We start from the raw sequence: 57,671 nt of genomic DNA, 5'->3' as shown, positions 1-57,671 counted from the left end.
ACCCAATTTGGCGCCCCCCCACCAATGCCATCAATTCGCCGGTATCGGGCGCCAACACAACGGCCGATGTTTGAAGCTGCTCCGCAACATCATGCTCGCGTTCCACCTGCGCCAACGCCTGGCCTACTTGTTGCTCAACCCGCTGCTGAGCCACCACATCAAGCGATGTATAGACACTCAGGCCGGCTGACACCAGATCATCGGGTTCATAGTCGCGCAGCAGCTGCTGGCGCACCATCGCCATAATGGCCGGATAACCACCAAAATGCCCGGTGCGGTCAGCCACCACGTCCAACGGCTCGGCTTTGGCTTGAAGGGCGGCCTCCGCACTGATTACCCCCTCGTCACTCAGGATATCCAAAACAAGGTCGCGTCGTTTCCGCGCCGCCTCCGGGTAGCGTCTTGGATTGAACTGTGAAGGCCCCTTGACCATACCGGTCAACATAGCGATATGGTGGATCTCAAGCTCACTGAGTCGTCGTGAAAAATAAAATCGACTGGCTAGATCAAAGCCATGAATAGCGCGCCCACCGTCTTGTCCCAGATAGATTTCGTTAACGTAGGCCAACATGATGTCGTCTTTGCTTAGCCGTGCATCAATCGAAACGGCCATCAACGCTTCTTTAAACTTGCGCCGCCAAGTCTGCGCATTCGATAGAAAATGACTTTTAATAAGCTGTTGCGTGATGGTACTACCACCCTGCCTGACGCGCCCCGCACGCAGATTGGCAAGCGCGGCGCGTGCTATGCCTCGAAAATCGATGCCATGATGTGAATGAAATCGTCGATCTTCAACGGCGACCAGTGCCGCGCGCAGTAGCGTGGGTACGGCATCAGCACCGATTACATTGCGATCGACGCCGCTTCGGGGCAGCAGGCTTCCGATCATCTGCGGTTCCAAGGTCGCGAGCGGCAGCGCATCACCTCGACCATCGTTTAACTCGACGATGACGTCACCGGCGAAATACACATCCAGTGCCTGTACTGAAATAGTCAACAGAGAATCGCCGCGCGTAACTAATCGCAGTTGTTGTCCAGCGAGTCGGTACTCTCCGGGTGACGTCGGCTGTTCGACGCGACGATAACCAAGCTGGTTGAGGTGCGCGACTAACTCAGCCGGTGCGAGCGACAGGCCGGCATACAAATCGATCGGCCTGGCGAAAACCCTGGCCGGTTGCGCCCACGGTTGCCCCGCAAAACGCTCTTTTATCTGCGCATCGAGCACCAATCCATAGAGTGCCGTCATGAGCAGTGCAACGCCCATCAGCGCCAGCAGTCCGGTTAGAAGTCGGCGACGAACAGAGGGTGTACGCTTGGCCCGCACACGCTTCCGAGCGGGCTTGCGCGTTGACTTCAGTGTCTTTTTCTTTTTGGTCTTGCGCTTTTTCGATCGAGTCCCGGCACGCGCGCGTGGCGCAGTCTTACTGCGTTTAGCGTGAGTAGGCGATGTACCGCGCGCTTTCATGCGCGGACCTTACCATTGACGACCACCGAAGTCGCGAGGTAATCCAGTCACAGTCGGCCGATTGACTGGATTGATCACAGGATTGCCACAATTGCCGTGGCACGGTGTCAATTCTATTGTCGTGCGCGTCGTCGTGCCGTATTGACCGCCACGTCTTCGCGGCGGAACAACATGCCGCGACGAAAATCATCAAACGTATGTTGATCGGCTTTTAGACGGAATCGAATATACGGACCCGAGGCGAGATAGCCTGCTTGGCTAAAGTCGTCATCCTCAAATCCTGTTACGTTGTAGCCAACACTTACCCAGGCGTTGCGCATTACCGTAACCCCCGCCTCAAAACCAATCGAGTAATCGTAGACGTCAGAGCGCCAGGCGTGACGCACATGACCGTGCAAACCAACATCGAAACGGTCATTGACGTCGTGTCGCCAGGCCACACCCACTAAGTCGGAGAAACCGGTATAGCTCTGATCAGCGATATTACTGCGAACAAACTTGGCGCCGTACTGAAAATCGATTTGTGTGTCGCGACTCATCATCCAGTTGAGATTGAGATTATTCACGACTTTCCATGACCGTCGCGAATCACTCAATGAATCGAAATCGTCGTACCCAAGATCGAGGCGGTCGAAAATTGCCCACTCGCTATCGGCGGGCCGATAGGCCAGTCCAAGTCGGACATCGGCATTGAGGTTATTCACATCACCCGATTCACTGTTGAACACCTGGGCGTTGAGGCTAAAGCCGACGCCTTCTTTTTCCTCGCGATAGAAGCCAACCTGCAGCGTTTCGCGATCTTCCAGATCAGAGCGACGGAGCTCGAGGCGTGAAGTGGCAGACCAGTCTTCACTGCGGTACACACCACCAACAAACACGCTGGTAAAGTCTTCACCAATCGCGCCCGACGTGGGCGGTGTATCGATATTAAAATCATTAAACTCTGGTGTCGCTAGGGTATTGCCATGATCGAAGCCCGCGTCCAGCGTCACCTTGTCATTGAGTTGAAAGCCCTGTACCAAACCCACATTTGCAAACACGCGTGGTCCGTACTCGGAAATCGCACGATTCACTGACGCATTGACGTTGGCACGTTCCCATGGGGTGACTTTGATCCCGCCGCGTGACGTCTGCGCCTCGATGTTGTCCCCTTCGGCAACTTCATACTCGCCAAACACGGTGACGCGATCGTTTAGTCGATAATCCATGCCAAGCAATGTGCGTCGAGGAAAGTCGCCGCTCGCGTTGTCGCCCAGTGAAAAATCCGTACTGCCGCGCAATGTTAATCGATTATCAAGCAACTGATAGCTACCATTTACAAAGGCTTGCTCTGATTTTCGGCTCACGCCCGTTTCATCTTCATCGGCGGCCGAACGCAAACCGACACCCACGGTCGCGCGGCCACTCTGGTAGCGCACTTCGCCTTGAACCACATCGCGCGTTGCGCCATTGCCAAGGTTCTTTTGCGTATAGACATCGGTGTTTAGGGTCAGTGTTCGACTCATACGAAGACGACCCGCAAACCCTGTTTTGCGTGTTCCGCTCTCCGTTCCGCGCTGCTGCCCTAGACCAAAGCCGGATTGCTGCTCGCGGGTGTACACCACGCCATCGAGCTTCTCGCCCTGATGTCGCAACTCCAGTGAATAGGCGTCTCCCTCCGACGCAACACCATTTTGCGTCGAATCGCTTGTGGCGTACTCAGCGCGAAGCTCGGTACCCGGGCGCACGATCACCGTCAGATCGGCACCCATGAGTTCACCCGTGCCGCCGGCCATGCCTTCGCGTATCGCCGTTGCTCCCAGTTCCACATTCGCAACCGGACGATACGATGCACGACCACCGGCGATGAGCTCGTCGTCACCGTCATCGCGACTCTCATAGTCCACCACAATAAACACGGGATTAAACTGCGCGTCGCGGCTGAGCACTGGTTGCTTGAAAAAGAGCGTGCCCTGCAAATAGTCAATATTGTAGTCAAGATGGCGAGCCAAGCTGCGACTCTCGACAATCACTTCTGTTCGAAAACGATCTCGTACCTCAAGCGTAACCTTTTCACTATTGATAATGATCGGTCGGCGGCTAAGCTGATAAAGGCCTGACGTCCCGTCGCCGGCAATTTCGTCTTTTACAAACGCTTGATTGGTCTCCGCGGCAAACACATTGTAGCCAAAGCGCTCCCCGACGTATTCGCTTTTAACGCCCGTGAGCGATCGGTTGTAGCGCGAGAGTTCGGTGACGGTAAGCCCCGTTTGGTGGTCGCCAAACAGCGCATAGAATTGATTTCGCTCGATCTTGAGAAAGAGTTTTTCCTGGCTGGCGGCATCGAAGCGCTGTTCCGTTGCATCACCATACAGTGTGTAAAACCGATCGGGGTCGATTGTGCCAAAAAGGCGATCACGTGATCGCCCACGTGTGTCGTAGGCAAGCGTTAACAGAAAGTCGCCACGAATTCGCCCTTTGGCAAAAAACGCCAAACGCCCCTCTTCATAAAAGTCGTCCTCGAGGCCATCATCCGACGCGTTCTCGAGGTTATCGCGCAGCGTGTTGTAGCCAACGGTACCTTCGGCTAGACCCACCAAAATCCAATCGCGCGCAGCCGGCTTGAGCCAAGCCCGAATTTCCTGCTCCAGGCCGTTCTCAAACTCAAGATTGAGCACTACTTCGCCCGCCTGCGACGTCGGCTCCAGTTCGATGATGGCCTGCCCTTTCGCGTTGAGCGTGTAAACCGGGTCGCGATCGCCAACCACCACCAATTGATTTTCACGCGCGGCATTAACTTCCCACATTGAGCGATACGGTGGCTCGACATGATAAACGCCAACCGCTTCCGGCCGTCCCGGGTACTGTTCACGGTCAAACGTATTCAGCACGATCACTGGGCGCTGTCGACCATCGGCAATCAGCGTTGACGCGTTCACATCAAGCTCTGCGCGTACCGGTCCACCGCTAAAGTGAACAATTCGCTCAATACGCTCCAGCTCGTGGTTATTTCGATCTAACAACACCACCGACAAACGGTTCTGACCGGGCTCGACGTTAACGCCACGCCATCGACTCACCGCGACCGTGCGAGCGCCATTACGGTTTTTACCTTCATAGTGAATGCCATTTACTGGCTGATCATTCAGCTCAAGTTGCACCCGTTGATCAGGCGCGTGTTTCACCGCAATTTTAAGACTCGGAATAGCAAGGTTCTCATCCGCTGCGGGTTGCAGCAGTTCAAAACCAGGTTCGAGCGTTTCAACGAGCGTCTCATCTGCAAAGTAATCGGGGCCCGCCGACGTTACGGCCTGCGCGCGACTAAGTGGTTCGCTCGGCGCCGACGTTGTCCCGGTCACCGTGAGCGACTGCAGATCACTTAATAGCCGACTGCCAGCCGCCACTTGTCGACGCGAATTGAGCACCGGCTTTTCACCCCAAATCGACAGCGCCACGCGGCGATTAGCTTTGCGGCCCTCGGGGGTGGCGTTACTCTCGCGGGGTTGGTCGGCGCCTTTTCCCTCTACGGTCATTTGACTTGGTAAAAGCCCTAGCTCATCGCGCACGTAGCGCGCCACACCCGCGGCACGCGCGTGTGACAGCACACGATTGTCCGCGAATTCGGTCCTGTTTTGCGGGGCAATGGGGACATTGTCCGTGTGACCGACGATGTGCACACGAATATCCCGTGCACCTTTGATCTGGGCAATGACGTTATCGATATCGCGGCGATCGGCCTCACTTAGTTGTGCCCGACGCGTACCAAATTTTGGCGTAAGCGTGAATTCAACACGCTCCTCAACCGATGGTTCGAATACAAGCAGATTGTCCACGAGTGGCGTACGCTTCTTCTCATCGCCAGCCTCGAACGAGGCCATCGCCTTGGTAAGCCACTCGCGACCCCCTGCACCATAGCGCGCGCGAAACGTCACAATCTCTTGCCAGTCACCCTCACGAGTGCCCAAGCGAAACGTCAACAGGCTTCCGTTAACGGCTGGGTTATCCAGTGCCTGGCCGTTGCGGGCGGCGCTACCGGCGACATATTCAGCGCCATCCGGCATCAGCACCAATGCCTCAAGATCACCAATAACGACATCACCGCGACCGAGCACGGTCAGCGAGTAGTCCACGCCATCCGCAACCGGACGCGATTCCAATAATACGTCCACCGCGCCATCCGCTGGTGGTATGGGCTGCAAGTAAAAATCCGCTCGCCACAATGAGCCGGCGCGTAGATCAACAAACTGAGAGAACGCCCGACCGGCAAACCGGGAGTTGTTTTGACAGGGAATCACTTCCATATGCGTCGGAATACTATCGACATCCAGTTGAACCACATGCGCGCCTGGTTCCACGCCTTCAAAGTGGAAGCGCCCGCCTTCATCGGTGATGGCGTAGCGACCATCTTCGAGATAGATGCGCGTGTTGGCGACGCCTTCAAGATCATTGTCGACCGTATCGTCGCAACTACCGTTGATGACACGGCCGATTAGAAAACTATTGGACGCAAACAGATCTTCAGTGAGTGTATTGGTGGCGCTCGCTACATTCGATTCAATACCGCCGTTGCCAGCGGCCACTGCGCTATTGACCGCTTCCTCGCCACGGATGGCGTTGGTCACTTCTGTTACATAGCTGACGCGTTGACTCTGACCGCCGTTGAGCGTGCCCAGCAAGAACGTTAAACCGCGACCCGTGCTATCGATCACCGGGTCTGGCGCCGGCTGGCCATCAATTCGCACAGAGTCGCTCACCAAGCGAAACCCTGCCGGCAGATTATCCGTAATGCGAACATCATCGACCCGCGCCACGCCGTCAGCATTATCAACTCGCAACTCGTAGGGCACGAAGTCGCCGGGTGCCGCCACGTTAAGCGGCGAGGTTTTCTGCAAGAAAAGCGCTGCAGAAGATGGATCCAGTGGCACATCAATGCGCACAACTGGCCCGGGGTTGACCACAAACTCGGCACCGAATGACGCCGGCACTAAGGTAAACGGTGCGCCCGGTAACTGCTGCAGATCATTGATTGCGACAATGGAGGGCCCCGTGTAGCCCGGAGGTGGAATGACCTCAAGACGATAGCGACCTGGTGCAATCAGTGGAAAGCGAAATGCGCCGTCATCAAAAATATACTGGGTGCCACCGCTGTCTGTGACCGACCCCCCGGTGATGACCTCCGATGGATAGGTGCTGACCCCATCGTCACCAAACACGGTGGCCGGAAGACCGGTGGCCTGATTAATCAGGCGAACTTCAGCGCCGTTGATGGGCGCACCGTTACCCGAATCAAACACAATACCTAATGGATCGACCAGCGCGCTGCTGGCTGAAACATCGGTTGCATCATTGGGATCGGTATAACTCGCCTGAGCTTGACCGCCTAACTCGACCTGCAGCACGCAGTCGTTCGCGCTCGCCACACTCACTGCGGTGGGAATGTACCCCACAAATAGCCCCGTATTGACGTCCGTTTCGGTGAGGTTTAGGTCCTCGCTGTCGCCCGTTGCCGCAAAGGAAATCGTCACGGCGATGGTATCCAGTGCCGTCGCGTCTAGATTTTGGTCCTGATCATCCAGTTGCACAAACAGCGGATCACCGCCATGAAAAAAAGCGGCGTCGTCAATGGTGAACAATCCGTTCGAATCGACCGTCGCGCCTGAAAACAACTTTGGATCCGGCAACATCTGCGCGCCGGTGGCCGACACGCACTCAGTGGGGTGAATCGATTGGTCACCACCTGCCTCACCAACCTGCACAAAGGCAATCTCGGCGTCGGTCGGAGCGAGCTGGGTTGTCAGCGAAACGACATTGCTATCGATGGCGGCTGCAATTCCCAGTGGCGTTGTGAAGCGCACTTCCGCGACATTGTCGACGGCGGTCCCCGGTAGCGTCTGCGCGTGAGCGGTAGACAAACCGATGACGAAAATCCCCAGCGCATAGACCACTAAACGCGTCAGATTGTGACGCGTTGAAGGATTCTTTTTGGGATGAACAGTGCCGGTGCACAAGCGCCCCTGCTTATCCGGCAAATGAGGCACCGCACCGCTTGGTAAAGGCGGCGTCGCAACCTTCATCTCAGACGATTCCGCACAAGCCGCACGGCGCGCGTCCGGGCTCATGCCCGGACGCACGCCAGCAAGCGTGTTGTGATGAATCGCCTGCATTTTCGGGTTACTGAATCTCTACCCGGAAACGCACTTCTGCGCTATCGCCGGCTGCCAGGCTGGCGACGGTCACCGACAGCACATTGGCAACAAACTGGCCAACATCGGCGTCGGATGCCGCGGTCAGGTTGGTGACGGTGGGGACACCGCCGACAATTGAGGTGAGTTCGATGTCATTGCCGCCAAATTGGCCTGCAATGAAGTCGATGGCTTCGGTGCCACCGCCGCCGACAATTTCCGCCGACAGATCATCACCGATGCTCACCGATGTGGCCGACGCCGATCCAGCGGCATTCGCAACAGTGATGGTGTACTCGATGATGCCGCCCGGAATCGCTTTCGGATTGGCGCCGCCTGGACAAGCGGTTCCCGGGAAGCCCGGACAGGTAAATGGATCGGCAATCACCGCAGACGTCTTATTAATCGACAACTGGGGCGCGCCCACCAGATACGCATCTTCGGCCGACGATATACCATCGCGATCTCCGTCACCGCCGTTGTTGGCATTGTCTTCGTCAGCGAACACATCCTGCACCGTATTGGGATCATCCGCGGTGCCGGAGTCATCGGTCGTGATGTCCGCACCTTGACCCGCTGCGCCACCCTCGGCGACCTGTGCATTGAGCACGTACGCCGCGATGTCGCCGTTCGTCTGTGCGATCGGGATATCCGACACGATGAAGACGACGACAGAGCTGGAGTTACCACCCGGGTTGCCCACGTAGTCCAACTCATCCACAAAGGTTGCCGTATCGACCGCCGGATCGTAAACACCGTTACCGTCCGCGTCGACAAACACATTAACGTTTGTGGCGTCGAAGTTATCGGCTCCGCCAAACGGATCAAATGTGGTCGCTTGCGCCGTCAGTGAAAAGTCTTGGATCTCGTTACCTTCGTTGGTCAACGTGAACGCCAACACCGCGCCCGTGCTGCCAGCACCCTGAGACAGGCCAGGACCTACCGTGGTGGTCGTGGCGCTATTGTAAGTGGTGCTAAGCTCGGTCACCGATGAATCAAGCTTACGATCAACGACAAACGTCGTCGCACTAATGCCGTTAATCGGGTTGCCGTCGTTATCACTCAAAATTTGCGTTTGACTGACGCCGCCGACCTGGTAATCCAGGGTCGCCTGGTTCGAGACAGTCTGTCCCGCCGCCGTGCCACCTGGATCGGTGCCGGCGCTCATTGCATAAGGAGCCAACGCCAACAAAGCCGACAACAACGTCAGCTTGAGGCCGTAGGTTCCGGTTACTCGATGGTTCATCACAACTTCACTCCTAAACTCTCACCGTCCGTCGCGTCGTGCGACTTGGGTGACTAACAACAACAGGCGAATCCCCCAAAGGCTTACTTCAGTTGCGCTTTAAACTGGGCGTAGCCTTGCGCGCCCGGTTCAAGCGAACTGTTGAACAGCCACTGGATGTGCGTGTATTCGGTCGGCGACGCCACGCGTGCGGTGCCGTTGTCCTCGATCATCACGGCATTCGCCGCAGCAAACGTCTGCCCGCCATCGGCTGAGAACGAAATGGTTGTGCCCGGCCCGAAGGCAGAGCTTTCGATGTAGCGCATTTGCGCGGGTATGGGGTCGACGATCTTGATGCCGTCCGCCCGCTGTGTGCCTTGATTCGCGAAGGTGATGGTGTATACCACCTGATCGCCTGGAATCACCGTGGTAACAGGCACTAGGCGCGATCGCTCAACACCGTCTGCATCCACGTAGCGCTCTTCTTTCTCTGCTGCCGTGTTGACGCTGATCGGCTGAGATTCAGCCATGACATTGGTCGCCACAGTCGCGAGCGTGAATAAAACTAACGTTCTAACGAGGTTCATAACGTTTCCCCCAAAGTGGATTAATCAATAACAACGATAAATTCGACGACCTGCGGACCGTCCGCCGCCGCCAGATCGCCCAGTGCAACCGAAATACCGGGCACGCCTGCATCGAACTCACCCACGTCACCGTCGGCGGCGTCCGTGAGATTGGCGCCATTCAGAGTGATTGACGCCGGTAAAAAAGTGGTATTCGTCGGAATTGGGTCGTCGACGACGACACCCACCGCCGTGCCTGTGCCGGTTACGGTGGTGGTGATCTGATAGGTGATCTGAGCGCCCGGCACCGGTGTGGTGCCACCGAACGGATCGCTAACGGTGGCGCTCTTGGCGACAGCGACACTGATCGTTTCGATGATGTACTCACCGACATCGTTGTCTTCACCTTCGGTCGAGCCCGTCATGGCATCCACGCCGCCATCGCCGGCTCCGGCAAACACAGTGCCTGCCGCGCCTGTACCGGTTGTCGAGGTGGCCGTAAGCTGCGTTTGACCAAGATTGGTGTCCAGCAATCCAGCCGGAATGTCGTTGGCCAGCAATACCGTAATCACTTCATCCGGGGCTAAGACCGGGTCATTCGTGCCGGGGTTGTATGGCGTGTCACCCGGTGAGAGGTCACCGCTGTTGTCGGTATCAAAAAACAGTGCATTGGGTGCTGACAGCACAGGATCGAAGTCATCCCCCGCGAGCGTACTCAGTCCGGCGAGCGTAAACGTTTCCGTGCCATTACCCGTATTCGTCACCGTAAAAACGATCGCCTGATTCGTGTCTCCCGGTGCAACCGGCAGCTGGGGACTTTGCAGCGTGACATCCACGTCGATGATCTCCGCCACCGTCACAACAACCGGTGGTGAATCGGCGGTAACCGGTGTGCCGTTGAGCTCGTAGCTCACGCTGGCCGTGTTGGAGATATCCGTTCCCGCGACCGTGCCAACGGCGAGGGCCGCCGGACTCAAGGCAACGGTGACAACGAGAATCGTGGAGGCCAGCCAGGCAAAAAGGCCTGTTCGTGGCTCGGATACGAGTGGTGACATGTCCTCATCCTTACGTGTGTGCCGCTCAAAACGGCCGTGATCGCAAGCGGAGAGCCCCATTGGCGCGGGGATTCGCCGCAATTCGAAGATCGGTGACCAGTAAAAGTCTGATTTCGACGTTCGGGATGATAAGTAAAAACCCCTATTTGACCTGTGAGAACGGTCACAGAACGCGTCAAATATTTGACGGAATACTGTGATAATTCATGAAGATGGGACGAAAAGATCGGTCGATACGAGGAAAACGTGACACCGATCACAGATGGGTATTGACACACTGCACCATTGTGTTATTCTGCATCGCAACATATTGCACTGCACTATACATCCTCAAGGAGATCGTTATGAACCCCATCGTTGAAAACATTGTTCAGCCTGTCGTGGATCGCTCGCTGAATCTGGCCGCTCTGGGTATTAAGAACAGCCGCCGCTTGGCCTCTACTGGCTCAAACCTGATCGGCGCCAGCACCTCAACCGTTGCGTTTGCGTCGGACAAAGTGCTGAAGCTGAACAAAATCACGCACAAGTCGGTCGCCAAGCTCGTCAGCGAGCAAGCTGACATGCTCGAAGGTACGCTGACCGCTGCGGCGAAGCGCCTTGACGTAGCGGCTAACGCCGAGAGCCTGCAGGACCTGTGGGCCGATCAAATCGACCTGATGCCGAAAAGCCGTCAGCGTCTGACGCGCGACGCCAAGAAAGTACTCAACGTGCTCGTTGACACACGCGAAGACCTGTCTGGACTGGTATCGGAAACCGTGACTGAATTTGGTAACCGCGGCGAAACCGTGGCGAAGAAAGCCACTAAGGCCAAGGCGAAAGTGGTGAAAAAAGCGCGCAAAAAGACCGCGACGGTCAAAAAAGCAGCGAAGAAAACCGCCACACGCGCTCGCAAAACGGCTAAGAAAACCACCTCGCGTAAGCGCTAAGGTAGCGGCATACCGACGCTTTTCTCTCTCGAGCGTATGGTCAAGCCAATTCAAACGCCCTCGAAATGAGGGCGTTTTTTTTTGCATTTAGTGACTCGTGAAACTACCTGCGTATAATCTCCCCCCAACCTTTAAGAGCCGGCGGCAGGAACAGACTTATGACAACTAATCAGGCGCTAAAACAATGGGTTGATGAGTGCGCGGCACTCACGCGTCCGGATCAGATTCACTGGTGCACAGGCGACGATGCCGAGAACCAGATGCTGACGGACCTGATGCTCAACAATGGCAGCTTGTCGAAACTCAACGAAACATCCTTTCCAAATTGCTATCTTCACCTGTCCGACCAACAAGACGTCGCCCGCGTTGAACATCTCACATTTATCTGCACACCCGAAGAGGCGGATGCCGGGCCGAATAATCACTGGATGGCGCCATTGGACGGTCACGCCAAAATGGACGCACTATTCGACGGGTGCATGGCGGGCCGCACGCTTTATGTGATCCCCTATTGCATGGGCCCAATCGACTCGCCTCTGTCACGATGCGGCGTCGAAATTACCGACAGCCCCTACGTTGTGGCCAACATGCGCATCATGACGAGAATGGGCAGCGACGCGCTGGCACGCATTGAACGCGACGGCACCTTCGTGAAGGGCCTGCACTCCACCGGTGAACTCGACCCCGATCGTCGTTTCATCATGCATTTTCCTGACGAATTGAGCATCAAAAGCTACGGATCAGGCTATGGCGGTAATGCGCTGCTGGGCAAAAAATGTCATGCACTTCGTATCGCCAGCTACCAAGCTCGACAGGAAGGCTGGCTCGCCGAGCACATGCTAATTCTCGGCATGGAAAGTCCTGAAGGCGAAACCCATTACATCGCTGCGGCGTTTCCGTCGGCCTGTGGGAAAACCAATCTGGCGATGATGGTGCCCCCCGAAACGCAAGCAGGTTGGAAGATATGGACGGTTGGCGATGATATCGCGTGGCTGCATATGGGTGATGACGGTCGACTCTACGCGATTAATCCCGAAGCGGGATACTTTGGGGTAGTGCCGGGCACGAGCCCTAAAACGAACCCACACGCGTTCGACATGATTCAAAAGGACACGATTTTCACCAACGTCGCGGTGACGGCCGACAACGAGCCGTGGTGGGAAGGTCGACCAAACACCACGCCCGTGACCAACTGGAAAGGCGCGGCGATCAATGGTGATCAATCACCGGCGGCGCACCCCAATTCACGCTTTACGGTGAGCGCGCGCAACAACCCGGCCTATTCGCCGATGACCGACGATCCTCAGGGCGTGCCGATTTCAGCCATTGTATTCGGTGGTCGTCGTCGTGAAACCGCACCGCTTGTGTATCAGGCGAAAAACTGGGAACACGGCGTGCTAGTGGGCGCCGGGGTGGCTTCTGAAACCACCGCCGCCGCAACCGGCGCTGTGGGCGTTGTCCGCCGCGATCCGATGGCCATGAAACCCTTCTGCGGTTACAACTTTGCCGACTACTGGAATCACTGGCTGAGCCTCAGCGAGCGGTCCGACAACTTACCAAAGATGTTCCATGTCAATTGGTTCCGACAAGATGCGGACGACAATTTTCTGTGGCCTGGGTTTGGCGAAAACCTCCGCGTCTTGCGCTGGATAGTCGGGCGCTGCAAGAACGAGGCTGACGGTGTCGAAACGCCCATCGGCTTTCTCCCAACCGAAGCGAGCCTCGATACCGATGGCCTCGACATCGAGCCGGACGTCCTAGCTGAGCTTTTGTCAATCGATGCAGGAAAATGGCGGGACGAGATGACGGCGATTGGCGAATACCTCGACAGTTATGGCGATCGCCTGCCCGACGCACTGCGCGCCAAGCAACAGGCAATTCTGGCAGAGCTTGGGTAGCCCAATCGAGTGACCTGGGCTGACCTTCTCGTTTGGGAGTCGGTGGCCCAGTGGTCCCACAGCCAGCATGAGACTGGGCTGACGACGGCACGATCAGAGGGTGGAACGACAACGCGCCGCGCGATCGGGCGCACTAGTCCTCGTACGTAAAGTGGATCGCTTGTGGCGAACCCGGCAACGGCACGCGGCCAAGTCCAATTGCCCCTTCTCCCGACAACTGTAAGCTGTCACGGCGCACGAAGCTTTCCTCGCCGTCACTCTTTTTGACGCATGTGCCGTTCGTACTTTCGTCGTACAGCACGAAGCGTCCACGCACAAATTCGATGCGCGCGTGCAGACGGGAGATCAGTGTGTCCTTGACCACGATATCGCTGTCTTCCGCCCGCCCGATACTGACAAACGGGTGCCCGTGATCCACAACGACCTCTTGGCCGCGATAGGTCAGCCGCAAACGCTGATTGCGCACATCCGTCGCCTGACTCCAGTTGATCGTCGGCAGCATGCGGGTATTGTCCTCGCGCTGCCACAGGACTTCGAATAGCGCGATTTCGTCCTTTACCCCTTTGACGATGGTGAGGTCAATTTGCCGCGTCCACGACTGCCATTCGGACGACATTTTGCCCACGGCCACCGCTGTGGTGATGATCTGTGCCGCCTTGGCCTGATTGGTCATGCGACTGGCGGTGTGCACAGCACCCCCGAATACATCACCGTCCTCCAGCATAACGGGGCCATAATGAAACCCGACTCGAATGGCGACCGGTACATCGTCAACGCTCAGATCATCGCTGATCATCTGCTGCATCTGCGCCGCCGCTTCGACCGCATCGCCCACCGAGTCGAAGGTGCTCATGACCTCATCGCCCATGGTTTTGATCACGCTGCCACCATGATTCTCAGTCGCGCGTGTCATTCGATCAATGCAGTCTTGCACCGTTTCCCGCGCGCGTGCGTCACCCATGAGCTCATAGAGCTTGGTGCTGCCCACAACATCGGCAAACAAAATTGCAAGTTCAGCGTGACTGACCATCGTACTCCGTTGCACTGATGGGCAAGCGGGCCAAAACACCCGGGATTTTTGCCCGACTCGGACCACCCATCAAGCGACGGGCAGCATTACCATTAAGGTTAAGTATAACGACAATAGCGCTCGGACGGTAACGCCAACAACGGGGTATCGCCCCTCAACGGTCTGCCGACCAGGCTTGCGCCTGGGCAATCGATGGGTCTCAGGGGATCAGGCGATTATTTCTCAGCGACAATATAAGCAATCCAGGCCGGATCCGGCTCGCCTCGCTCCGCGGGCTCGAAATCGCCCTCTTCATCATTGTCATCATCATCGTCTTGCTGCCAGTAAACGGTCGATTTCGAAAAACCGGCCTCTTCAAGCAGTTCGCGAATTTCGGGCAACATCCAAAAGCGCCAGTGATAGCTGAATGCGCGTTTTAGGCGGGAACCGTCCGGAAACTCAAAATGGATGTAACACTGCATGGCATGACTGATCGGATCAAACGAGCCCTGCTCCCAAATATAGGTGAAATTGTCGTGCTCGGTTTCTTCTTCCATTTCATCATGGGCCTCAGAACCACCGAACGCATCAAGAATAAACAGTCCATCGTCTTTGAGATTGGCGCGGGCCTTTTCGAAATAATGACGCAGCGTTGCGCGCGTGTCGAAAATCCAATAGCTGAAATTAAACGCCACAAGCAGATCAACCGGATCGAGCTCCGCCGACAGCACGTTGTCTTCGATCAGTTTCACACGCGACTGCTGCTCCGCATCGAGTTTACTCACATGGCGATTGCGTCCCCACTCAAGCACTTCTTGATCAAAGTCGACGGCCTGCGCCGTGTGATTGGGATTGTCTTTAACCCATTCGCACGCCGCCGCGGCCGTGCCACAAAAATCTTCGCGCAGCGACGCCGCAGGTCGACCCCGAACCGTGCGAAACGTATCACGGAGAAACTCAACCTCCGTTTCAACACTTTGTACAGACTGCTCATATAGGTCGTGCCGATCTGCCAAATCAGCCAGTGGCGGCAGGCCTTTTTTCTTGCGCTCTTTGTGAAGTTTCTTGGGCTTTGCCATGCGTTGCAGTTCCTCGTAATACTGGGTCGCGATTAAAAGATGCTACTTATACGTGATTAATTAAGGAGGGTCCACTCTCTCCAGCGCCTGCTCAAGGATGTCAATTCCCGCGCCCGCGTGATGACTGTTTTCGCTCAAATAACGTCGCCAGGCGCGCGCTCCAGGTTGACCGGCAAACAAGCCCAATAAATGCCGGGTCATAGCATGCAACCGTACACCTCGAGTGAGCTGTTTTTCCGCATAGGGTAAAAAGGCGCGCACAATGTCGGCCCGCGTTGCACGGTCGCTCAGGCCCTGCGCCTTGCCCACTTGGGCCAACAGCCACGGGTTTTGGTAAGCCGCTCGCCCCAGCATCACACCGGTAAACACGTGGGCGAAACGTTGCACGTCGACAAGCTCGGTAATCCCTCCGTTCAACACAATCGGCAGAGTGGGAAACGCATCTTGCATACGCACTACCCGCTGATAGTTGAGCGGAGGAATTTCACGGTTTTGCTTTGGCGAGAGCCCTGAGAGCAGGGCAATACGCGCGTGAACGATGAGACCATCGGTAGGCGCCCGCATTAAGTGCTCGATAAACGCGCGCAGAAATGTGTCGCTGTCCAAATCGTCAATCCCGATCCGAGTCTTGACCGTAACCGGTATGTCCACCGCCTGCTTCATCGCCGTAACACACGCGGCAACACGCTCGGGCTGCGCCATTAAGCACGCACCAAATGCGCCTGTCTGCACACGATCGCTCGGGCACCCGACATTCAGATTGATTTCATCGTAACCATAATCGGCACAAATGCGCGCCGCCTCGGCGAGCAGCGTTGGTTCATTTCCACCCAGTTGTACGGCTACCGGATGCTCCGCCGGATCAAACCCCAGCAAATACTCACGGTCGCCTTTGATCACAGCATTCGCATGGATCATTTCGGTAAACAACCGGACGCGGGGATGCAAAAGGCGATGAAAATATCGGCAGTGGCGGTCGGTCCAGTCCATCATCGGCGCGACGCTGAGTTCAAATGTGGGCCACTCAGTCTTGCTTTGCTCGTCGACCGTTACCACCGTTTGTCGCCTAACGGTTCGTGACGCATCGACACCTCTTTCGGCCATCAATGACACTCATCAGCCCACCCATCATGAACTCGCATCAAGCGCATAGTAGAAAAGTTGCTCACTTGTCGCGATCAACTCACCATCCGCCGTCCACACGCGTAGGTTCTGATCAAAAAAACCGCGCTCCGCTTTGTTGCCAAATGCTTCGACTAGCAAGAACCCATGGCCCATTTGCGCGAGCTGTTCATGATCAACATGAAACTGAATGTTCATGGACAGCGACGCGGCGTTGAAGACCTCGCTGGTTCGAAAAAACAGTCTCGGGAAACACGCATCGCACAACGACACTAGCGACTCAAAGGTCACCGCTTCCTCATGCCGCAACCGAACCCAGAACACCGAGTTGAGCGAGCCGCTATCGGAACCGGGTGGCGCCGTCACGAACCGGCTGTCATAGGTCGTGGTCCAGGGTATACCGGGAACCTCCGTCGTCGAGAGCGACGTTGGATCCGGCGCATCCGGCCGCACCGTTTCGATCACTCGCCGTGTTGGACGGTGCTGCGCTAGCGCAATTTGCGCGCTCAAGGTACACCGACCTCCCTGCCTCAACTCGCAGCGCCAAAATGCGGTGCGCTTGTTCTCGCGCACCCGTGTCGGCACGACTTGCACCGTACCGGCGTCGATGCGTCCCGCAAAATGTATCGACATCGAAATCGGCACGAGGGGGTGTTGGCACTCAGTGAGCACCGCTCGCAGGGCGACCGCTGCTGACCAACCGCCAAAAGGGCTGACGATCGTCCAAAAGTGCGGATGGGTATCGACCTCATACACGCTATCACCCGTGCGTCGAAGCGCAATGGCTTCTAACAACGAAAAGGTATTCTCACTCATGTACACCGCCTGATGGTTATTATTTGGCGCGGGCGTCGATTCACTCTTGTCATGCGTTGGCGGTACTGCCTTTTCGCGTTTCGACAATCAGATGATCCACGACGCGTTGAAGCGCCTCGCTGCGCTCCGCGCCCTCATCAATCGCCGCCTTAAACACCTCGCGCTGTTGTCGAGCGCTGTTGCCGCGCTCGATGATGCGCCGCGCATGCAACACTTCATCTAGGCAGCCGAGCTCCTCCGCATCGTCTCGAATCAAACTAAAAATCTCCTCAAACAACGCATCGTAAGGCACGAGTTTACCGCGGCCGAAATCGATCAGTCCTTGCTCCGTACCGTACCGCATGGCCCGCCAGCGGTTTTCGGCGACAAGCATCGGCGCATATTGGCGCCAACGCATGTTGTCGCGTCGAAGGCGATACAGCATGCTCATGATCGACTGCGACAGGGCAGCGATCGTCAAGGCATCATCGATCCGCGTACACACATCGGTGACGCGCATCTCCAGCGTCGAATATCGGGCACTTGGTCGAACGTCCCACCACAGTTTGGTGGCGTCTTCCATCACACCCGATTCAACAAGAATATCCAAATGACGCTGGTATTCTTTGTAACTTGAAAATTTCTCCGGCAAACGGGTTCGCGGCATGCCGTCAAACACCGTCAAGCGATACGACTGCAACCCAGAATCATCGCCTGCCCAAAAGGGCGATGAACAGCTCAAAGCCAGCAGATGCGGCAAGAAGTAGGCGAACTGATTCATTAGATCGATACGCATTTCATCATCATCGATTCCAACATGCACATGCATGCCACAGATCAACAGACGACGGGCCGAGGCCTGCATGTCGCGATCGAGATCGTGATATCGAGCGTGGTCGGTGCGTTTTTGCACGTGCCAACTCGCAAACGGATGCGTCGACGCAGCGATGGGTGCCAGATTGTATCGGTCGCCGATCGAGGCGATGCAGCCGCGTAATGCGCCCAGTTCTTCGCGCGCTTCGGTGACGTTTTGACACACTTTTGTGCCAACCTCGATCTGCGCGCGCAAAAACTCTGGTGTGATTTGCCCCGGACGCGCCTCTTGGCAGGCTTCGAGCATTTCTTCCGGTGGCTCGGTGGCTACATCTCGCGTGGATTTATCGACCAGTAGATACTCTTCCTCTACGCCGATCGTGAACGGTGGTTTGCTGATCATAAGGCTCCCCCATCGATGCCTGATTCAGACGACTGATTGTCTGGCGTAGTGGTCATTACCCACTCGACAGCCCGCCTGCGCGCGCTGCATACGCCTTGCGTCATACGGCTAGGCGGCTCATCAAAGACGTTTTTTGAACAGCGTGGTATCCGTTTCGAGCGCCCGAAAAAACGGGACAAGCCGGTCGGCCCATGCACTAACGCCGTCCTCACTATTGAGCGTGTCCTGTCGTATTTCGATCGATACACACGGCAGGCGTCGCCCCTCGCCATGGTGATCGATTGTATAGTCTGCCATATGTTTGCCCGAGTAAGGCTCATTGTCACCCACACAGAGCGATGGGAACCCCTGCAAATAGTCCTTGAGACGATCGGCGATGCGAGGATCTTGGTCCCAAAGCACGCCGACATGCCAGGGCCGCTGCACACCCGTTTCAAGTTTTGGCGTGAACGAGTGAATCGCCACGACGGCCGGCCCCGGACAGTCCTGCTCTAGGCAGTCGAGGGCGTCTGTGATCGCGGCGTGGTAGGGCACGTAGATTTCGTCGTAGCGCGCCTGACGGTGAACGGGTGTGAGATCATGATTGCCTGGGACAGTCACGTCGTCGCTCACCAGCGGCATGTAGGTCGGGTCTTCAATACGACGATTGCAATCGATCACAAGCCGCGAGTAATTACACAGAACGGCCATGAAATTGAGCTGTTCACACAGACGCTCGGTCAGCGCCGCCGAACCCTTATCAAACGCAATGTGCCGCCCCAGTTCGTGCGGACCTAGACCGAGATCATTGAGCGACGGTGGAATCACGTTACTAGCGTGATCGCAGACAAAGAGCACGGGGCGCCGGGAATCCGGATTGAGCGTGCGCGAAGCCGGCGGGTCGTTGGCGCGTAGCACTGTGTCGCTGTGCCGGACAGAAGAATCCATGGGTGTGTCGTGTGCTCCAGAAGAGGCGCTGCTGACGGCCTCGCGAGGGGGCGAATCGCCCCAAAGCGTCTAAGAATACGCGTATTCAGCCACGCATTAAAGCCAGACTAAGGCGACCGGGTTTGGACGGGTTGTGCGTTACGCCAGCGCGGAGTTTCGGTACGTCGTCACACCATTGAAACTACTACGATTTCGTACAGGCCGCGGTCGGGCGAAGTAAAAGCCTTGAGCGAAATCCACACCGATCGATATCAGCGCATCGAGCAGCGCCTGATTTTCGACCCGTTCCGCGACGGTGCGAATGCCCATCGCTTTGCCCACACGCGTGATCGCATCCACGACGGCCGCATCCGAGGGGGACGTCAGAATGTCGGCAACGAAATCGCCGTCAATCTTGAGCAGGTCGACCGGCAGTTCCTTGAGGTACGCAAACGATGACAAGCCACTGCCAAAATCATCGAGCGAGAACTCGCAGCCTCGCGCCTTCATCCGATGCATAAATTGCGCTACTTGGGCCATATTGGTGATGGTTGCCGTCTCGGTAATCTCAAAGCACAGTGTGCCGGGCGCTAGCGAATGCTCGTCAAATAGTGCTTCGAGATGATCCATAAAGCCGCCATCGCTCAACGACGTGCCGGACAGATTGAGCGACAGCTTGTATCGGGGACCGCAGTCGGCGCAATCGGGACGCCAAACCAAGTGCTTGAGCACATGTGACACCATCCAGGCGTCGACGCGAGGCATCAGATTGTAGCGTTCGGCAGCAGAGATAAAATACTGCGGGACAATCACTTGCCCAAAGCGATCGGTGAGGCGCACCAAAAGCTCATAGTGCGGGATGTCATTGTCGGTTTCGGATCCAATATTCACGATGGGCTGCGAGTAAACGACCAACCGCTCCTCGTCAAGCGCCCGCGAAATACGTGCCACCCACTGCATTTCAACATGCCGATTGGGCACTTTGTCATCGTGGTACACGTGCAGCCGATTTCGGCCCATGTCCTTGGCGGTAAAGCACGCCACATCTGCGGCGCTTAACACCGCCGCCGCATCATCCGCAGGCTCTATCGCAATAATGCCGATACTCACCGTGTGACGATGAATGCGTTCGCGCCATGAGAAGTTCATAGCGGCGACGCTTTCACACAGTTCACCGGCCAGTTCTTTCGCCTGTTCCTCATTACAACCATGGAGCAAGACACCAAACTCATCACCGCCGAGCCGCGCCAGCACATCACTGTTGCGCACGCGTTTTTGCAATAGCTGGGTAAGCTGAAGCAGGTAATGATCACCGGCCGCATGGCCGCAAGTATCGTTAATAATCTTGAATTGATCGAGATCAAGATAGAGCAGGGCATGCTCTTCAGTTGTCGCAATATTGTCTGAAAACAGGTCACTTAGTTTTTGCTCAAAAGCCTTGCGATTGAGCAGCCCAGTGAGGGCATCGTGCGTACTTTGATGGTCCAAGCGAGCCTGGAGACCCTTTTCCTCGCTGCGATCTTTGAGGACCAAAACCTTGCCGGTAATGGTGCCGTCTTGATTGATCACGGGCGAAACATTCGCGTCGATACACTTAATATCACCGGTACGCGTCGTCATCGTACAGCGACCGAAATCCATTTGCGTTGGACCGTCACTCAAGAGGTTGTCCAACGTGAGCCCCTCCGCGTCATCGTGCAACGACACTACCGCGTCAACAGGCTGATTCGTGGCTTCATCCAATCCCCAACCTGATAGGGCTTCCGCCGCTGGGTTGAGAAATTCAACGGTACCGCGGGCGCTCACCACCACTACTCCGTCGCTCACAGCCTGTAACGCCGTGCGCGAACCAAAGTGCGGTGCGGGTCGCCGAGTGGCCTGATTGACCGGTTTATCCTTGATGTTCTGGGTCACGACGCGTCCATTCCTGGCTATCAGGGAAAGTACGGATGGGAAAAATATCCCAACCTGAGGTCCCGACCATACGAAATCCAAGGCCGACGGACTGTGACCGTGTGCACGTTTTGACCGGCTCCGTTTTAACAATAATTGGCTCTGAGGCTCGCTCGCCGCCGACCGTTACACAGGCTGCGCGAAACACCCGCTCGCGCACTGAGCGGCGGCATGCGACAACCCACCTGACTCAGATGTAACCGAGCGCCGCACACCCCGAATGGCGCGTTGCTGACCGCATGCGGCCAATCTGCGAGGCGGACCGGCCACGCCAGGCGAAAAATGGGGAGGAAACTACCGACGTAACAGACGGTCTATAAAGATGTGTTACCTTTGGCGTAGAGACTGACGGAGAATGAAGTTGAGCGTAGCCCCTGCCCTTCGCGCCCTCGCGGCGCTGCTAGTCACCGCCTTGGCGAGCGGCTGTGTCACCGAGCCGTGGAAAAACCCGGAGAATTTGCCACCTGAGGCGATGATCGACGATGGTATCGATCATTACTCCGCGCAATCCGACGAAACCAGCCTATTTGGTAGTGGCAACAGCCAATGGGATGAAGACGAAGACGGTAATCGGGTCTATTTACTCAATCGCCTTGATCGAAATGGCGGGCCGGACGCTTACTACATCGGCGACATCCGCTACCTCTACGTCAATGATACGACTTACGGCCAAAACGGCAGAGGCTATGGATCGTCACCGGTACTCGTCTCGACCTATGGCTCACCGCTTCACAGTCAAACGCTCCGCGGCAGCCGTGATAACACGTACTTCCAAACGCGACGGGGTCGCGTCGTGTACCTACCTCAAAACCAACCGCCGCCGCCAGCGAATCAATCCGATTCATCGGGGAACAACACAGGCGGTGGTGCTCAAAGCAGCGGACAGAGCACAGCGCCGCCCAGTCCTCGTCCCGCGGCACCGCCTCGCTCGACACGCCGGCATACTGCGCCGCCAGCACCGGCGCCCACCCGCACTCAACGGACCAACGAACCGCGTCGCACCGAACGCTAAGCCGACGCGGTGCACGATGCTCAGTGCGGCATCACCATCCAACCGACTCAGCGTGCGGCGCGCGATGGCGCGTTAATTCGGATTGGCGTTTTGCTCGGCCGCTTTGCTCAACGCTTTTTTCTCTCGCGACGCGCGTTTGCGCTCATGTTCTTTGAGAAAGCGCTTGCGAATCCGAATGTAGTTCGGCGTGATTTCGACTAGCTCGTCGTCATCGATGAACTCCAACGCCTGCTCAAGAGAAAACAACACGGGAGGTGTGAGAATGATCTTCTCGTCTCGTCCGGCGGCACGAATATTGGTCAACTGCTTGCCTTTTAACGGATTGACTGGCAAATCGTTATCCCGACTGTTTTGCCCAACCACTTGGCCCTCGTAGACCTCGTCGCCAGGCTTCACAAACATTCGTCCACGCTCTTGGAGATTAAACAGCGCAAAAGCGAGCACTTTGCCCTGCGCATTAGACACCAGCGCGCCAGCCTGTCGCTGCGCAACCGCTTGGGTCAGCGCGGGGCGATACTCATCGAACACGTGATACATCAGACCATTGCCCGAGGTTAGCGTACGAAAGAGTGTTTGAAACCCGATGAGGCCGCGCGACGTAATGGTGTAGTCGAGACGGACTCGACCTTTGCCGTCGGGCATCATGTCCATGAGCTGGCCACCCCGCTCGCCGAGGGCCTCCATGACCGCGCCCTGATCCGAATCCTCAATGTCGACGGTCATTCGCTCGAACGGCTCATGACGCACACCGTCTATCTCTTTAAAGATCACTTCGGGACGCGACACCGCCATCTCAAAGCCCTCGCGCCGCATGGTCTCGAGCAAAATAGACAAATGCAGTTCACCCCGACCCGACACACGAAATCGCTCTGGGTCATCGGTATCCTCGACGCGCAAAGCCACATTGTGCAGCGTTTCGCGCAGCAGGCGGTCGCGAATTTGCCGGCTGGTGACGAACTTGCCATCGCGCCCAGCAAACGGTGAATTGTTGGTCTCGAACATCACGCTGATCGTCGGCTCATCGACCGCGAGCATCGGCAATGCTTCCGGCGCATCCGGATGGCACAACGTCTCCGAAATATGGGGCCGAGCGATGCCGGCAAGCGCGACAATATCGCCCGCCGAGGCATTCTCCACCTCAACTCGCTGCAAGCCGTTGAAGCCAAGAATCTGCGAAATTTTTTCGCGACGCACCTGACCGTCGGTATCGACCACACGGATGCTCTGATTGCGCGCAACGCTCCCGCGATAAATTCGGCCAATCGCGATCGCACCCAGGTAACTGGAATAATCCAAAGACGTAACCTGCATCTGAAAGGGACCATCGAGATCAACATCCGGTGGCGGACAGTGTTCGACCACCGCACTGAACACCGCATCCATATTGGCGTGTTGCGTGTCGGGTGCCATACCCGATGTCCCGTTAAGAGCTGAGGTATAGACGATTGGAAAATCGAGCTGCTCATCGCTGGCATCCAGACGGTCGAATAATTCAAACACTTGGTCGATCACCCAATCTGGGCGACTACCAGGTCGATCGACCTTGTTGACGATCACGATCGGGTTGAGACCATGATCGAACGCCTTGCGCGTCACAAAGCGCGTCTGCGGCATCGGGCCATCAACCGCATCGACCACCAGCAGCACCGAGTCAACCATACTGAGTACGCGCTCTACCTCGCCGCCAAAATCAGCGTGACCGGGCGTATCCACAATGTTGATTCGATAGTCGGTCCAGCTGATCGCGGTATTCTTTGACAGAATCGTAATGCCGCGTTCTTTTTCAAGATCATTGGAATCCATCGCACGACTGGGCACTTCGTCACGCTCTCCGAGCGTGCCCGACATTTTAAGTAACTGATCAACAAGCGTGGTCTTGCCGTGATCGACATGGGCAATGATGGCGACATTGCGAAGAAAGACTGACATGGAGGAGCCCTGGTTAACACTAAGTCGGGCGGATTATACAGAGTGCGACCCCGACCAGGTAGGCCGATTCACACCGCGCCAAGCCTTCGCTCTCAACCCGTGGTTTTAGCGCCCCAGAGACGACCGCGCCGGCAGTAAAATTAGGCGCTCACCCTGCGCCTCGGTCACTCCGTCAGCCGTGTCGTGCGACCGCTTCTTTGGGGCAGCGGCCGCATCCGTCAGTTGCTCGGCGCCGACCGTTACGGGCACCGCATACACGCTCAGAGTGTCGTGCCCGTCGACGCTCGCAGACGCCAATACCGTAAGATAGTGTCGTCCGTCGTGCTGAGCGACGACATCAAAAAACACGGTGTACGTCTCCCCGGGAGTCAGCGTCGACCGATAATGCGTGGCTGACTGCGTCAACATCAAGCCGGCATCCGTATGCGCCTCGAGGTGTACACCGGTTACCGCGGTTGACGACTGGATCGACACCGCGATGCGTTGAGGCTGCCCCGCCGTCAGTTGATAGCGCGCATGCCGCACAAAATGCAATTTGGATAACGGTTTGGCTGGCACCCGTTGCGTCTCATGCCCGCGCGGGTCCAGTGATTCGACCGTGTGAGCCTGAGCAAGTCCAATGAATGCCAGCCAATACAACACGGCGAGGACGCTGTTTTTTGCCTGCCACTTCATCGCACTATTCAACCTCCACACTCAAACTAAAACAGACATCTCCGTACGGATCGTCCGTGATGTTACGGTAATCATAGACTTCGAGAACATAGTCGCCGGGCGTAAAGATTCGTCGAAGCACTTCCTCACCCACACCGGCGGTGAGCGCGGACTGAACGATTCCGATGCGATGCAGGACCATATCCGGATCCGCATCCGCCGGACCCTCTGCGCGAATCCGCGTCGTTCGAAAGGCCTGCTCGTCGCGGACGGTGAAACGCAAAAACCGACGATTGCCGAGTTTATTGCCAACCCCAAACGCACTATCACCGGCCAGCGTACACACTTCGATACTCGAGCCGTCGAATGGCAACGTCAGATACATCGGCAACACACCGCGTTCGCGTCGCGCGTTGTTCCACTCACCCAGACCATAGGCGTCAGAATTCTGTGTGTGAATGCGCTGAACCGCCGCCATCTGATCGATCGAATCGGCAAACGCTGGTTGCGCGCGCTTCAGTGCATCCAGATACGCATGCACCGTGACAAAGGCTGTTTGGCTGCGCAGCGGTCCGGTCAAGGCTTCAAACAATGGCGCAAACCCTAAGGCAAGCGAGTCACCCTCATCATCGCGCGCGTCGTACAAATCATACAGCAACGCCTGTACCGAGCCTTCGTTATACCAGCCGGGATTGCGCAGCTGATTGTCCTCAATATTGATGCTCGCACCGGCGGCTTGCCGAAAGCCAAGCGCATCCACATACTGAGCGTCACCCAGAATAATGGCCGCGAAGGCGCTGGCCAGGCCTTCACTGAACGCGACCCGCGGATCGAGACGATCATCTATCGAATGATTACCCCCCAAGCTATCTGATCGCCCGAAGTGATGATGCAGATAGTGGGTAAATTCGTGAACGATAATGTGCTCATCGTATTCATCGGTATCGGCATTGGCCGCACCGAGCAGATAGATCTCACTGCTGCCCGCCGCACGGAAGAAGCTACCGCCGATTTCCCCGTCACTGACCACGCCAAGCGTCGGTCGATTTTGTGGACTCCAGTTCAACTCGAGCGCTGGAAACTCCGTCATACCACGAACTCGCAGCACGTTTTGTACGGCACCGTAGATGGTGTCGAGCACAGCAAACGGCGCGGCGGCTCGTGGCTGCGTGTAGTCGCTCCCGGTCCAACCGCTGGCCGCCTCTAAGTCGACGGTCATCCGCGCACCGCGCGCGGTGAAGATTTCTGAGGTCAGCGCATACAGTGCGTCCCCGCGCACGTTATCCACCACCCGAAAATCCCATGCTGGCATACCGCTTTTGATTGACTCGGCCTTAACGCGAATCGACACTTGGCGATCGGACTCAATTTCAAAGGCGAAGTCACCCGTGTCGCTCGTTGACGTGGCCTCGATCGTTTGCCCGTCGGCCACCAACTCAACGCGTGCACCGCGTATCGGCAGACTGAACGACGCGCTGTAGGCCAGACCATTATTGTAGGCATCGTGCGGCACACGCTCATAACTGGCTTTACCGCTGATGACGGTCGTCGATGGCAGGCTAGGCGCCGGGATCTGGGGACTCAATGTCTGCTGGTCACTGCCGCCGCAGCTCGCGAGCGCGAGCACGCCACTGATCGCTGCGCAACGCGCAGCGAGGTAAAGCGTCCGGTGAGCAATAACAAATTCCAACGTATTCCAACCTCGGGAAACTCTGGAGACATTATTCTATACTTCGGCGACTCGAGCAGGTTACATTTTCCATATTATGCACGTCATGCCGCAAAACGACTCGTTTAATCAGCTTCTGCCCGACGATATTGTTAACTGTCTCGATGCGGTGGGCTGGTCTTGCGATGGACGCATCCAGGCGCTGGCGAGTTATGAGAATCGGGTGTATCAAATCGGCCTCACCGATTCCGCCACACCAGTGGTAGCGAAATTCTATCGACCTGGCCGATGGACCGATGATCAAATCCTCGAAGAGTTTTCGTTTACTGACGCGCTGTCGGAGTTGGAATTACCGGTTCTGACCCCGCTGCGTTCGCCTGAAGGTGCCGTGTTGTGTCACCACGAGCGCTTCCGCTTTGCCGTGTATCCACACGCGCGCGGACACGCGCCCTACCTGGACGATGTCGATGCGCTCACGCAAATCGGCCGCCTCATCGCTCGCATTCACAATGTTGGCAGTCAACGGGCATTTGCGCACCGAGAGACCCTTGAATTTGAACATCGCGCGGTCGAGTCTGCGCGCTTTTTGCTGGATGGCGGATGGATTCCAGACGATCTGCGCGACGCCTACGAAGCCATCGCCGAAGATCTACTCAGCGCGATTGATGATCAGTTGGACCACGCCGCGCTCGACGGGGGTCGACTGCATGGTGACATGCATGTCGGTAATCTGCTGTGGCAAAGCGGCACACCGGCCGTGTTGGACTTTGACGACGCCTGCAATGGGCCGGCCATCCAGGACCTCTGGATGTTCCTCAGCGGCCATGCCGGTGAAATGCAGCGTAATTTGGATGCGCTGGCCGAAGGCTACACGCTATTTCGTCCGTTCCCGTCTGGCAGCTTGGACCAAGTGGAGGCGCTCCGCGCGATGCGCATTCTCTACCACTCAGCTTGGCTCGCTCGCCGCTGGTCTGATCCGGCCTTTCCGCGGGCCTTTCCGTGGTTTAATACGCAGAAGTACTGGCAAGAGCAAATACTGACGCTGAAGGAACAACTCGCCCTGCTGCGCGACCCCCCGACGCTACGCGTAAGATGAGAAGCCGGTCACATAGGAATGGCCAGATTCGCCTGATACTATCAGGCTGATCAGAAAAAGGATGACGATGAGTAACACAATTCTGGTTACCGGCGGCGCCGGTTATATCGGTAGTCACGTAGTGCGCCAACTCGGCGATACCGGCGCCAAAGTGATTGTGCTTGACAACTTGAGTACGGGTTTTGCTGATGCGGTACTGAACGGGGAGTTGGTGGTCGGCGATACCGGCGATCAAGCACTTGTCGCGCGCCTATTGAGCGAGCACCAGATCAAATCGGTCATGCATTTTGCCGCCCATACAATCGTCCCCGAGTCAGTGGCCAACCCACTCAAGTATTACCGAAATAACACATCCAACACTCGGAACTTACTCGAGTGTTGCCGCGACGCGGGTGTTGAGCATTTTATATTCTCTTCAACGGCGGCGGTCTACGGCGAACCCAATGAGGCGCTCATCGATGAACAATCGCCGACGGCACCGATTAACGCCTACGGCACCTCCAAACTGATGAGCGAAGTGATGCTGCGCGACCTGTCTGCCGTTGAACCGTTGCGCCACGTCATTCTGCGTTATTTCAATGTAGCGGGCGCCGACCCAGGCGGTCGTCTTGGTCAGTCCACAGCAAAAGCCACGCTCCTCACCAAGGTTGCGTGTGAAGTCGCGGTGGGTACGCGTTCCCATGTGTCGATCTTCGGTACGGATTACGACACACCGGATGGGACGGGTGTGCGTGATTATATCCATGTCGAAGACCTGGCGGCCGCCCACTTGCGTGCACTTGACTACTTGCGCGATGGTGGCGCATCACTCACGGCGAACTGCGGCTACGGGCACGGTTACAGCGTGCGCGAAGTGATCGACATGGTGCAAAAGGTGCATGGACAACCACTCAAGACCGTCGAAGAACCGCGACGCGCGGGCGACCCTCCGGCACTTGTCGCCAAGGCGGATGTGGCCCGCACGGTGCTAGGCTGGGAACCCAGACACGATGATCTTGAAACCATTGCGCGCACGGCGCTTAACTGGGAACACAAGCTCCACAAAAAACGACAGACCGCGACCTGACCCACATGCGAATCCCGCGTCCCAAGTCACTCAATGGACTGCTGGTACTCGGCTTCGTGCTCGTATCCTTGCCATTGATCTTGGCGATCGTGCGCGCCGCGACGCAGCTCAATGAGTTTGCGACCGAGTCCGAGGCGCTGGTTATTCAGGGTGTGCAGGACACCGATCAAAATCAATCGTTGCGCAAAGAGCTCAGCTCAATGGAACGAAGCGCACGGGTTTATCAAGTGATCGGCGAAGTCGAGCTGCTCGCAACCTATGAAGAGCGGCTAGACAAAGTGCGCGCAACACTCGACCAAATTGCGACCGACAGCGCCGACGCGACACGCAACGAGCAAATTCGCGCGCTTCAGCGCCGTCTTAGCGCCTTTGACACAACGATACGCAGCGCCGAACGCGATTCCACCGAAGTAAACAACGCGCTGAACAATCTTTCCGAGTTGCGCGACATGGTTGACGACATGTCGCGCGACAGTAATCGCTTTATTGACTCCGGTCTCAGCGAACTACGTGAAAGCGCGCGCGAGGTGCAGCGACAGCTCGCAATTCAAACCGCGCTACTCGTCCCCTTCACACTGATTGTCGTGGTGATTTTTACCGGCCTACTTGCCCGACCGCTGCGGCAAATCGATACCGCCATCAGCACACTGGGTGATGGTCAGTTTTCTAGCCCCATCGAAGTGTCGGGACCCGAAGACCTCGAAGCCCTCGGTCGCCAGCTCGAGTGGCTACGTGAGCGCCTGCAAGAACAAGAACGTGAAAAAGACAAGTTTCTCCGCCACATGTCTCACGAGCTGAAAACACCGCTGGCCAACATTCGCGAGGGCACGGAGCTGCTCATCGATGGCGCCGTCGGCGACCTAAAACCGGCTCAAATTGAAGTCACCGACATCTTGCGTGAGAACAGTCTTAGCCTGCAAAAGCTGATCGAGAACTTGCTGAGCTTCAGTGCTTGGCAATCGCAGCTATCCGATTTGCATCTGGAGGAGTTCGAACTGGCGCCACTGATCCAGTCGGTTGTCGACCAACAACGGCTCACACTCGCGTCTCGTCACCTGAAGGTCAAAGGCAAGCTTGCGTCGCTGACGGTGCTGGCCGACGCCGCCAAACTCCGCATGGTGGTCGATAATCTGTTAACCAATGCCATAAAATTCAGTCCTGACGGCGGTATTATTCGCTTGATTACCCGGGCTTCGGGCGACGGTTACGTGATCGAGATCAGCGACGAGGGACCCGGTGTGCCGGCCACTGAGCAGGCCCGGATCTTTGAACCGTTCTACCAAGGTTCGACAGCACAGGCCGGACATGTGAAGGGCACCGGAATCGGCCTGTCGGTGGTGCTGGAGTGCATCAATGCACATGGCGGTAAAATCAGTATGATTGATAGCAAACGAGGCGCCCATTTTCAGATCAGCCTGCCCAAAATACCCGTGACGGCAACAGGGAGTTAATGGCCACCTATGACACTCGCGCGAATTCTGTTTTTTGTAGTGGTGCTGGCGACCGTTCAAGGCTGCACCGGCCTTAGCGCGTGGCGAAAGCCCGCTATCGACAACAACGCGCGACAACTCAGTCTGCTCGACAGCCATTTGCAGCTGATGCGCGATGTCACGTCCGGGAACTATCAAGAACAACTCGATCTGTACGATTTTGTCGTCCGCCAACGTGAACTGGATGCCACGACACAGCATCGCCTGAGAGAGGCATTGGTTCTGATCACCTCGGGGCACCCAAACTCCGATCGCGGCAAAGGCTACTCGGCACTTACACGGTTGCTCGACACCGCAAACGATCTAACCGAACTCGAACGGCATCTTGCCGCTGTGGTCCTGAATGAAACCGAAAACGCGATGATACTCGAAGCACAAAACGCGGAACTCTCTACCGATCTGTCTAATTCGCAATCCGTCGCGACGCGTGGCTCATCCGACCGACGCAACCTCGGTCAGGCGCGCCGCGCGCTGGAAGCGGCGCAACAGGAAATCGACGCCCTCGAATCTGAACTCGCCGAGGCCCGCGCAAAACTCGAGGCCATAAAGCAGATCGAGGTGACTTCCGAGTAATGTTATGAAGACGCCACCTCGCATATTATTGGTTGACGATGATCCAGGCCTATTGAGGTTGCTGAGCATTCGACTTCTGGCCGAAGGTTACGAAGTAGAAGGGGTCGATAACGGAAAGGCGGCACTGGATGCCACTGCGTCGTTTCGACCGGACGTCGTGCTCACTGATTTGCAGATGGAGCAAGTCAACGGCATTGAGCTGTTGCAGTCGATTCAGCGAGACTGGCCGGGGTTACCCGTGGTGATGATGACGGCCCACGGAACCATCCCGGACGCGGTCACCGCCACACAAAGTGGTGCGTTTGGCTTTATCACCAAACCGATCGACAAGAACGAATTGCTTGACCTGATCAGCCGAGCCATCAAAGTATCCCGGCCACCTGAAACGACAGACGCCTGGCGCGACGCCATCGTCACTCGTAGCCCGCTGATTAATCGTTTGCTCGACAAAGCTCACGCGCTGGCACAAGGCGACTCGCGCGTGCTCATCACCGGCGAAAGTGGTGCCGGCAAGGAAATCTTGGCCACCGCCATTCACAAAGCCAGCACACATCGGCAAGGCAAATTGGTGGTTATGAAATGCAGCACCATGGCCGAGAATCTTCTCGAGGCGGAACTCTTTGGGCGTGCCGCCGACACGTTCGCGGACGCACCCACCTCTCAACCCGGCCTGTACCAGCTCGCACAGGGCGGCACGTTGATTCTTGATGAAGTCGCCGATATGCCGATGCGTCTTCAGGTCAAGTTGCTGCGCGTAATTGAGGAGCAAAGCGTGCGCCCAGTGGGCGCGGCCGACGGCGTGCCGGTTGACGCTCGCCTGATCTCCACAACGCACAAAGATCTCAAAGCGCTGATCATGGACGGCAAGTTTCGCGAGGATCTGTACTATCGATTAAGTCAGAGTTCACTGCACATTCCCACGCTCAACGAGCATCCAGAGGACATCCCAATACTGGCCAACTACTTTTTAGAGCAGTCGATAGCCGCACAGAATCGACCGCGCATGGTGTACGCGCCTGAAGCCATCGAGGCGCTAATGAGCGCCAAATGGCCAGGCAATGTTCGGCAACTCAAGAACAAGGTAGCGGAGCATGTCGAACAGTGTCGTACACCGGTCATCAGCGTTGAGTTGGTTCAGGACAGTCTTGGCGAACACGCGACGGTGCTGCCCTCGTTTACGGACGCGCGCGACGAGTTTATCCGCAACTATCTATCGCAACTTTTGAAAATGACGGGCGGCAATGTCAGTCAGGCGGCGCGCATGGCCAAACGCAACCGTACCGATTTTTATAAGTTATTGTCGCGTCACCAACTGGATCCGGAAGTCTTCAAACACACGGCGGGCCACTAGCGCCCCTGTCGCGCCAATCGCTAGCGCAGCGCTTGATGGCGAGCCCATAGGTCATCGGCCGCGCGTGCAGCGGTTTTGCCATCCCACCGGTCCGGGCAGCGTCCAGTTGGCCACTGATTGTCGAGAACACGTTGCACATTGTTCATCAGTTCACCAACAACCGTTAGCTCGTTCGTACCTTGTTCGATGGTGATGGGGCGCTCGGTGGAGTCCCGCAACGTCAGACACGGTACGTTGAGATAGGTGGTTTCTTCCTGAATCCCACCCGAGTCGGTGATCACTAAGCGCGCACCCGTCACGACGTTCATAAATTGAATATAGCCCAATGGTTCACACAATGTGAGGCCCTCAATGGAAGCTAACCTGTCTGACAGGCCAAACTCATTCAGCCTTGCGCGCGTTCTTGGATGCACAGCGAATACCAGCGGAATGCGGGCCGCGGCAAGCTCGATCTGATCGACCAGCGTCGTAAGAGCTGGCGCGGTATCGACGTTTGATGGCCGGTGCAGCGTGACAACGCCATAACCGTTTTCCACGAGACCGAGATCGGAGCGCGTTGTATCACTCTCGATCTGCTCACGCATCAATTCAAATGAGTCGAGCATAATGTTGCCAATGCGCGTTATTTTGTCAGGATGCACGCCCTCAGAGAGCAAATGCTCATCGCCATCGGGCGATGGCGTCCAGAGCACATCGGCAATGGCGTCGGTAAGAAGCCGATTGATTTCTTCGGGCATCTTTCGATCGCCACTGCGCAAACCCGCTTCAAGGTGAATGACGGGTATCCAGAGCTTAGCCCCCACCATCGCGCAGGCAATGGTCGAATTAACGTCTCCCGCCACGATAATCCAGTCTGGGCGAGACGCCATACACACTTTCTCATACTCGATCATTACGCCACCGGTTTGCTCCGCATGCGTTCCGCTGCCCACGCCCAAATGCACGTCGGGCTTAGGCAAACGCAAATCGGTGAAAAACGCATCCGACATATTCTTGTCGTAATGCTGACCGGTATGCACGATCACGGGCTGACACCACTCTTTGCTGTTGAGCTCGTGGTAAAGCGGGGCCACTTTCATAAAGTTTGGTCGCGCCGCGGCGATGAGGTGGACAACGATGGGTTCCATGTCAATCCTGCCGAAAAAAAGAGCAGTGTAATCGTGATGCGACGGCAACGCAAAGCGATCAGTTCCTTGACAAAAGTTAAAATAGTGCTGTCGGCTCAGGCACATAGGGGTGTTATACTCACGCGCACTCTTCGCCGCTGACAAGCCTCTACCCGCTCATGACAGAATCCTCGAAACCCGACAGCGTCGGAACCCGCGTGATAATTGGTGTTATCTGGATGGTGCTCCTGAAGATCGCCATTCGCGGACTGGCGCTGATCAGTCTGACCATTTTGGCGCGCCTCTTGAGCCCGGAAGACTTCGGTGTGGTGGCGATGGCGATGTTCGTCTATGCCGTGCTGGATTCCATCGCCTGGTTCGGTTTTGACAGTGCCTTGATACAGAACCAAGAAGCCGACGCCGATCATTACAACACCGCATTCACCTTTAACGTGCTGTTTTACTCTGCGGTTGCATTGCTTCTGGTCGTGCTCGCTCAACCGGCTGCTGGCTACTATCGCGAGCCGCGCGTTGAAGACATTTTGTATGTGATGGCACTCGGCGCGTTTGCCTTTGGCTTCGAGAACATTGGTACCGTCGACTTTCGCAAACACATGCTGTACGAGAAGGATTTCCAGTTCATGTTGTCGAAGAAGATCATCGCCTTTGTGGTGACGATTCCACTCGCTTATCTGTGGCGCAACTACTGGGCACTTGTGGTCGGCGTGTTGGCCAGCCGCATTGGCGGTACGCTCATCAGCTATGTGCTGTCGCCATTTCGACCTCGATTCACGCTCAAAAAAGCCGGTGAACTCTTCGCCTTTTCAAAATGGCTGTTTCTCAATACGCTGTTTTTCTCAATTCGCACACGCATCGCCGAACCCATTCTGGGACGTATGGCCGGACCAACAGCATTGGGGCATTTCAACATGGGGTATGAAATTTCAAACATGCCCACCACCGAACTCGTCGCGCCGATCAACCGAGCAGTCTTCCCCGGTTACGCTAAAATCAAAAATGATTTGTCGCAAATGCGTCAGGGCTATCTCAAGGTCATTGGCATCATTGCACTCGTGGCACTTCCAGCAGCGGCAGGAATCGGTGTTGTCGCGCCATTGCTCGTGCCGGTATGGCTGGGAGAAAAGTGGCTCGACACGATCCCACTGATGCAAGTCCTGGCCTTCTCAGGCGCGCTTACGGCCATCATGACCAACGCGGGCTCAGTGTTTCTGGCGATGGGACAACCGCGCAAACTGGCCCTGCTCGGCGGCGCCTATGTCGTGCTGCTGGTCGCACTCATTATCCCATTGACCAAAGAGTACGGCGCGGTCGGCGCGGCGTGGGCCTATATTTTGACGTCACTGGTCATCAATCCAATCCAGTACGGCTTTCTTTTTCATTTGATCGAACTGAACGCCATGCGTTTTATTGCGGTGATCATTCGACCGGTACTCGCGATGGCGGCCATGTACGGCTGTGTTCATCTGCTGATTCAATGGATGACATCCACTGGAATGGGACTGGTCATTCAACTGCTCATTGCGGTTGTCTTTGGTGCGCTTGTATACGGACTGACGGCACTGTTTCTGTGGCTCGCCGCGGGTCGGCCGCCGGGGGCAGAGGTGGATTTGATCGAGCGCGTGTGGCCGGTGATCCGACGACGACTGCCGGGCGGTTAAAGCGCGGCGCTACGCTCGGCCGCTCACACACGGACGTCATCCGATTCGGCTCGCGCTAGCGCGGTGTGTTAATCGATCGTTGTAAGGTGCCTTGCGCCTGTATGTAATGTCTACAGCAACAGCTTGCGCGCCACAAAGGCCTCGGCAAAGCGGGTTGGGCTTGCGCACTCCACGCCGCGCAATCGCGCCAAACCGCGAAACAAATCTTCATCAAACCACTGCTTATCAAGCTGCGAGCGATAGCATTGCATCAAAATATCGATTTTTCGCTGCATGATGTCTTCGCTGAGCGCGACGAAAGCATTAGGCCGCTCAAGCTCACCGTCGAACTTGGCGATTTCGTATTCCAGCACACAGTGGTTGCGAAACGTATTCCACGTCAGATCGCAGACGGTGCGATGATCCTGATGTCGATCATCGCGTTGGTGGGTGAGTATAAGATCCGGGTTGGGCAGTGCCTTAAGGGATTCGAAAAACGCTTTAATGCCGTTAAATTCAGTGGGAAAAAAACCATTGCGGAACGTCTGCGTCAGCACCTCGAAGCGACCGGCTTCGGCCAAAAACAGGCTAGCAGACTCGCGCAGCTCGGCAGCGCGTTCATCGTTACTCGTGAGCGCCACCCACGTGACTCGTGTATCGGGCCAGCGATTCAGCCAGGTCAGCAGCGCGCCGCCGGCGCCGATATCAATATCGTCACAATGCGCACCGAGACACAGCACATGGCCACCGCCCTGCTGCAATCGCTGATCGATCGCGGCAAACGCCTCCATGATCAGGTATCCCAGACTTTCCAGGGTCGATCGCCCCGGCCATCCATGCGGTCAAACGTGATCTTATCCTTGAACGTATCCATCGCCGCCCAAAAGCCATCATATCGATAGGCCCAGAGTTTGTTTTCCTTGATTAAGCGCTGAAAAGGCTGTTCGACAAGCTCATCGCCTTCCTCGATGTAATTAAAGATCTCTTTTCGTAGTGCAATGTATCCGCCGTTGATCCAAAAATCCGACATTGAGGACGGCTCAATACGGTTTACATCGCCGTCATCATCAATCACTACGCTATGAAAGGACTGCGCGGGGCGTACACCGACCATGCCGGCCACGGCATCGCGCTGTTGAAACTCATCAAGATAGTCGGCCAAGTTCACGTCCGACAGTTGATCACTGTAGTTACACAAGAACATATCCTCGCCCTCGAGAAGATGTTTGACGCGCATCAATCGCTGACCGATATTCGAATGCAGTCCAGTATTGACGAACGTGATATTCCAGTCATCAACATCGGAACCAGAGGGAACGATCACCTCGCCCTTTTTCTTGTGAACCACATCCGCACCCGAGTACGGTTCATAGTTCAAGAAATAGTCCTTGATCATGTCGCCCTTGTAGCCAAGGCACAAAATAAAATCGGTGTGCCCGTAGTGCGCATAAAATTTCATCATGTGCCACATAATCGGACGATCACCGATCGGCACCAGCGGTTTAGGAATCGTGCCGGAATGCTCGCGGAGGCGGGTGCCAAGTCCGCCACAAAACAGAACAACTTTCATGTCGTATCCTTGTTATCAGTGGGCGCTAAACACGCGCGCATCGCAAAGATGGCGCAGGCTTTTAATAGCGCGGAATGGTAGGCCACTCAACGGGTTCTGTCCAACACGCACGTCTCAGTTCTGCTACATTGCGGCGCAGCACGGCGACATTTTGCACGGCCCGACTCGGCGCGCGGGGACACCTTTGGGACATCTGTCTTCGGCGACTGCGACCCGCATCTACCCTTTTTGATACCGACAATCCCCGTCACGCCGGAAGCGTGATGCCCAGAGGTCAGGGTCATCCAGGCTTAGAGCTGCACGGCAAATTGGTCGACGAAATACTCAGCCAGAGAAAGCGAACAGGTGAACGCGGGTGATACGGCGTTCAGCACATGGAACGACCCCTGGTCACCTTCGTAGACAAAGTCCATCTCCAGTTTGTTCGTGCGCTTATCGATCAGCTGCGCTCGAATTCCAGACGGCCCCCACTCGGAAAAGTCATCCTCCTCGACGTCTTCTGCCAATTCGCTCGCCAGCCGAATCATCGTGGACTTGAGGTACTTGGGCAGTTCAGCGATGGCAAGATCGCGAAAACCGAAGTCGTTACGCACAAATAGCCCGGCCTGCTTCGATACGATGCGCGCCATCTCACCCAGCCGGAATCGCGACACGCCTTGATAGTGTTCGCGCCAAAATGCGGGGATTGCGGTCGGGCCAATGCTCACCTGTCCATCGGCCGCCACGGTGTAATGCACACCCAAAAACGGATTCGCTATATCGGGCACGGGATAGATATTGGTCGCCACCGTGCCTTTGCGACCGGCGTTCAAATACAGCCCCTTAAAGGGCATGATTGTGTAATGTTCGCTAAAGCCAAACTGGCGCGCCACCTGGTCCGCATAAAGGCCAGCCGCGTTCACGACAAAGCCAGCCTGAACCTTGCGATCAGAAAAAATCAACGTGTCGTGCTGACGCTCAACAAACGCGCAATTCGTCACGATCTCGATATGACTATTGCGCGCATCTTCAACCAGAGCCGCCATTACCTCGCGTGGGTTCACCGAAACCGTGTCGGGGGACCATAGGCAATCACCTTTCGATTTCACGCGTGGTTCGATTTTGCGTGCCTCGTCAAGGGACATACGCTCAAGGCGAACACCGTTCGCGGCGCCTCGCTCAAGCAGCGTATCCAACACCGGAATATCCGCCTCCTGACGCGCGACCACAAGCTTGCCGCAGCGATTCAGCGCAAGCCCACGCGATTCACAATAGGCCGCCATTTTGCGACTGCCGTCGCGTGTGAACCGGGCCTTTAGACTGTCCGCGGTGTAATAGAAACCGGCGTGAAGCACACCACTGTTGCGACCGCTCGCGTGATAGCCACACTCATGTTCCTTATCGAACACGACAATGGAGGCTTGGGGCTGACGACGACGGATTTCGAGCGCGACGGTGATACCGGCCACGCCACCACCGATAATGACAAAATCGGCCTTAGTTAGACTCACGCGAAGATCTCCCTGTCGAATCAAATGGCCCACTATACCTTTTTTGTGACGTCCGACTGAACAATCCAGGGACGCTCAGGTATAATTCCGGCGATTTTACATGGAGAGAGACTCGTGACCCTGTGCCTATCCCAGCTTCTCACGCATGGAGGAAAAACCAGCGATAGTGCGCCCGCCATCAGCGACCGCAGCGGCACGCTGAGTTATGGTGAACTGATCGATCTTGTACACAAGGTCTCGCACGGCGTGATCGCGGCCGGCGCCCGACATCACGACCGTGTCGCGGTATATCTGCCCAAGCAAATTGAGACGGTGGCGACCATGTTCGGCACGGCCCATGCGGGCTGCGTGTTTGTCCCGGTCAATCCGCTGCTAAAACCGGCACAAGTGCAGCACATTCTCACCGACTGCGATGTTCGCATCTTGGTGACCTCGCGGAGCCGCGCCGCTGGCCTCAAGGACATTCTCGGCAACTGCCCAAAGCTTGAGCAAATCGTCCTGATTGACGAGCCCAAAGACTTGGCTGTGCCTCAGGCGCTCGCCACCTGGCAAGACTTTACCGGCGCGCCAGCCGTGACGCCTCACCGAATCATCGATACCGATGTGGTATCGATCCTGTATACCTCGGGCAGCACCGGTAAACCCAAAGGCGTCGTGCTGAGTCATAAAAATATGGTGACGGGCGCGTTTAGCGTGTCGGAATACCTTGAGAACACACCTGATGACAAACTGCTGGCCGTTTTGCCTTTTAGTTTTGACTACGGATTCAGTCAGCTGTCCACCGCATTTTGCCGAGGCGCAAGCGTCGTGCTGATGGAATACTTGATGCCCAATGATGTTATTCGCAAAGTGGCCGATGAGCGCATAACGGGACTGGCGGGTGTGCCGCCTCTATGGAATCAGCTCGCGGCGCTAGACTGGCCTGGCGACGTGACAAACCACCTTCGCTATATCACCAACTCCGGCGGTGCCATGCCCAAAGTCACCTTGGGCGCGCTGCGTAGCGCATTACCGCAGACCAAACCCTATCTCATGTACGGCCTGACGGAGGCGTTCCGCTCAACCTTTCTTCCGCCTGAGCAGATTGACCAACGGCCAGAATCCATGGGCAAGGCCATTCCGAATGCCGAAATCATGGTGGTCAACGACGACGGACAACTCGCTCAACCCGGCGAAACCGGTGAACTCGTGCACCGTGGTTCGCTGGTGTCACTGGGGTATTGGAATAGTCCGGAGAAAACCGCTGAGCGCTTTAAACCGGTTCCGGCGATCAAAGACGGCCTCGTGATGGATGAGATTGCCGTGTGGTCGGGCGATCGAGTTCGCATCGATGACGAAGGCTATCTCTTTTTCGTCGGCCGACGTGATGAGATGATTAAAACCAGCGGCTATCGCGTCAGTCCAAACGAAGTGGAAGAAGCACTGTTTTCGACCGGTCTGGTCAGCGAAGCGGTGGCACTCGGGGCGGCTGACGAGCAGCTCGGCCAGGCCATCGCGGTGGTGGTTATGCCGGCGCCCAACGGCGCCAAAGACACCGCTGCCCTAATGCAAGCCTTACGCCAGGAGCTCGCTAATTTTATGCTGCCCAAACACGTGCTTTGGCTCGATGAGATGCCGCGCAACGCCAACGGCAAAATCGATCGAAGCGGTATTGCTCAATCACTGCCTGATCTGCTCAAGGACGCCGGCTAATGCATACGATCCGTTTCACTAAGCACGCTGATATTACGCATTTCGACATCGACGGGGACGAACTGGTTGTTGGTGGCAAGCGGGCAAGCGAGCTGGTCGCTATGGCGGATGGCCTTCCCGTCTACGTCTACGATCGTAAAATTATGCAGGCCAAGGTCGAATTGCTTCGAGAACATTTCCCCGAGTCGGTCAAACTGCATTACGCCATCAAAGCCAATTCCCACCCAGAGGTCGTGCAATTTTTGGCGGGTCTGGTCGACGGACTGGACGTGGCTTCGGCACGTGAATTAACGGTTGCTGCCTCCACCCATACGCCACGCGACGAAATTAGCTTTGCCGGCCCTGGAAAACAGCCCGAGGAGCTACGCGCGGCAATTGAACACGACATTGTGATCAACTGCGAGAGCACCACCGAACTGGCGCGCATTGATCGCATCGCGCGCGAGCTCGACAAGAAACCACTTGTCGCCATTCGCGTCAATCCTGATTTTCAATTGCAAAACTCCGGCATGAAGATGGCTGGGGGTCCACAACAGTTTGGCATAGATGCCGAAACGGTACCGGATGTGTTATCGAGCATGGCCGACATGCACTTGACGTTTCATGGCTTTCATATTTTCAGCGGCTCTCAAAATCTAAGCGCTGATGCCATCATCGAAAGTCAAAACAAGGCTTGCGAACTGGCCGAACGGCTCGCGCATCACGCGCCAGCACCCGTACACATGCTCAACATTGGCGGCGGCCTGGGAGTGCCCTATTTCCCCGGCGAACAACCGATTGACGTCGCGCCGATTGGTGAACATCTGCATGAACTTGCCGCCTCGATGAAAGATCGATTACCGGAAGCGCAGCTGATGATCGAGCTCGGCCGATTTTTCGTGGCCGAGAGCGGCGTCTATCTGTGCCGCATTACCGACAAGAAAATCTCTCGCGATCACACATTCTTGATCAGCAATGGCGGACTCCACCATCATCTGGCGGCCAGCGGAAACTTCGGGCAAATATTGCGCAAGAATTATCCCGTCTGCATCGCTACTAAGATGTTGTCAGATAACACGACTAACGCGTCTGTCGTCGGTCCATTGTGTACGCCGCTTGACCTACTGGCTGCAAAAATGGATCTCGCCACTTGCGACATTGACGACCTGGTCGCCGTGTTTCAGTCCGGCGCCTACGGCTACACAGCCAGTCCGCATTACTTTTTGAGTCATCCCGCCCCCCGCGAAATCTTTCTGTGAACGCCTACGCGGAGTTCGCCGCGTGAATACCGCATCGCTGTATTTGACTGCCGTCATCATCTGGGGCTCAACATGGCTTGCGATCGAGTATCAGCTCGGCGTCGTTCCACCCGAAGTCTCGGTCTTTTATCGCTATCTGATCGCGGCGGCAGTGTTATTTGGCTGGTGCTTGTTTCGACAAATCCCGATGCGTTTCGACCTCAAAGCACATTCGCGTTTCGCTCTACTGGGATTGATGTTATTCAGTCTCAATTATCTACTCACCTACCAAGGTCAACGATTCATCACGTCGGCCCTTATGTCCATCGCGTTTTCGACGATGGTCTGGCTCAACATCATTAACTTGCGATTATTCTTCAAAGAACGCACCGGCTGGCCGGTGGTGGTAGGCGCAACTCTCGGCATCCTTGGCATGACGCTAATGTTCGCGCCCGCTGTTCAACACCTCACACTCGAAGACGATACAATTATCGGCGCGTTGCTGGGCCTCACTGCCACGTATCTAGCCTCGCTTGGCAATATGGCGGCGCAGCTCGCCCAACGCGAGCAGCTGCCTATCGTGCAGTCGAACGCGTGGGGAATGGCGTATGGCGCGCTATTCAATGGACTGATTGCATGGGTATTAGGCCGCGAATTTGTATTTGATCCGTCCGCGCAGTACGTTTCGTCACTGATTTATTTAGCCGTGTTTGGCTCGGTGATTGCCTTTGGCGCTTACCTGACGCTACTGGGTCGCATTGGCGCGGCTCGTGCTGGCTACATCACCATTTTGTCGCCGTTGGTCGCGATCGTGTTGTCCGTGCTATTTGAAGATCTCGAAATCACTGGCGTGATGCTGGCGGGAATGATGATGGTGTTGGCCGGCAACTACTACGTGCTGAGTAAACGCAATTCTCAATGACAAGCAAGCTGCCTGCTGAGTATCGCGGGTTTCGGTAGGGCCCACACCAAGTATAGAATAATCTTTCCATCCAGTGCGTTAGCGCAGCCACTGGCGCATCCGTTTGGCGGTGCCATAGGCGCGTGATCCCAGTGTATTTTGAAGTCGCGACCAAGGGGTACTTGTCTCGCTCTCAACCTCCACATCATAGCGCTGCACAAGAATCTCAATCGCCGCCAGCTTGGCGACCACGGTCGACAGCGTCAAGTCCTTTGGCCAGAGACTCATCACTGAACGCAGGGCGCTCGCATTGATCACGCCCTGCTGGCACAAGGCGCCATCAAACAGCAAATCCGCGAACATCTCGCGCAGCTTAAGATAGTCGCGCTGCTTGCTGTGTTGACGAAATAAAGCGCCCGATTCGTCAACCCGACCACTGAACGACACGCCAGTGCGCGCCCATGGATAGTCATGTAAAAACGGGTCCAGATTTTTAAGCAAATGTCGATAAACATCATCGGTACGATTGACCACATCCAGTGAGTACACAAACTCCGCCAGTGGCGGGTAGCAAAACGGATCGTATTTATGGCAATGCGCAAAGCGCTTGGTGAGCATGCGACGAAGATAGTTTTCGTTCATATCGAGCTCGTTCACCGCAATCGTCCCTGGCGGACTCTGATCCGTGGACCACGCCAACGCCCGGTCATCGCTAACGATCCGCGCCTGCTGCGGCAGCGTGTTGACGTTGTATAGGAAATAGGGATTACCCACTCGAAACGGTGCGCGTTCCGTAACATGCCGGTGCGAGTAAGACGCACGCCCCATGCCGTCACCATAATGCGCAAATAAGATGGCATGATCGGGTTGCAATTGACTCAGTAACGCAGGATCGACCTCGAGCGGATTATAATCCAGCGGAGACATTTCAGCCCCCGCATGCTCCACCGCGTAGTACACCGAGTCGAGATTCTTATCCGGATCATACGGGACTAAAGTAAACGACCATCCGTAGTGACCGGCGATATCTCGTGCGTAACACACATCGCGGCTTTCGGGGTGTCCCCAGTTGAGCACGCGAATTTCGTTACCTTTGGCGTATTTTTGCAGCAGGCCGGCAATGACCCGACTGTCGTATCCGCCGGAAAGCGTCAGCCACAGCGTGGCGTGTCTCGATGCGATCTCGGTGACGTATTCGCCCATAATGTCTTCAAACACATCGGCGATTGCCGCTTCAGATAAAACTGTCGAGCCATGCGCGAACGGCGGTCCGCGCTCAATTCGACCCTCCTCTGTCAAGGTCGAATGCCATGGAAAGCGGCTTAGGCCCTTGATCAAAGTGCGATCACCCACGACATAATTGAAATTCAGTAATGAAACGATGGCCGCCGTGTCGAGTCGTCGTGTGGACAGGGCGCTCACCGCATCCGGAAACGACTCGACAATGTTTGCGCTATGCGCGACCAGATAGGGAGACGATTCACCGAATTTGGCGCTTTGATAGAGGATTCGAGGGGTATCGGACATACGAACAGTGAGCTGAGGCCATTAAGAAAACCGTGCACAGCATATAGCAAAGCACGATGAGCAGAAACCCGCGAACGGTCTACGTTGAGCAAGAAAAAACCGGCCTAAGGCCGGTTTTTCATTATGCCGTCGGCGTATTGGCAAAACGACGCCGCGCCGCACTGAATAACAGCAGCGGCATGAACCAATGTACCGCGCCTCCGCCACCAGAATCACCGCCCGCAGCGGGAGGCGTCACGGGCGATGGCGGGGGCGGCGTGGGTGCCGGCAAGGGCGCCGGTGCCTGCTCGGTCATCACCATCGGACCGCTCGGATCCACGATAATGCCATTAACGATTCCGTCCTGATCGCCCAAACCGCCGTCTACCAACCGGACGGTGGCGCGATTGCCGTTGAACGTGACAAAGTCAGAGTAGTCAACCAATTCGCCGGTCGCCTCATCGTATTTCTGCCAACCGCTTGACGGGTCGTAATTCTCCGGCAACCACACGCTGACAAAAACCTCGGTGGGCGCATTTGGATCAATGATGAGTCCTTCGATCCGGAAGGTGAACATACCGAGCGGCAGTTCCGCATCGCTACTGAGTTTACCAAGATCCATGCTCGAATTCGGCACAGAGGTGTAACAGCGAATCGTGCCGGAATTGGTGGTCAAACCAATCACGTTACGCCCTTGCGCATCGTATAAATTGCAAATGCCTTCGAGCTCGTCAGGCGTGCCGTTGGCGTTGGTGTCCGCGCCCGCCGGCACTTGGTACTCATCATTGATTCCATCGCCGTCCGCGTCATTCGGAAACTCGGTCGCCGCTGTCATCGACACCGTTTCCGACCAAGCAGAGGGAATGTCTGTGTTGTCAAAATGGCGCGTGCGAACAAAATACGTTACGCCAGGATCCATGACACCCGTCGGTACCACGATCGCGGTGGCCCCGGGCACCAGTCGATGCATCACAACACTTAAGAACTGGTCATCCAGAGCGAGCTCCCATTCCGCATAGCCCAACGCGCTGCCATCAACGTCTTCATAGCCGTTGACCGGATCCAACACCAACTCCGACAGAGCCGCTCCATTCTCGGGCTCAAGCATGGGTCGCTCAGGTGCCGCATTTTCGAAGTTATCGTTAGCGTCACGAGGATTACTGCCAAACTCGACTTCAGCGCCGTCGCTCTGTCCATCATTATCGGTGTCGACCATCATCGGGTTTGTACCCGCGAGATATTCTTCCTGATCGGTTAATCCATCACCGTCGAAATCGCCAAGACCGTTGTTTTGCAATGAGCCAAATAACGCATTTTCCCAAATATCGGGCATGCCATCCGCATCGCCATCCACATAAGAAATTTCAATCGTATCGCTGATGTCGCCACCGCGTCCGCTACAGATGATGGTATACGTTTCCGCCACGTCAACGGGACCCACCAGACGGAAACCGCCGGTCGATAGCGTCCCGCTCCAACTACCCGACGCGGCACACTCAAGTGTGTGTTCAGATTGCCACGTCAAGACGGCGGTCCCATCGATACCCAGTCCCAATGGCGATACCGCAAACTCGAGTTCGGGGTCACGGATCACATCGGCGAGCACAATGTTTAGCGTGTCGGACATCGTACCGCCCGCGCCAATGCACTCGAGCGTCAAGGACAAGTCTTTCTCGATATTCTCGAACACTTGGGCGCCCGAAACGTCTCGCGCACCAAACCAATCTCCGGACGCCGTGCAAATCGCTGCATCCGTCGCCGTCCAGCTAACGGTGACCGTATCACCTGTGTTGGGACTCACCGGATCCGCGGACAGACTGATCGCCGGCAGCGTCGATTCGCCTACCGCCACTACCACCGAGCGGGTCACGCTACCACCCGGCCCGGTACACGTGAGCGTGTACGTACTGTCACTGGTCAGTGCATCCGTCTGCTCTGAACCGACGGTACTTCGCGGGCCCACCCAGTCGCCACTGGCGACACAGCTATCGGCATTATCGGCATCCCAGTAAAGCGTGGTTCTAGAAAGCGTTGAAACCGTTGCTGATGCCGCTGAAAAGGCCAGCGATGGCGGCTGAACCGGCGGCGCGCTTAACGGCGACACGAGCAGTTCATCCCATGCCCCGTCGCCGGTGGTGCCTTGAATACTGGCCCATACACCGATCGTGCCTTTATTCAGTCGCGCGGCACCAACGTCCTCGCACGTTGCCTGCCAGAGGGTGGGCTCGGTTTGTTCATCCACCCACACTCGGCTTCGAAGAATCGTGCGATCGCCGCTGCTTTCTGCCTCGATGGCAAAGCGGTACCAGTTACCGGGCTCCACTTCGACACCGGTGTCCAAATCTCCGACACAAGCGAGACCGGTGCCGTGACTGCTCAACACGAAGGTTGTGCCTGTTTCGTCAACGCCCAAGCGATAGTAATGCGGACTCAATGGCATTTGCGACAAGAACGTGACGCCGGCTTTATCTTCATAGTTATCGATCCGAATACGGCCCGAATATCGATAGTCCTGCCACGTAAATGCATTGTTTAATACGTAGTGCGAGTGCAGATTTTCACCCTCGAAGGCCGTTAAGGCGAGCGCCTGAGTGCCGCCCACACTTTGCACGCGGAAAGACGCTTGCGATGCGCCCTGCGTGAAATTTGGACCCGTATCAAACCAACCGACCGGATCGGTGTTCATTAGATCGTTCTCAAAATCCTGTAGCGGCATGTCAGCCAGTGCGGCCACGTCGGCACTCACCGAAACGCTGGCACCACCACCAATTCCAGAACAGGTCAAACTAAAGTTCGCCGAATTAAACAGGTTATTGATGGTTTCGGTGCCCGACATCGGCTTGTCGCCGCTCCAGTCGCCGGACGCCACACAACTGTCGGCGCTTTCCACTGACCAGCTCAATTGCGCGGAGCCACCATATGGAATGAAACCAGGCTCTAAATTCAAGTTGATATTGGGTGCTGGCGCGTCGCTCACTGTCACGTTACGCGTTTCCACATGATCGCCACCGGGTCCCGTGCATAGCAACGTGAAGTTGGTGTCGCTTTGCAAATCGGTCACCACCAAACTACCGTCGAGCGGTTGATCACCTGACCATCCACCAAACGCCTCGCAACTCGTGGCATTGTCGGTCGACCAGCTCAGCGTCACCGAATCACCAAATGCGATGGACTCCGGGGACGCAAACAAATCGATGTGCGGTACCGGCGCTTGATCGACCGCAACCGTAACCGTTTCGTTTGCTTCACCGCCCGGACCATCGCACAGCAAGACAAAATCCGCATCGTCCATCAAGTTGGAAACCTGTTCAGCGCCGGCGGTTGGCTTAACGCCCGACCAAGCACCAAAGGCCTCGCACGTATCGGCACCGGTCGAACTCCAAGTAAGAACCGTAGTGCCGTCGAAATCGACCAGCGTCGGCGCGGCGTTGAGCGCCAAGGTGGGCGTATCAATCAACACATCCACCGATAACGACGAGTCATTCTGCCCACCTGCACCTGAACACACCAAGACAAACTCACTGTTGGCCGTAACCGGACCCACCACTTCGCTGCCACTGAGCGACCGCGCGCCAGTCCAACCACCGAACGCTTCACATGCCGTGGCGTTGTCCGTCGACCAAGAGAGCGTAACGAACGTGCCGTAGTCGATCGACGTACTGCTTGCGTTCAGCGACACAGAAGGCAACGGTGCATCACCAACATTGACCGTCACCAAATCACTGCCCGAGCCGCCATCGCCGTCACAGAATAAGGCGTAGGAGCGATCGCTTGTGAGATTAGACACGGTCAGCGAGCCATTGAGTGCTTTGGTGCCCGACCAGCTACCGAACGCCTCACAGCTTGTGGCGTTTTGCGTCGACCAGGTCAGTGTGGTTGATCCATCGAAGTCTACGCTCGATGGGCTTGCCGAAATCGTCACGCTGGCGGACGGTACCGAAATGGGAACCGTGAGCGACTGACCGGCGTCGCCACCTGCACCGCTGCAATTGATCACAAATGTACTGTCCGACGTGAGCGGGCCGACCGATTGGGTACCGGACGTGCCAAGCGTGCCCGACCAATCGCCGGAGGCGCTACAGGAGTCGGTGTTGGTCGAGCTCCAGCTCAACGTCGTCGACTCACCAGACTGAACGCTGCTCGGTGTCGCAACAAAACTGACTGAGGGCGCGCCGGCCGCCGACACATTGACGTTCACCGAGTCACTGGTCGATCCACCGTCTCCAGTACACGTGATGGTAAACGTGCTATCGCTGGTCAGCGCGCCGCTCGCTACCGACAAGCCGCTGGTGCCCACGTTGCCAGACCATGCACCGCTGGCGATACAGCTATCCGCGTGCTCACTGATCCAGCTTAGGCTCGTCTCGTCGCCAAAGGCAACCGACAGGGGTGCGGCGGTCAGTGCCACAGTCGGTGTTGGAGAGGTGACATCCACCGACACGCTATCGGCCGCTGTGCCCCCGACACCCGTACAGGTCAATATAAAACTACTGTCTTGCTGAAGTGGGCCCACCGTTTCACTGCCTGACAAAGCGCGTCCACCCGTCCACGCACCAGACGCGATACACGATGTTGCGTTGTCGACACTCCACGTGATCTGCGCCGCCCCATTAAAGGCGACCGATCCTGGCGTCGCAGACAAGTCGATGTTCGGGAGCTGTGCGGCGGCGACACTGATCACCTTGGTATCGCTGACACTGCCCCCCGGTCCGGTGCACGACAACGTTAAGGTCTGATTGCTTTGAAGCTGGCCAAACGATTGCTGCCCCGACGGGCCACGCGCCCCGGCCCAATCACCCGACGCGGTACATGCCGTAACGTGAGTGGTGCTCCAACTGGCCACCGAGCTTCCGTTAAACGCCACGCTCGACGGAGACACGCTGAAACTAAGTGTCGGCGACGGCGCGACACCAACCGCCACGGTGGTGCTGTCGCTACCGGAACCGCCTAGGCCCGTACACGTGAGTGTAAACGCGGTTGTCGCCTGCAGTGGACCAATCGTAGTGGAGCCGTTTAACGGCTGACTGCCTGACCAACCGCCGGCAGCAACACACGATTGGGCATTGCTGGTTGTCCAACTGAGGGTCGTGGCGCCATCAAAATCCACTGAATTCGGGGACGCGATCAACGCGACCGAGGGCGCCGGAACGGGTGCTACATCGACGGTCGCGGTGCGTTGAATGGTGCCGCCGGGACCGGTGCACGATAGGGTAAAACTGGCATCTGATTGAAGCCCGCCCACTGTCTCGCTACCACTGATCGGACGGCTCCCAGACCAGTTTCCGGAGGCCGAACAGGTCGACGCATTCAGCGCGCTCCAGACGAGCGTTGTCGACCCGTTGTAATCAATTGACGTAGGCGAGGCATTTAACGTTAATTGTGGGGGCTCTGGTGGCGCGACAAGCACCGTTACACTACGACTCTCGGTTCCGCCCGCCCCAGAGCAGCTCAAAAAAAACGTCTGGTTGCTTTGTAACGGCCCAATCGACTCACTGCCGTTGACGGGCCTAGCCCCGGCCCACGCGCCACTGGCCACGCACGAATCGGCGGACGTGGATTGCCAACTTAACGTTGTGAATCCGTTGTAATCGATACCGACCGGGTCAGCGCTAAAGGTTACCTCCGGCCCAGGCACGATGACCTGGTTCTGAACATCAAAATATACGGTTGTGAGCTGCGTTGTGCCGTTTTGCAGTACTACCTCGGCGGTGAGCGAATGCGTTCCGTTTTGGAGACTCGTCGTATCAAACCCTTGCGTGCCGCTAAATAAAAAATCATACGGTGCGACGTACTCGATGCCATCAGGCGAGCCGCTTGCATTCGTATTGTCGAGAAAAAATCGAACAATATCGACATTTGTTTCGGGTGTTAGGTACGCAAATAATGGGCCGGACACCGTCGCGCCGTCGAGCGCAAACGAATCGTCATGACTCGCCGAGGAGCTTTGCGAAATGGTATAACTAAGCGCCTCTTCAATGGTCACCGCGACCTCGTCGCTACGCGTGCCGTTGGCGTTTGTACAGGACAGAACAAACGTACTGTCACCGGAGATCGGTCCGATCGATTCGCTGCCGCTTGTCGCCTTACTACCGCTCCAATCGCCGCTTGCCGCACAGCTGTCGGCATCATTTGACGTCCAGCTAAGCTGCACCGAACCACCCGCTAACACTGAGGGAGAACTTGCCGTAAGCTGCACCGTCGGCGGCACGTCGCCGCTGGTGCCTGGCGCCTGGATATCGTTGAGTGAAACGATCACTTCGTCGTAGAGTGTGTAGGTGTCCTGTCGATTCGAATCAGGCTGCTTACCCGTATCGTAAGGCAATAGCCACAGCGCGTTATGGGCGGGTCCGTTACCTAAATCGATGTTATTACGATCGATGATCAGATCCCAATCCTGACCTTCACGAGCCGCCCAAATCTTGACATGCGTATTACCCGTGTTCGTGCCTTGACTACCGAGCTTTACGTAAACCTTGAACGTTATCCACTCATTCGGGTGGTAAATAAATGCGCCGGTCAACGGATCAGGAGACCCGGTACTCGACCCATAAGAATAGAGACCACCGTATCGAGCGCGATCATTTTCGCACGCATTGCCCACGCTCTGCGGTCCACGGTCAACCGCATTTTGATGTCGAAAGTCTGTCGACGAGCACGCGGTGTTTGCCGACACCTCCATACTCGGATACGCACCGTTCGAATTTCGATGGTACGCCTGCGGAAAACCGCGATAGCGATTGTTATGCAGAACGATTTCATTAAGCTGATTCGAGCCACATTCGTTAGTTTGACAATCCTGGCTAACGCCATTCATCTCGTACGCGTTGCGACTGATAATCGACTGCTTCCATCCGCCGCCACCATTGAACACGTGCGTGGCGTAATACGCAGGAAAATACTGTCGATACGACACGTAAAACTCATCGCCTTCAACGAACTCACGTTGATCGGCCGATAGCCAACGTCGCCAGCTGCCGGACGCCGCGCCATCGGTTTTGAGAATGTCCATGCGCAGTGCACCGTTGCCTGACGCGACATTGCCTGTTTCCCACTTAACATTCCCTTGCGAGTTATCGAGATGCTTCCAATTGTGCACGTCACCCGATGTATCAAAGCGCGTGGCCATTAGCACACCAGCCGCTGTTGAGCGCGACGACCAGTCCGATCCGCCTGGCGGCGGCGGTGGCGTGGCATCATCGTTGACAGACACCACAGCGGTATCCGATGCATCACCACCCGCGCCGGAGCACGTCAGCACAAACGTGCTGTCCGCTTGAAGATTACTGACCGTCTGGCTGCCCGATAGAGTTTTATTCCCTGACCAGTCTCCAGAGGCGACGCAATTAGAGGCGTTGCTGCTCGACCAAGACAACGTGACATTGCTGCCCGCGTCCACTGTCGTTGCGCTGGCGTTGAGATTCACTGTGGGCACTTGTGGTGGTGGCGCGCCGCCACCGGTTGGCTTATACACAAACACGTTGCGATCGGTCTTGTTGACCAATACAAACGCGCCAATGGACGGCGCATAGCGGAAACGACCAAACGTCCCGTTACTGTTTTTCGCACCCGGTGACGTTGCACCCGGTGGGGTAATTTTGTCGACCTCCATGGTCTCAGCATCAATGATGTAGACGGTTTTACCACCTGTCCAGGCGATGTAGTTATCGTTAATCGGATCGTAATCAAGGCCCATTTGACTGGAGTTAGCCAGCTCCAGTCCGCCGCTACCGGTAAATGTCGAATTACTCAACAAGTTATGGTTGCTCGGTGACGAACTATTGAGATTCCAATAAAACGCTTGCTGACCTGATCCACCCAACACCAGCATGCGATTACGCGACGTGTCAATCGCGGCCGTGGCATAGATATGGAGCGCTTTAGACGCCAGATAACTGTGTGTATTCGCCGCCGGATCGTATTTGTACAACCGGCCACCTAAAGACCGATGGTAATACACCGTGTCCGTGACGCGGTTGTAGGCAGAGTAGCCGACTACCATCGCGCCATTGTTGTCGCCGTCTGCCCCGCGGGTCCACTCGAGATTGCTGTTATCGAAATCGAGGCGCCACACTTTTGAGTCGCCACTCGATCCGCCCGGACTCTTGGCATAGGATGCGGTGGACAAAAACATGTTTTGTGATTCGACAAACACCAACGCGTTATAGGTGTGCCTCGAAACCGGGCGTCCGTCTGGATATTGCCCAGCCGACTCATGCGATGACGTCGCCGAATACGGTGATGGCGGCATGATCATTTCCCACGATTCGGTATCGAGGTCAAAGCCGTACATGTCGTTACCGTAATAATCTTGGTGGCCACCGCCCCAAATAATCAGGCGATTTTGAACGGTATCAAACACACCACCATTCCACGCGTCCATCATAGCGGTAAAGCCCAGAACACCGGAGTAATTGCAATTATTGCTGGGGCACGGATCCACAGAATCCATACGAGAATTTGGAATTTCGTACCACTGGCCGGGCGTCAGGTCACTGGCCAGATCAGCGTACGAAAAGCAGGCAAAAAGCGCAGAAGCGAACAGCAGAAAGCGGGCGAACACATTCGAAGGGTGCATGATCATTTGATCTCAGTAATAGCGTTTAACAACTGATCAAATGACTCTGTCGCAGCGGATGGACCAAATGACACACAATGCACCTATCTTGTTGTGTTTCTTTGTCTTTTGATACCACACTCACAGCGCGATAACGCGGTAAGTTCATCCTTGGTAACCCCGCTATCGTAGGACTCAAACGTATAAAATCCCTTAGACCGGAGGCTTTGCGACCCCGCCTTTCAACGGGTGAGCCTTTGTCAACTACGGGTCGGAGTATGCGCCCGGGTTTGGGGTCAGTATGTGACATTGATCACGTTCTCCGACGAATTGAAGTTATGACAAACCTCTGTCAACCACCGGTGCCAACCAACAAAATCAAGGACGGTTTACGGCGTTGACAAAGTAAATGCTACCCGGTTTTGCACGTAACCGGATGTGGCAATTATTGCGCGTAGCGTAAGTGCCGCACACGCATGATCGACAGTCGATTGTGTTGCGATAGGTGACACAGATACAGCGTTGTTTCTGTGTAAATTTGCCGCATTCTTCGGTCTACGTTGATGCCGCTAAACACAGCGAGTCGAGAACACGCGCCAGATCGCCAGCCTGGTGCTCACGTGAATAGTGCGTCACACGATCGGGTGGCATGACACTCAATGCGCCGTTTTGCGCATCGGCAATAAAACGGTCCAGCGCAGCTTCGATTTCGCGCGCGTCGTCGATCTGAGCGATGACTCCCGCATTTTCTTCGCGAATAGTCGCCGCGGTATCCCCATGCGCGTCAGTCAACGCAACAATTGGACGACCTGCGCGAAAATACTCATACAGTTTCGCTGGGATCTGTTCATTGCAATTAGCCGCCTGAAAAATCAACAGCCCCGTGCTCGCGATCATTTCATTGAGCACCTGCTTGTACGGTAGTGGCGGCGCCAGCTCGACCAGATCCTGGATACCATATTGCGCGAGCATTGGCGTGTAGTGCGCATCGTGCCCAGTGGCTCGCAAACGCACACAGAAATTCTCATGACTTATTTTCTGTTGCTGTTTCATCGACGCCAACGCTTCAAAAAACGGCCGCGGGTCTCGTTCAGAGGGATATAAGATTCCGGCGTGCAACAGCACAATCCGATTCGTTTTGTCGGCCTTGGCCGCCGTGACATCGCGAAAAGAGGATTCGTCGTAACCATTGGGTAAGCACACAAACTTCTTCTCAGGTTCATCAGGATGAAGTGCGGCATAGTGGCGGGTGGCGCCGGGTGTTGTCAGAACGCATCGGTTCGCTCGTGCCACCACCTTACTTTGAAACGCCAACAGCGCGTCGCGCTCTTGCGCGTCAAGCGGCCAGTCTTCGCACGCCATCAGATCACGAAAGTCCGCCACCCACGGAATAGTAAATTCTGACGCCAGCGTGTAGGCGATCCGATGAGCCGTCACAATCGGGTAGGTTGACCAAATCGCGTCGAATCGTCCGCTTTTTAACAGCTTGCGGCCGGTGCGTACGCCATCGAACTGCCAGCTCATCCAAGCATCTGGCTTGGCCAAAAACCCCGGGTAACGACCGAATAATGAGAGATGCTTACGGGTGTTGAGCGCCCAGGCTCGATGTACGGCAACGTGCTCAGGAATATCACCCAATTCATCATCACCGGTGTCGGCATAGGCCATCGGGTGGACAGTGAGTACCTCCGGATGCCAACCATACTGTTGAAGGTAAGCGGAGTATCGCAACGTGCGTTGTAAACCGCTGCTGCCTTTTACTGGAGGATAGTGAAACGCGATGAGTAAAACTCGCTTCATGTCAGACCTCATCGTCGACTGCGAGCCAAGAACGCACGTCTTCCACTACTTGTTGCTTCCAATCACTTCGCGAAAACGTGTGATTCGCCTCAGCAACTCGAGAGTGCGTCCAGTTTGCGACGGCCTCACGCCAGTCCGCTGATTGCGCCACCCAGTCTTCAAATTCGTTTGCGGTAAAATCGTTGCCCGATAAAATCAACAGCACTCGACCTGAAAAGTGTTGCGCACCGCGCAACATGTGCTCACGAAAATCCACATAAGTGGTTGCCACGGGTGACACTTGACGACTCAGTTTAATCTTCTTCACCACATCAACCAACGACGCCATCACGTTGACCTGGCCACGCAGCAGCTTTTTCCAAAATTCACCGGATAGAAAACGTTTACCATAGTAATGCTTGACGACCGCTTTGGCTTCCGTCGCTTCGCTTCTCACCCAGGGGTTGAGCAACACCAATTCACTCACACGCGAATCAAATGCCGCCACCATCAGCGCCGTGGACGCGGCATCACACAACCCAAACACCGACGTGTGAGTGGTGTTGGGCAACTCGCTCTGCAGAGTATCGAGCGCGGCGAGCACGTCCGCCTCGACCTGCTCAAAATCAAGGTAGGGGCCCGCGCTATCCCCCATCCCACGATAGTCAAAGCGCAGCACCGACGTACCGGATGCCGCCATCGCGCGCGCAAATTCAACGAACTGACGATGACTGCCGACCCGATATTGAGGACCACCCACAATCAGTAACATGGCACGGGTCGAGGCCGGTTCTGCGCGATGCAGTATCGCGGTGAGGTCGACCCCGTCAACGGTAAACGTGAGAGGCTGTTCATTCCACGTCATGTCGCTTGCTTCAACATCGTGGTTCGGGCTCATGATTGACTTGCCTCATGAGCGCCACTGGTCACCGCCGCCGTTGTGCGTGCTACGAGCTCCGGAACGACAACCAATTCGGTTGCCGCCCAAAACTGAGCACCCTCCACGACTCGAACCCGCGCACGCATGCCGGCGTCGGACCAGCGTTGTGTGTGACGAGCAGCCGCCGCCGGCGGCTCCGCATCGGAGGAAGTGGCAATGGCAAACCAATCAACCCGGTCCAAAGCGGGCGTCAGTTGCTCGAGCTTTCGCGACTGGCAGTCCTCAAATAACGCAGCGGACACTTCGTAACCGGCCACTTCAACGCTTCCACCTGATTTGAGTGTGGCTTGCATGTCCGCCACACTCGGCCCCTGATCGCCGCTCATCATATGAGCCGCGGTTTGTAGACGTAGGAACTGGTTGAGCGATTGAGCGCCGGAGGTGACCGGTTGCCAAAGTATGGCGTGATTAATCGTAAGCGGTGACGCACTGACAAAGTGGTCCAACATCAATGCACCAAAGCGCACCGCCAACGGGGTGCAATGGGTGAATCCTTTGTTAGCCAGAAAGGCCAACACATCCTCGCCATCGCGTTGCCAATGGCCGAGGTTGGCCTGACCAAACGCCCCTTCGGAATCACCGGTGCCGTAGTAGTCAAACACAGCAACGGCGAATCCCGCATCACACAGGGTATTCGCCTGAAGCGTAAACAGCCGCCGCGATTTGTTCATCTCTTCGGCAAACGGCGCCAGTAACACTACGACGTGACGGGTGTCGTGCTGTGACGGCACACGGAGGGTCACGAACAGGTGTCCGGACCGCCCCTTGATAAACTGAGGCTCTACGCGATGCGGCGCCACGCGCGTGTTATTCGCTGAGCTTGTTCTCAACGAAGGAAACCAACGTGCCGAGCGTTTCAAACGTTTCGGCGCTGACCTCACTGTCGTCGATGAAAAAGTCGTAGTGATCCTCAAGCGCGGTCAAGATCGTCACAACCGCCATAGAGTCGATCTCTGGAATATTGCCGAGCAGTTCGGTGTCTTCCGTAATCGCACCACCATCGGCAAGCTGCAGAGTCTGCACAAGAATGTTGTGCACAGTCGAAAGCGTTGTGGAAGTTGTATCAGTCATAAATTATCCAACAGGTATTACAAGAAAAGAATGAGAGCGCGTCTCGCGCGGCCGCCGGCGTACTCACAAGTTCGATGAATGTCACGCGCGACAGCACGCTGGTTCAGACTCGGCGCCAGAAAAAAGGCGATACAATCTAAGCGGTTACTCCGAAGAGCTCGGCCACTTACCGGCACGCCGAAGTATATTACGAAGCCCTGGAAGCGGGTAACCCATATCGTATGCCCTCACCGCATACTGGTACGCGTCGTCGTACTCTTTGTTCTTGGCGAGTACCAGTCCGATGTTGTACTGCACTTCAGCCGACTCGGGCATTAAGCGCTCGGCCTCGGCGAACTGCATTTTCGCCTCGCTGTATTGTTTTTGCCGAGATTTGAACAACCCATAGAGCAATCGCACTTTTCCATCGCGCGGCTGGAATGTGATGGCGCGCTGAAAATAGCACTCCGGCGTCTTCGGAAGGGGCCGACGATGTTTCGGGTTTTTGCTCGATGCGTACTTCACAACCGCATACAGCGCCCGGTGGTGGTTGGGAAAGGCGCGCAGCGTATAGTCGAGGTCACCACCCAACTGATCGGGCTTACGCGCATGGCCGCGCAAACTCTCGACGCCCGCATCGAAGTGATGATCTTCGACCACTTTGAGTTTGGTGCGAAAATCAACCGGATTAGAATAATCGAATGGGCCGTAAGCATTGCTCAGGGAACCGCAATTTGGATCCATCTGAGCCTGCGCCGCGAACGGTGTGCTCACCGCCAGACACAAGGCGAGACGCCAGACTGTGCGTTTGGTCAAAAAGGATGTAGTACGGTTACTCATTCAACTTTTTCTCTCATCAAGTCATGGAAGACGGGTACGTGGGCCTGATGGTCGATGGCAAACTCCTTGCCGCCGTGCGTTCAGACCGAGACATTCTCGTTTATATCCCGATGCTTGCGCTATTTTAAGCCAAGGTGACGGATTTTGTGCGGAATCGCGTCACAAGCTGCGAAATATTCCCCGATTTTCGTCGAGATTTACGCTATAAAGCATTGATATTTATATTTTTATTACGTATGTTATCAATCGTTGCGAGATCGACAAATGACGTCGTCTCGATGGATACAAAAGCATCAGCGCGATTCAACCCGGCATTGGCGATCGATCCACGCAAGGCCCGGCACGGAGATCCTACTATGTCCCACTTTCTGCCCATTCCCGCGCGCGACCTGCCCGCTGGGTTGGCCTCTGCGGCAAACTTGCCTGTGCGGTATGGAGCATCAGCGTGATTGAAAAATGGCGTCAGCCGTTCATAGACTTTGGTCTGCGCACAGGGCTGCTGTATGTGTGTCAGCGAATCTTGGCGCGCATTCCGCTGAGCCCAGTGCCCGTGAAGTACTTCTTGGTTGCACAGCCCGTGCCACCACCCCCTCGTAAGATTCGTCCTCACTCACTTCGAATCGAGCAGATTGACGCCGACGACTATCAGATCGACTGGTTCCCTCGCCCCGCTCCGTTCATCGCCGCACGGTATGAACAAAACGCCAAGTGTTTTGTCGCGTTCAGTGACGATCACCCACTTGCGTGTTTGTGGCTAAAAACGGCGGGCGACTACACCGAAGACACGGTGCGCTGTCGTTTTCGACCAGAACCGCAGGCTCATACGGCTTGGGATTTTGATGTTTACGTGCAGCCCGAGCATCGACTGGGGCGTACCTTTATGCATCTTTGGAATCACGCCTTTGAGTGGATGCGCGAGCGTGACATTCACTGGACAATGAGCCGCATTGACGCCTTTAACTTGCCCTCGATAAACGCGCACAAGCGACTCGGTGCGCAGTTTACTGGCAGCGTCGTGTTTTGGACCTGGGGACGATGGCAACTGGCGCTCGCTAGTCAAACACCGCGCTTTAGTCTTAGTCGACAGGCCATGCCGATCTATACCGTGAGCGCACCGGAGCGAACCGATTAACTGCGACCTGACTCACGCCC

Annotated in this window: 39 protein-coding genes and 1 riboswitch (1 of these 40 only partly in view); of the genes, 13 read left to right on the top strand and 26 right to left on the bottom strand. The window is 56.2% G+C overall.

Annotation, left to right across the window (positions count from 1 at the left end; all coding sequences use genetic code 11):
- The 5 genes from mrcB to AAF465_06515 all read right to left on the bottom strand — a co-directional run.
- Positions 1-1,465, bottom strand: partial view of a penicillin-binding protein 1B gene (gene mrcB, locus AAF465_06535; protein MEM7082373.1) — the 5' portion only. It extends 908 nt beyond the left edge of the window; 1,465 of the gene's 2,373 nt are visible here — the first part of the coding sequence; its start codon is at positions 1,463-1,465; its stop codon lies beyond the left edge, outside the window.
- A gap of 113 nt (positions 1,466-1,578) precedes the next feature.
- Positions 1,579-7,608, bottom strand: a complete 6,030-nt coding sequence (locus AAF465_06530) for an OmpA family protein (GenBank protein MEM7082372.1) — start codon at positions 7,606-7,608, stop codon at positions 1,579-1,581.
- A gap of 7 nt (positions 7,609-7,615) precedes the next feature.
- Complete coding sequence (locus AAF465_06525) at positions 7,616-8,872, bottom strand: hypothetical protein (GenBank protein MEM7082371.1); 1,257 nt, start codon at positions 8,870-8,872, stop codon at positions 7,616-7,618.
- Positions 8,873-8,955: 83 nt separating this feature from the next.
- The gene (locus AAF465_06520) at positions 8,956-9,438 is read right to left on the bottom strand and encodes a hypothetical protein (protein MEM7082370.1); all 483 of its coding nucleotides are present in this window, start codon (positions 9,436-9,438) and stop codon (positions 8,956-8,958) included.
- 20 nt (positions 9,439-9,458) lie between these two features.
- On the bottom strand, positions 9,459-10,472 hold the full coding sequence (locus AAF465_06515; GenBank protein ID MEM7082369.1) for a hypothetical protein: 1,014 nt from the start codon (positions 10,470-10,472) through the stop codon (positions 9,459-9,461).
- A gap of 344 nt (positions 10,473-10,816) precedes the next feature.
- On the opposite strand from AAF465_06515, the gene AAF465_06510 reads away from it, so the two are divergent.
- Together AAF465_06510 and AAF465_06505 are read left to right on the top strand one after the other, a co-directional pair.
- On the top strand, positions 10,817-11,398 hold the full coding sequence (locus AAF465_06510; GenBank protein ID MEM7082368.1) for a phasin family protein: 582 nt from the start codon (positions 10,817-10,819) through the stop codon (positions 11,396-11,398).
- A gap of 158 nt (positions 11,399-11,556) precedes the next feature.
- A complete protein-coding gene (locus AAF465_06505; GenBank protein ID MEM7082367.1) occupies positions 11,557-13,296 on the top strand; it encodes a phosphoenolpyruvate carboxykinase (GTP) in 1,740 nt (579 codons plus the stop codon).
- A gap of 133 nt (positions 13,297-13,429) precedes the next feature.
- Here AAF465_06505 and AAF465_06500 read toward each other — a convergent pair whose 3' ends face one another.
- The 7 genes from AAF465_06500 to AAF465_06470 form a co-directional block, all read right to left on the bottom strand.
- Positions 13,430-14,326, bottom strand: a complete 897-nt coding sequence (locus tag AAF465_06500) for an adenylate/guanylate cyclase domain-containing protein (protein ID MEM7082366.1) — start codon at positions 14,324-14,326, stop codon at positions 13,430-13,432.
- Positions 14,327-14,541: 215 nt separating this feature from the next.
- Positions 14,542-15,384, bottom strand: a complete 843-nt coding sequence (locus AAF465_06495) for a class I SAM-dependent methyltransferase (protein MEM7082365.1) — start codon at positions 15,382-15,384, stop codon at positions 14,542-14,544.
- A 60-nt stretch (positions 15,385-15,444) separates the two neighbouring features.
- Complete coding sequence (gene dusA / locus AAF465_06490; protein ID MEM7082364.1) at positions 15,445-16,488, bottom strand: tRNA dihydrouridine(20/20a) synthase DusA; 1,044 nt, start codon at positions 16,486-16,488, stop codon at positions 15,445-15,447.
- Between the two features lie 24 nt (positions 16,489-16,512).
- Positions 16,513-17,322, bottom strand: a complete 810-nt coding sequence (locus AAF465_06485) for a thioesterase family protein (GenBank protein ID MEM7082363.1) — start codon at positions 17,320-17,322, stop codon at positions 16,513-16,515.
- Positions 17,323-17,371: 49 nt separating this feature from the next.
- Positions 17,372-18,514 (bottom strand): carboxylate-amine ligase, encoded by a 1,143-nt coding sequence (locus AAF465_06480; GenBank protein ID MEM7082362.1) that lies wholly within the window; start codon positions 18,512-18,514, stop codon positions 17,372-17,374.
- Positions 18,515-18,637: 123 nt separating this feature from the next.
- Positions 18,638-19,444: an N-formylglutamate amidohydrolase gene (locus AAF465_06475; protein ID MEM7082361.1), complete on the bottom strand. Its 807-nt coding sequence runs from the start codon at positions 19,442-19,444 to the stop codon at positions 18,638-18,640.
- A 138-nt stretch (positions 19,445-19,582) separates the two neighbouring features.
- Positions 19,583-21,337 carry an EAL domain-containing protein gene (locus AAF465_06470; GenBank protein MEM7082360.1) on the bottom strand — a complete coding sequence of 585 codons (1,755 nt, stop codon included), beginning with the start codon at positions 21,335-21,337 and terminating at the stop codon, positions 19,583-19,585.
- Between the two features lie 400 nt (positions 21,338-21,737).
- Here AAF465_06470 and AAF465_06465 point away from each other — a divergent pair, with 400 nt between their 5' ends.
- Positions 21,738-22,388, top strand: a complete 651-nt coding sequence (locus tag AAF465_06465) for a hypothetical protein (GenBank protein MEM7082359.1) — start codon at positions 21,738-21,740, stop codon at positions 22,386-22,388.
- Between the two features lie 72 nt (positions 22,389-22,460).
- Here AAF465_06465 and typA read toward each other — a convergent pair whose 3' ends face one another.
- The 3 genes from typA to AAF465_06450 all read right to left on the bottom strand — a co-directional run bounded on the left by typA (position 22,461) and on the right by AAF465_06450 (position 26,598).
- Complete coding sequence (typA, locus tag AAF465_06460) at positions 22,461-24,317, bottom strand: translational GTPase TypA (GenBank protein MEM7082358.1); 1,857 nt, start codon at positions 24,315-24,317, stop codon at positions 22,461-22,463.
- 105 nt (positions 24,318-24,422) lie between these two features.
- On the bottom strand, positions 24,423-24,992 hold the full coding sequence (locus AAF465_06455) for a hypothetical protein (GenBank protein MEM7082357.1): 570 nt from the start codon (positions 24,990-24,992) through the stop codon (positions 24,423-24,425).
- A gap of 4 nt (positions 24,993-24,996) precedes the next feature.
- Positions 24,997-26,598 carry a hypothetical protein gene (locus AAF465_06450; protein ID MEM7082356.1) on the bottom strand — a complete coding sequence of 534 codons (1,602 nt, stop codon included), beginning with the start codon at positions 26,596-26,598 and terminating at the stop codon, positions 24,997-24,999.
- A 148-nt stretch (positions 26,599-26,746) separates the two neighbouring features.
- On the opposite strand from AAF465_06450, the gene AAF465_06445 reads away from it, so the two are divergent.
- The 5 genes from AAF465_06445 (at position 26,747) to AAF465_06425 (ending at position 32,216) form a co-directional block, all read left to right on the top strand.
- The gene (locus AAF465_06445) at positions 26,747-27,736 is read left to right on the top strand and encodes a serine/threonine protein kinase (protein MEM7082355.1); all 990 of its coding nucleotides are present in this window, start codon (positions 26,747-26,749) and stop codon (positions 27,734-27,736) included.
- A 67-nt stretch (positions 27,737-27,803) separates the two neighbouring features.
- Entirely contained in the window at positions 27,804-28,802 is a 999-nt protein-coding gene (gene galE / locus AAF465_06440; GenBank protein ID MEM7082354.1) for a UDP-glucose 4-epimerase GalE, read from the top strand.
- Between the two features lie 5 nt (positions 28,803-28,807).
- Positions 28,808-30,253, top strand: a complete 1,446-nt coding sequence (locus AAF465_06435; protein MEM7082353.1) for an ATP-binding protein — start codon at positions 28,808-28,810, stop codon at positions 30,251-30,253.
- 9 nt (positions 30,254-30,262) lie between these two features.
- The gene (locus AAF465_06430; GenBank protein ID MEM7082352.1) at positions 30,263-30,865 is read left to right on the top strand and encodes a hypothetical protein; all 603 of its coding nucleotides are present in this window, start codon (positions 30,263-30,265) and stop codon (positions 30,863-30,865) included.
- Between the two features lie 4 nt (positions 30,866-30,869).
- Positions 30,870-32,216, top strand: a complete 1,347-nt coding sequence (locus AAF465_06425) for a sigma 54-interacting transcriptional regulator (GenBank protein MEM7082351.1) — start codon at positions 30,870-30,872, stop codon at positions 32,214-32,216.
- Between the two features lie 20 nt (positions 32,217-32,236).
- Here the strand turns inward: AAF465_06425 and wecB are convergent, their stop codons facing one another.
- Entirely contained in the window at positions 32,237-33,343 is a 1,107-nt protein-coding gene (wecB, locus tag AAF465_06420) for a UDP-N-acetylglucosamine 2-epimerase (non-hydrolyzing) (GenBank protein ID MEM7082350.1), read from the bottom strand.
- 197 nt (positions 33,344-33,540) lie between these two features.
- Here wecB and AAF465_06415 point away from each other — a divergent pair, with 197 nt between their 5' ends.
- Positions 33,541-35,001, top strand: coding sequence for a lipopolysaccharide biosynthesis protein (locus tag AAF465_06415; protein MEM7082349.1), 1,461 nt, complete (start codon positions 33,541-33,543; stop codon positions 34,999-35,001).
- Positions 35,002-35,111: 110 nt separating this feature from the next.
- Here AAF465_06415 and AAF465_06410 read toward each other — a convergent pair whose 3' ends face one another.
- From AAF465_06410 to lhgO, 3 genes are all read right to left on the bottom strand, one after another.
- A complete protein-coding gene (locus tag AAF465_06410; protein ID MEM7082348.1) occupies positions 35,112-35,771 on the bottom strand; it encodes a PIG-L deacetylase family protein in 660 nt (219 codons plus the stop codon).
- A gap of 2 nt (positions 35,772-35,773) precedes the next feature.
- Positions 35,774-36,550 (bottom strand): sugar phosphate nucleotidyltransferase, encoded by a 777-nt coding sequence (locus AAF465_06405; protein MEM7082347.1) that lies wholly within the window; start codon positions 36,548-36,550, stop codon positions 35,774-35,776.
- A gap of 290 nt (positions 36,551-36,840) precedes the next feature.
- Entirely contained in the window at positions 36,841-38,040 is a 1,200-nt protein-coding gene (lhgO, locus tag AAF465_06400) for an L-2-hydroxyglutarate oxidase (GenBank protein MEM7082346.1), read from the bottom strand.
- 114 nt (positions 38,041-38,154) lie between these two features.
- Between lhgO and AAF465_06395 the strand changes: the two genes are divergently transcribed.
- Genes AAF465_06395 through AAF465_06385 form a run of 3 tightly spaced genes read left to right on the top strand, consistent with a single transcriptional unit; the run spans position 38,155 to position 41,871 of the window.
- Positions 38,155-39,732: an acyl-CoA ligase (AMP-forming), exosortase A system-associated gene (locus tag AAF465_06395; GenBank protein ID MEM7082345.1), complete on the top strand. Its 1,578-nt coding sequence runs from the start codon at positions 38,155-38,157 to the stop codon at positions 39,730-39,732.
- Entirely contained in the window at positions 39,732-40,970 is a 1,239-nt protein-coding gene (locus AAF465_06390; protein MEM7082344.1) for a pyridoxal-dependent decarboxylase, exosortase A system-associated, read from the top strand. The genes AAF465_06395 and AAF465_06390 overlap by 1 nt, the downstream gene beginning before the upstream one ends.
- A gap of 22 nt (positions 40,971-40,992) precedes the next feature.
- The gene (locus AAF465_06385; GenBank protein ID MEM7082343.1) at positions 40,993-41,871 is read left to right on the top strand and encodes an EamA family transporter; all 879 of its coding nucleotides are present in this window, start codon (positions 40,993-40,995) and stop codon (positions 41,869-41,871) included.
- 78 nt (positions 41,872-41,949) lie between these two features.
- Here the strand turns inward: AAF465_06385 and AAF465_06380 are convergent, their stop codons facing one another.
- The 7 genes from AAF465_06380 to AAF465_06350 all read right to left on the bottom strand — a co-directional run bounded on the left by AAF465_06380 (position 41,950) and on the right by AAF465_06350 (position 56,519).
- The gene (locus AAF465_06380) at positions 41,950-43,377 is read right to left on the bottom strand and encodes an asparagine synthase-related protein (GenBank protein ID MEM7082342.1); all 1,428 of its coding nucleotides are present in this window, start codon (positions 43,375-43,377) and stop codon (positions 41,950-41,952) included.
- Positions 43,378-43,498: 121 nt separating this feature from the next.
- Positions 43,499-51,937 (bottom strand): choice-of-anchor U domain-containing protein, encoded by an 8,439-nt coding sequence (locus AAF465_06375; GenBank protein MEM7082341.1) that lies wholly within the window; start codon positions 51,935-51,937, stop codon positions 43,499-43,501.
- A 143-nt stretch (positions 51,938-52,080) separates the two neighbouring features.
- Positions 52,081-52,176, bottom strand: a riboswitch (cyclic di-GMP riboswitch).
- 289 nt (positions 52,177-52,465) lie between these two features.
- Positions 52,466-53,710 carry a glycosyltransferase gene (locus AAF465_06370; GenBank protein MEM7082340.1) on the bottom strand — a complete coding sequence of 415 codons (1,245 nt, stop codon included), beginning with the start codon at positions 53,708-53,710 and terminating at the stop codon, positions 52,466-52,468.
- A 1-nt stretch (position 53,711) separates the two neighbouring features.
- The gene (locus tag AAF465_06365) at positions 53,712-54,587 is read right to left on the bottom strand and encodes a hydrolase 1, exosortase A system-associated (GenBank protein ID MEM7082339.1); all 876 of its coding nucleotides are present in this window, start codon (positions 54,585-54,587) and stop codon (positions 53,712-53,714) included.
- Positions 54,584-55,429, bottom strand: a complete 846-nt coding sequence (locus tag AAF465_06360; GenBank protein MEM7082338.1) for a hydrolase 2, exosortase A system-associated — start codon at positions 55,427-55,429, stop codon at positions 54,584-54,586. The genes AAF465_06365 and AAF465_06360 overlap by 4 nt, the downstream gene beginning before the upstream one ends.
- A gap of 7 nt (positions 55,430-55,436) precedes the next feature.
- Positions 55,437-55,700 carry an acyl carrier protein gene (locus AAF465_06355; protein ID MEM7082337.1) on the bottom strand — a complete coding sequence of 88 codons (264 nt, stop codon included), beginning with the start codon at positions 55,698-55,700 and terminating at the stop codon, positions 55,437-55,439.
- 144 nt (positions 55,701-55,844) lie between these two features.
- Entirely contained in the window at positions 55,845-56,519 is a 675-nt protein-coding gene (locus AAF465_06350; protein ID MEM7082336.1) for a hypothetical protein, read from the bottom strand.
- 445 nt (positions 56,520-56,964) lie between these two features.
- Between AAF465_06350 and AAF465_06345 the strand changes: the two genes are divergently transcribed.
- Entirely contained in the window at positions 56,965-57,651 is a 687-nt protein-coding gene (locus AAF465_06345; GenBank protein MEM7082335.1) for a GNAT family N-acetyltransferase, read from the top strand.
- Positions 57,652-57,671 lie beyond the last annotated feature (20 nt).

It is taken from the genome of Pseudomonadota bacterium (genome assembly GCA_039028935.1).
GTDB lineage: Bacteria > Pseudomonadota > Gammaproteobacteria > Steroidobacterales > SZUA-146 > SZUA-146.
The sequence above is the reverse complement of the archived record's forward strand: the minus strand, read 5'-3'. Positions and strand labels throughout refer to the sequence as shown.

Excerpts from the sequence above, each read along its gene's own strand:
- AAF465_06510 (MEM7082368.1), top strand. The coding sequence starts at position 10,817 with ATGAACCCCATCGTTGAAAACATTGTTCAGCCTGTCGTGGATCGCTCG.
- AAF465_06500 (MEM7082366.1), bottom strand. The coding sequence starts at position 14,326 with ATGGTCAGTCACGCTGAACTTGCAATTTTGTTTGCCGATGTTGTGGGC.
- AAF465_06355 (MEM7082337.1), bottom strand. The coding sequence starts at position 55,700 with ATGACTGATACAACTTCCACAACGCTTTCGACTGTGCACAACATTCTT.
- AAF465_06455 (MEM7082357.1), bottom strand. The coding sequence starts at position 24,992 with ATGAAGTGGCAGGCAAAAAACAGCGTCCTCGCCGTGTTGTATTGGCTG.
- AAF465_06380 (MEM7082342.1), bottom strand. The coding sequence starts at position 43,377 with ATGTCCGATACCCCTCGAATCCTCTATCAAAGCGCCAAATTCGGTGAA.
- typA (MEM7082358.1), bottom strand. The coding sequence starts at position 24,317 with ATGTCAGTCTTTCTTCGCAATGTCGCCATCATTGCCCATGTCGATCAC.
- wecB (MEM7082350.1), bottom strand. The coding sequence starts at position 33,343 with ATGGAACCCATCGTTGTCCACCTCATCGCCGCGGCGCGACCAAACTTT.
- AAF465_06430 (MEM7082352.1), top strand. The coding sequence starts at position 30,263 with ATGACACTCGCGCGAATTCTGTTTTTTGTAGTGGTGCTGGCGACCGTT.
- AAF465_06505 (MEM7082367.1), top strand. The coding sequence starts at position 11,557 with ATGACAACTAATCAGGCGCTAAAACAATGGGTTGATGAGTGCGCGGCA.
- AAF465_06370 (MEM7082340.1), bottom strand. The coding sequence starts at position 53,710 with ATGAAGCGAGTTTTACTCATCGCGTTTCACTATCCTCCAGTAAAAGGC.
- AAF465_06475 (MEM7082361.1), bottom strand. The coding sequence starts at position 19,444 with ATGGATTCTTCTGTCCGGCACAGCGACACAGTGCTACGCGCCAACGAC.
- AAF465_06520 (MEM7082370.1), bottom strand. The coding sequence starts at position 9,438 with ATGAACCTCGTTAGAACGTTAGTTTTATTCACGCTCGCGACTGTGGCG.
- AAF465_06435 (MEM7082353.1), top strand. The coding sequence starts at position 28,808 with ATGCGAATCCCGCGTCCCAAGTCACTCAATGGACTGCTGGTACTCGGC.
- dusA (MEM7082364.1), bottom strand. The coding sequence starts at position 16,488 with ATGGCCGAAAGAGGTGTCGATGCGTCACGAACCGTTAGGCGACAAACG.
- AAF465_06425 (MEM7082351.1), top strand. The coding sequence starts at position 30,870 with ATGAAGACGCCACCTCGCATATTATTGGTTGACGATGATCCAGGCCTA.
- AAF465_06445 (MEM7082355.1), top strand. The coding sequence starts at position 26,747 with ATGCCGCAAAACGACTCGTTTAATCAGCTTCTGCCCGACGATATTGTT.
- AAF465_06530 (MEM7082372.1), bottom strand. The coding sequence starts at position 7,608 with ATGCAGGCGATTCATCACAACACGCTTGCTGGCGTGCGTCCGGGCATG.
- AAF465_06350 (MEM7082336.1), bottom strand. The coding sequence starts at position 56,519 with ATGAGTAACCGTACTACATCCTTTTTGACCAAACGCACAGTCTGGCGT.
- AAF465_06365 (MEM7082339.1), bottom strand. The coding sequence starts at position 54,587 with ATGAGCCCGAACCACGATGTTGAAGCAAGCGACATGACGTGGAATGAA.
- AAF465_06485 (MEM7082363.1), bottom strand. The coding sequence starts at position 17,322 with ATGAGTGAGAATACCTTTTCGTTGTTAGAAGCCATTGCGCTTCGACGC.
- AAF465_06390 (MEM7082344.1), top strand. The coding sequence starts at position 39,732 with ATGCATACGATCCGTTTCACTAAGCACGCTGATATTACGCATTTCGAC.
- AAF465_06405 (MEM7082347.1), bottom strand. The coding sequence starts at position 36,550 with ATGAAAGTTGTTCTGTTTTGTGGCGGACTTGGCACCCGCCTCCGCGAG.
- AAF465_06410 (MEM7082348.1), bottom strand. The coding sequence starts at position 35,771 with ATGGAGGCGTTTGCCGCGATCGATCAGCGATTGCAGCAGGGCGGTGGC.
- galE (MEM7082354.1), top strand. The coding sequence starts at position 27,804 with ATGAGTAACACAATTCTGGTTACCGGCGGCGCCGGTTATATCGGTAGT.
- AAF465_06525 (MEM7082371.1), bottom strand. The coding sequence starts at position 8,872 with ATGAACCATCGAGTAACCGGAACCTACGGCCTCAAGCTGACGTTGTTG.
- AAF465_06375 (MEM7082341.1), bottom strand. The coding sequence starts at position 51,937 with ATGATCATGCACCCTTCGAATGTGTTCGCCCGCTTTCTGCTGTTCGCT.
- AAF465_06495 (MEM7082365.1), bottom strand. The coding sequence starts at position 15,384 with ATGGCAAAGCCCAAGAAACTTCACAAAGAGCGCAAGAAAAAAGGCCTG.
- AAF465_06515 (MEM7082369.1), bottom strand. The coding sequence starts at position 10,472 with ATGTCACCACTCGTATCCGAGCCACGAACAGGCCTTTTTGCCTGGCTG.